This window comes from Massilia eburnea (assembly GCF_050709955.1).
In the GTDB taxonomy this organism is placed as follows: Bacteria; Pseudomonadota; Gammaproteobacteria; order Burkholderiales; family Burkholderiaceae_D; genus Rugamonas; species Rugamonas eburnea_A.
Genome location: NZ_JBNZFX010000032.1, coordinates 278,824 through 334,416 on the forward strand (window position 1 = coordinate 278,824; position 55,593 = coordinate 334,416).

Genomic DNA, 55,593 nt, shown 5'->3' on the forward strand with positions numbered 1-55,593 from the left:
CGGTTGGCGTTGATGGCGACGCTGGCTACCTGCGGTGCGAGCCGCTGCAGTACGTGCGAGGCGAGCGTGCCGCCGCGAAATGGCTGCAGGCCTTTGTCTACCCGGCCCATGCGGGTGCCGCGGCCGCCGGCCAGGATCAATCCACTGATGTTTTGTTCCATCGCCAGTTTAGCCCCCGATATATGACATTTCGACTTTGCGCTCGGCGCCCAGCGCCAGGCCTTCGGTATTGATGGTGCGCAGTTCGGAATAACGGTCGCCGCGCACGCGCCATAGCGCGCCGATAGCGGCTGAAATTTCCTCGTCGCTGCGGCTGTCGCGCAGCAGTGCGCGCAGATCGTGGCCGCGCGAGGCGAACAGGCAGGTATATAGTTTGCCTTCGGTCGACAGGCGGGCGCGCGAGCAATCCTTGCAGAAGGCATGCGTCACGCTGGAGATCACGCCGATTTCGCCGCCGCCATCGACATAGCGCCAGCGCTCGGCCGTTTCGCCAGCGTAGTTCGGGTCGACCGGCACCAGCGGCATTTCAGCGCCGATCATGCGCACCACTTCCGCGGAAGGCAGCACGTCGTGCATGTTCCAGCCGTTGGACGTGCCAACGTCCATGAATTCAATAAAGCGCAAGATGGCTGGCGAACCTTTGAAATGGCGTGCCATCGGCAGGATCTCCTGCTGGTTCATGCCGCGCTTGACCACCATATTGACCTTGACCGGGCCCAGGCCGACGCTGTGGGCGACGTCGATCCCGTGCAGCACATCCTCAACCGCGAAGTCGACGTCGTTCATGCGCTTGAAGGTAGCGTCGTCCAGTGCATCGAGTGAAACGGTGACGCGCTGAAGGCCTGCGTCTTTCAGGGACTGGGCCTTGCGGGCCAACAGGGAGCCGTTGGTGGTCAGTGTCAGGTCGAGCGGCTTGCCGCTCACCGTGCGCAGTTCGGCCAGCATCGCCACCAGCCGCTCAAGATCCTTGCGCAGCAGCGGTTCGCCGCCGGTCAGGCGGATCTTCTCGACGCCGTGTGCGATGAACAGGCGCGCAATGCGCGTGATCTCTTCAAACGTCAGCAGGGCATTGTGCGGCAGGTACTGGTAGTCCTTGTCGAACACTTCCTTCGGCATGCAGTAGACGCAGCGGAAATTGCAGCGGTCGGTGATGGAAATGCGCAGGTCGTGCAGTGGACGGGCGAAGCGGTCCAGCAGGCTGCCAGTTGGCGCCTCTAGTGTTGCGGGGATGGCCGGCGCCTGACTGCGGCCATCGTTCAGGAGGATGATTTTTTCGGTCATGCTGGGTGGTCGGTTACACCCGGTACGATAGCACGATGCCAGCAATTGCACAGGCCAGTAATACGCGCATTGTTCCTTGCTTGTACTGCATTAAGGCGATGGCGGCAGCGGCGGCGATTGCAATGGCCGGCCATTCCCAGCTGCCACCTGGATGGAACACATGGACGCCGAAAAATAGTGCCAGGCTGGCAATGACCCCTACCACGGCGGCGGAAATCGCTGTCAGCGGGGCAGTCATGCGGATATTGCCGCGTGTGGATTCGACCAGCGGGCCGCCGGCCAGGATGAAGATGAAGGAGGGAACGAAGGTAAACCAGGCCGCGACCGCCGCACCGGCAATGCCGGCCAGCGCCGGGTTGCCGGCGATGGCCTGGTGCGTCCAGGCGCCGACAAAGCCGACGAAGGCGACCACCATGATGAGCGGGCCGGGCGTGGTTTCGCCCAGTGCCAGGCCGTCCACCATCTGGGCCGCGGTCAGCCAGTGGAAATGTTCGACGCCACCCTGGTAGACGTAGGGCAGGACGGCGTAAGCGCCGCCAAACGTCATCATGGCGGCTTTGGTAAAGAACCAGCCCATTTGCGCCAATGGTTTGTCGATGCCGAACAGCCAGGCCAGCAGCAGCCAGCCACCTGCCATCAGGAGCAGGCCGGATGCGGCAACGCGTGCCAGCCCGGCCCAACTGAAACGGGCGTGCGGCGGCGTCGGTGTGTCGTCGTCGATCAGGGCTGGGGCGTGCGCGCCTGGCGTCGCTGCCGGGCCATGCGCGGCAGCGCTCAGCGCAAACAGCTGCGGGCGCAAATGGCCGCCGGCCCAGCCCAGCAGGGCAGCAGTGGCGACGATGGCGGGGAAGGGCAGTTTGATAAAGCTGATGGCGATGAAGGCCAGCAGCGCGATCGCCATCAGTGGGCGGTTGCGCAGGGTGCGCTGGCCGATGCGCCAGGCGGCCGCCAGCACGATGGCGACGACCGCAGGCTTCATGCCGTACAGGATGCCGGCAACAGCGGGCAGGCTGCCATAAGCCATATAGGCCCACGCTAGGCCGATCAACAGCAAGAGCGAAGGGAGCACGAATAGCACGCCGGCGATGATGCCGCCCAGGGTGCGGTGCATCAGCCAGCCGATGTAGACGGCCAGCTGCGTGGCCTCGGGGCCCGGTAGCAGCATGCAGTAATTCAGGGCATGCAGGAAGCGCTGTTCGGAGATCCAGCGCCGGCGCTCAACCAGCTCGGCGTGCATCATGGCGATCTGGCCGGCCGGGCCGCCGAAGCTGATGAAGCCCAGCTTGAGCCAGTACAGGAAGGCTTCCCGCAATGGGACGTAAAAAAGGGAAGCACTAGGCTTCCCTTTTTCGTCAGCGACAGGCCGGTTAGCCATTCACCTTGGTTTCAACCTGCACCATCGGCTCGCTGGCGGCGGTTGGCTGCGGCTTGCGCTCGCGCGGCACGCGGATCGGCTGGGCGGTGGCGGCGGCAGCAGCGGCTTCCTGCGCAGCGCGCACCTTGGCCGGGTCGGTCACCGCCATCGACAGGCCGGCGGCAGCCAGCATGGTGTCGACGTCAGCCTTGGCGGCGGCTGGCACAGGTGCCGGGGCAACTGCCGGAGCTGGTGCTGCAACCGGGGCTGGCGCCGGAGCGGCAGCAACTGAAACGGCCGGTGCTGGCGCTGCGACCGGGGCGGCAGCGACTGGCTCGGCTACCTCGGCAGCCACTTCTTCCGCAGTTGCCGGCTCGGCAGCAGCCGGAGCAGCTTCAGAAAACGGCAGCACGCCTTGTGGCGAAGCAGGGGCAGTCGCAACCGGCTCGGCGGCAACTGGCTCGGCAACTGCTGGTGCAGCAACCGGCAGGTCCACAGCGGCTGGCTGCTCTGGAGCAGCAGCAACCGGGGCAGGCTCGATTGGAGCAGGCTCGACTGGCGCAGGGGCGGCCGGCGCTGCCACCGGGGCAGCAGCGACTGGCTCGGCAACCGCAGGCGTCTCGACAGCAGCAGTCGCGACAGCTGGTGCTGCAGTTCCTTCGGCAGCGGTAGTGCTGGCCGCTTCGGCGGATGCCACTTCAACGGAAGCAACATCAGGCGCAGCGCTTACTGCAGGGGCAGCAGGGGCGGCAGGTGCAGCAGCCACGGCGTCGGCCGGGGCGGCCTCGCCTTCAGCTGGGGCAACGGTGAACGTTGCCTCGGTCGCGCCCTCGGCGCCTTCCGCACCTTCCACGCCCTCGGTGCCATCACGCTCACGACGGTTACGGTTACGGCCACCGCGACGGCGGCGGCGGCGTGGCTCATCGCCACCTTCCGCGCCGTCTTGTTCTTCGCCCTCTGGGCCGGCGTTAGCGACAGCATTCACCAGGACTGGAGTTTCAGGTGCACCGGTGCCGCTGCCGACTGGGCCAACGCCCGCTGCCGCCAGTGCCAATTCCTCGGCCTTGGCTTCCGCTGGAACTGGTTTCTCAGCGCGTGGCTCACGCGGCTGGCGTGGCGGACGCGGTTCACGTGGCTCACGCTGCTCGCGCGGTTCACGCTCGGCGCGCTGGCCTTGCGCCTGGGCTGCTTCGGTACCTTCGCGAGGCTCGCGTGATTCACGCGGCTGGCGTGGCTCACGCGGTTCACGTGGCTCGCGCTGTTCGCGTGGCTTGCGGGCCTCGGTGGCCGGCTTGGCTTCTTCGGCGCCTGGACGGGAACCTGGTTCGCGGTCTTCACGCTCGCCACGGCCACCTTTGCCACCACGGTTACGGCCGCGCTGGCCGCGATCCTTGCGGTCGCCGCGCTCAGCGTTGGCAGGCGACTTGGTGACGATGACTGGTGCCTTCGGCTGCACTGGTTCGTCCTTGTCACCGCCGGTGAAGAAGGAGATCAGCTTGGCGAAGAAGCCTTTTTCCGCTGCAGCCGGCGAAGCGGAACGCTGAGCGCTGGCCGCGCGTGGGGCGGCGGCCGCTGGCTTGGCAGCTTCCGGCTTGTGTTCCACCAGCGGTGCTGGTTGCTCTGGAGTAATGGTCTTGACGACAGCTTCCTGGCGCGGTTTGGCTTCTTCCTTATGGCGCTTGGAGAACGACATGTCGGTCTCGGCAGCTTCAGCCATGGTGTAGGAGGCAGCGTGGTCTTCCAGGCGCGGATCGTCGTGCTTGATGCGTTCCAGCTTGTAGTGCGGGGTTTCCAGGTGCTTGTTCGGGATCAGGATCACGGTGATGCGGTGACGGGTCTCGATCTTCAGCACTTCGCCGCGCTTCTCGTTCAGCAGGAAGGCCGCCACGTCGACAGGCACCTGCACGTGGATGGCGGCGGAATTTTCCTTCATCGCCTCTTCCTGGATGATGCGCAGCACCTGCAGGGCGGACGATTCGGTATCGCGGATGTGGCCGGTGCCCGAGCAGCGCGGGCAAGTCACGTGCGAGCCTTCCGACAGGGAAGGGCGCAGGCGCTGGCGCGACAGTTCCATCAGGCCGAAGCGGGAAATCTTGCCCATCTGGACGCGCGCACGGTCGTGGTGCAGGGCGTCTTTCAGGCGCTGTTCGACTTCGCGCTGGTTCTTCGACACTTCCATGTCGATGAAGTCGATGACGATCAGGCCGCCCAGGTCGCGCAGGCGCAGCTGGCGGGCCACTTCGTCGGCGGCTTCGCAGTTGGTGTGGAAGGCGGTGGTTTCGATGTCCGAGCCGCGCGTGGCGCGGGCCGAGTTGACGTCGATGGAGACCAGGGCTTCAGTGTGGTCGATCACGATGGCGCCGCCCGATGGCAGCGGCACGGTGCGGCTGTATGCCGTCTCGATCTGGTGTTCGATCTGGAAGCGGTGAGAACAGCGGCACGTCGTCGCTGTAGCGCTTCACGCGGTGCACCATGTCCGGCATCACGTGCGACATGAACTGGTGCGCCTGTTCGTAGATCTCGTCGGTGTCGATCAGGATCTCGCCGATGTCAGGCTGGAAGTAATCGCGGATGGCGCGGATCACCAGCGACGATTCCTGGTAAATCAGGAAGGCGCCGGTTGCACCTTTGGAGGCACCTTCGATGGCGCGCCACAGTTGCATCAGGTAGTTCAAGGTCCCACTGCAGCTCTTCCACGGTACGGCCGATGCCCTGCAGTACGGGCAATCACCGACATGCCTTGTGGCAGGTCCAGCTTGTCCATGGTTTCGCGCAGTTTCCTGGCGCTCTTCGCCTTCCACCCGGCGCGAAACACCGCCGCCTCGTGGGTTGTTCGGCATCAGCACCAGGTAGCGGCCGGCCAGCGAGATAAAGGAAGTCAGTGCCGCGCCTTTATTGCCGCGCTCTTCCTTCTCCACCTGCACCATGATTTCCTGGCCTTCGCGCAGCGCTTCCTTGACGGATGCATTGCGCACGTCGACGCCTTCGCGGAAATAGGAACGGGCAACTTCTTTAAAGGGGAGGAAGCCGTGGCGGTCTTCGCCGTAGCTGACGAAGCAAGCTTCGAGGGAGGGTTCGATTCGAGGTGATGACGCCTTTGTAGATATTGGACTTGCGCTGCTCACGTCCGGCGGTCTCGATGTCGATGTCGATCAATTTTTGACCGTCGACAATTGCTACGCGCAACTCCTCTTGCTGCGTAGCATTAAACAACATGCGTTTCATTTTTATTAACTCCGCGACCCTTGGGCCATGTCAAAGCCGCCTCCGTGGAGACGGCGAAGTACAAGGATATACGCGTGAATTAAGGAGGCTGTAGGGGGAAATGCCTCGTCATGCGGCTGGCGCAAAGCGCTGCCGCCGCATTGGGCGCATGAAGCCGATCGTCATGCCGAGTTTGCGCACTGCGTGCAACATCATCCAACGGCCCGAACGTTGCCGGGTGGCGGGAGAATGCAGGCGGGCGCACATCGTCGGGCCAGGACATCTTGTATGGTGCCTTGGCGAAACGGCAAGCGTTATCCACTTCATCAACCAGCGAGCAACGACTGTAGTGCTTGCTCACCGGACTTATCCTAACAATCCAGCCAGTCTAATTCAGCACACGAGCGCTCGAGCCGATGGCAACAGTGGTTGCGACCCTGATCGGCGCACGAATGTGCGTATACAATTTTTTCTACCGAATTTGCGTTTGGCGAGGCCAGCAGATACGCCCCTGTGTAAAATGTACGTTTAATTCTTTACACATGCAGCAGATTAAACTGCGGCATAACGATTATATATTCAAAATGAAGGACTTAGAGAGAAATTCTGGGAAGCCGGGCCAAAACAAGTCGCAAAAAGCCGATTCCGCTTCCCCCCAACAGGTCCTGCCGCAAGCACAATTCGTGACAATCACTGAAGAAGAGGCCGGTCAGCGGATCGATAACTACCTGTTGCGTGTTTGCAAAGGTGTGCCGAAGAGCCACGTCTATCGTATCCTGCGTTCCGGTGAAGTGCGGGTCAATAAAGGCCGCATCGACCAGTTGTACCGCCTGAAGTCCGGCGACCTGGTCCGTATTCCTCCGATTCGTATTGCCGAGAAACAAGAGGTGACCGTTCCGGCCGCCGAATTCGAGGTCATTTTCGAGGACGCCAACCTGCTGGTGATCAATAAGCCGTGCGGCGTCGCCGTGCATGGCGGCTCCGGCGTCTCGTTTGGCGTGATCGAGCAGTTGCGCGCCGCCCGCCCCGATGCCAAGTTCCTGGAATTGGTGCATCGCCTGGACCGGGAAACCTCCGGCCTGCTGCTGATCGCCAAGAAGCGCACCGCCCTGACCAACCTGCACGACCAGATGCGCGACGGCCTGACGGACAAGCGCTACCTGGTGCTGGCCGTGGGTGACTGGCAGAACAAGCGTCAGCATGTAAAGTTGGCATTGCATAAATTCACGCTGCCGGATGGCGAACGCCGCGTGCGCGTGCAAGCCGATGGCCAGGCCTCGCATACCGTGTTCAGCCTGCTGCAGAAGTTTGACGGCTTTGCACTGCTGGAAGCCGAGTTGAAGACCGGCCGCACCCACCAGATCCGGGTCCACCTGCAATCATCGGGCTTCCCTATCGCAGGTGACGATAAATACGGCGATTTCGCCTTGAACAAGGCGCTGCAGAAAGCCGCCGAAACGCGCGGCACGCTAAAGCGCATGTTCCTGCACGCCCACCAGATTACGTTTACCCACCCGGAAACGGGCAAGCAAATGACCTTGAACGCGCCTTTGGCCGCCGAATGCCAGCGATTCTTGGTAAGCTTGGGGAAACCATTGAATTGAGAAAAAAATAATGCCGCGCAAGCAATTTGACCTGATCGTCTTCGATTGGGATGGCACGCTCATGGATAGCACCGCCACCATCGTGAAATGCATCCAGGCCGCCGCCAAGGACCTGGCCCTGCCGATCCCGAGCCGGGAACAGGCTGCCCATGTCATCGGCTTGGGCCTGGGCGAGGCCATGCAAGCGGCCATGCCGGGTCTCGACCCCAAGGTTTATCCACGCATGATCGAGCGCTATCGATACCATTACCTGGCGAAAGACCACGAATTGACGCTGTTTGATGGCGTGCCGGAGATGTTGCAAGACCTGTCGCAGCAAGGCTTCTTCCTGGCCGTTGCCACCGGCAAGAGCCGCGTCGGCCTGAACCGGGCGCTGAACGCGGCCGGCCTGCTGTCGACGTTTGACGCCACCCGCTGCGCCGACGAAACCTTTTCCAAGCCGCACCCCGCCATGCTGCAGGAACTGACCCGCGAACTGGGCCAGGACTTGCGCCGCACTGTCATGATCGGCGACACCACGCATGACCTGATGATGGCGCAAAATGCAGGATCATCCGGCATCGCCGTCGAATACGGCGCCCATCCCCTGGATCAACTGGCCGCGTGCAACCCGGTGTTCTCGGCCCGCACGGTCCCGCAGCTGCACCAATGGCTGAATGAGTACGCGTAATGGATGCTGAAATCCTGGTGTGCGCTGCAGAAGCGCTGCTGGAGGGCGGCAAGGGTATCCGTTTCCCGCTGCGCGCGGGTGGCGAAGACACCACCGGCTTTGTCGTGCGCTATGGCGGCAAGGTATATGGCTACCTGAACCGCTGTGCCCATGTGCCGATCGAGCTCGACTGGGCTGAGGGCGAGTTCTTCGAATCCAGCGGCCTGTATATCATGTGTTCCACGCACGGTGCCATTTATATGCCCGAAAATGGCCAATGTGCCGGCGGCCCGTGCCGCGGCGGCCGCCTGCGCCCGATTGCCGTGACTGAACGCGATGAAAACATTTATTGGCTGCCCGACGACTATGTGCGCCCACGACCATGAGTGATAACAACGAAAGCAATAACCCGCAGCCGGCCGCACCGGCCGAAAATCCACCGATCAAGTGGGAACGGGAAGTCCTGGAAAAGCTGGTCTTCGCCACCTTGAAGGAACAGCGCGCCAACCGCCGCTGGAGCATCTTTTTCAAGGTATCGACCCTGGCCATCATTTTCTTCGCCCTGGCCAGCTACTTCGGCGTCAACCTGATGGGCGGCGATGCCGAAGCGCTGGGCCGCCACACGGCCCTGATCGAAATCGAGGGCAGCATCGAATCCGAAGGCAGCGGCGCCGCGGACGTGGTGATTCCTGCACTGAACAAAGCCTTCTCGGACACTGGCTCGGTGGCCATTGTCCTGCACATCAACAGCCCGGGCGGCAGTGCCGTCCAGGCCGGGATGATCGTGGATGAGATCCGCCGCCTGCGCCTCGGCTACCCGCAAAAACCGTTGTATGTGGTGGTGGATGAAATCTGCGCTTCAGGTGGCTATTACATCGCGTCGGCCTCTGACCGCATCTACGTCAACAAGGCCAGCATCATCGGCTCGATCGGCGTGCTGATGGACGGCTTCGGCTTTACCGGCACCATGGAAAAGCTGGGCGTCGAACGTCGCTTGCTGACCGCCGGTGAGAACAAGGGCTTCATGGACCCGTTCAGTCCGCAGTCCGACAAGCAGAAGCAGCATGCCCAGACCATGCTGAAGGAAATCCACGCGCAATTCATCGACGTGGTGCGCACCGGCCGCGGCAAGCGCCTGAAGGAAACACCGGACATGTTCTCAGGCCTTTACTGGACTGGCGCACGCGCGATTGAGATGGGCCTGGCCGACGACCTGGGCAGCGTCGACAGCGTGGCGCGCGACGTGGTGAAAGCCGAAGATATCGTCGACTACACCCAGCATGAAAACTTGCCTGAACGCGTACTGAAGAAGTTTGGCGCGGCAGTTGGTTATGGCGCGATCAAGGCGGCCGCAGATGCGGCCAAGCCAAGCCTGCGCTAGGCCGCGCGCAGGAATGGCTCAGCAGTTAATCTTGGCATTTTTGCCTAGATTTTGCCTTGCCATTTCCCCGACGTGGACTATATTGACGGTGTAGTTCGATTCAAGGGGAGGGCGATCAGCAATCAATACTTGAGGCAGACTACGCAGCCGCATTACGGATGCGGACTTGAGTGAATTCACATTCCTCGTCACTGTCTCTTTGGGAGGCAAGAGAACGGCGGCCCTTGGCCGCTGTTTTCGTTTGCGCATTCTGTTCTTCGGTCGAAAAGCCGCCTTGCACCAGCCATTCTAGCAATGCGGTTCCCTGTTGACGCCGCCACAACGCTTGCGGCATCGCGCCTGCCTGACCACTCCAGCGCGCCACTGCCAGCTTGGTTTCCAGAGAAGCGGCATGGGCCTGTGCCAACGACTTACGGTTGATATAGCGCTTCATTGCTGAGATCTCCCAAAGAAATTCCTATAGCCCAGTCAGCGGATTCCTAATGCTATTTAAGTGTACCAACTCGACTGTCACGCCCTTTGATCTGCATCAATAGGGAAGCTTGCGGTAGCGTAAATCCGGTAAAATCCCGCCCCATGAGTAAATTATCCCTGGATCGAATCCTGCAGTCGCAAGGATTCGGCACCCGTAAATACTGCCGCGCCCTGATCGAAGACGGTGACGTTGCCATCGGCGGCCAAGTGCAGGACAACTATAAAGCGACTATCGAAACCGACGGCCTGGTGCTGGAAGTGTTTGGCGAAGAGTGGGTTTATCGCGCGCACCTCTATATTGCACTGTACAAGCCTTCCGACTACGAATGCTCCCGCAAGCCCAGCCATCACCCTGGCGTGCTGACCTTGCTTCCTGAGCAATTCACCTGGCGCGAAGTCCAGCCGGTTGGCCGTCTCGACCATGACACCACCGGCATGCTGCTGATGTCGGACGATGGACCATTCATCCACGCCCAGTCTTCGCCAAAGCGCCACGTGCCCAAGGTCTACCTGGCCACGACCGCTGAACCGGTGACCGACGAGCTGGTAGCCCAGATGCTGGCAGGCGTCCAATTGCACGATGAGCCGGCTCCGCTGGCCGCTGTTACCTGCATCAAGCGCGCTGAGAACCAGCTCGAGATCGTGCTTGAACAGGGCAAGTACCACCAGGTCAAACGCATGCTGGCGGCCGCCGGTAATCACTGCTCTGCACTGCATCGTTCCGCGATCGGCCAACTGCAGCTCGACTCGCTCGGCCTGCAGGAAGGCGAATGGTGCTACCTCACTGCCGAACAGCTGGCGCTGCTGGCGCCGGCCTGATTACTGCTTCTTCATCATGGCCGCATGCCCTGCGGCCATTTCTTCCTTGCTCAGGAAGCCATCCTTGTTGGTATCCATTTTGGTGAACATGGATGCCGAGGCCTTGGCGTGTTCCTCGACAGTGAGCACAGCGTCGCCGTCGGAATCGACGGTCTTGATTTTGTCGGCTGCCGACATGTCCGTCTTCTTCGCCGCCTGGCCGGTGATGGCCTGCTGAGCCGCCGTCATTTCTGCTGCGCTCACCTTGCCATCCCGATTGGCGTCCATCTTCCCGAACATCAGCTGCGCCCCGGCCGCATGCTCGGCCGCGGATACCTTGGCGTCCCGGTCAGTATCCATTGAAGTGAACTCCTTGTCGATTTCCGGACCGGCGATTGCCTGGGCCGAAAGCAGGGCGCTTGCAATGAAGCTTATTGTGTTCATGTTGACCTCCTAGCCGCTCACGATGCTGAGGATATTGCCGTCGGCATCCTTGAACCACGCTACCTTCATGCGCTCCCCGACGTGGATGTCGCCTTCGAGTGTCAGGCCCGGCATGTTGTAATGCTCGAATTCCACGCCCTTGGCTTTCAGTCTGGCCGCGATGGCTTCGAGTTCGCTGCCGACATTCCACATAATTGTGGTGGCCTTGTTGGTGCCGGCGAATTCGGAACGATAAACGTTGAGCTTGGCGCCGCCACTGCGGAAAAGCAGCACCTGTTCTGCAGGGCTCTCGAGTTTCTCCAGGCCGAGGATGCCTTGGTAAAACTCGGCGGCGGCGCCCAGGTCCCGTACGGCGATCATTGCGATCGCGTCCTTGTCACCAAGCATGGCTCGCCTCCTGATCATTGATTCTCGCAGGCTAAGACTGTTAGCGCCCAACGTCGGTTAAATGTCGCACACCCGCACGGCAGATTTATCACGGAGTTTTGCGGCGCGCCAAATTGCATGTCATTGCGGGCAACTAGACTAGCTGGATGGCTTGTCCCAGCGATACCGGATTCAAACAACTGTTTTCGTTCCCCGAGCTGGCACGCGAGCTGTTGTGCTCGGCGGTGCCCCAGCAATGGACCAGGAGGACCCGTCCCGGCGACTTCGTGCGCATTAATGCCAGCTATGTGTCACCGAACGGTACCCACCGCCATGATGACGTGGTGTGGTGCATCCATCGAGATCGCCATCCCTGCATTTACATGCTTGTTGAGTTTCAATCGGCCCCGGACCGTTGGATGGCAACACGCATGCAAGGTGGACGTGAGGCCTGGCCCGCCAGATCAACTGCTCGACTGGATCCATACCGTGCTTGAGGCGGGGAAGTTGCCGTTACAACTGTCATCGCCTTGAGCCCAGGCGTGCTGCGGATTATCACGCCGCGATTGGCGATGCCCGCAGCACGTGGCGGTCGAACAGGCGGTCGTGGAAGGGCAGGGCGATCACATTGATGATCGGCTCCAATACGGCTGCCAGCCCGCCGAATGCCAGTGAGCCAGTGGCGGCGTACAGCGTGGCGAAAGCAACCAGCGCATGCATCATCGTCTGCGACACCTTCTCTGCCGCGACTAGCGTCAGCCGTCGTGCGCTGAAGCGCGAGCGCAGGACATGCCAGGTCCGCTCATGGAGTGGCAGCAGCACGACATTGATCACCGGCTCGAGCACAGCCGCCAGGCCGCCGAACGCCAACGAGCCGGTGAGTAGGTACATCAAGCCGAAGGCGATACCCATATGGGCGGTGACTTGGCTCATTTTCTTCGCTGCGATTGCCATGGTCGAAATCCTTTCCAGTTGAGCCAAATGGTAACGATTCGCATCTAAGAGGTAAAATTGATTATCTCTACTGAATCGATAGCATTCCTGAAATGAAACTAGCCACCCTCAAAGACGGCACCCGCGACGGGCAGTTGCTCGTCGTGTCCCGCGACCTGAAGACCGCCGTGGTCGCCGATGGCATTGCCCGCAATCTGCAGCGCGCGCTGGATGACTGGACTTTCATCGCGCCCCAGCTCGACGACCTGTACCGTCAGGTCACCGAGGGCAAGGCTCGCCGCAGCTTCGACTTTGAGCCGAAGAATTGCATGGCGCCCCTGCCACGCGCCTACCAATGGGTTGACGGCTCCGCCTACGTCAATCACGTCGAGCTGGTGCGCAAGGCACGCAACGCGGAAATCCCGGCCTCATTCTGGGAAGACCCGTTGATGTACCAGGGCGGCAGCGATGATTTCATCGGTCCTTGCGACGACATCGAGTTGAAGCACGAGGAATGGGGCATCGACTTCGAAGCGGAAATCGCCGTGATTACCGACGACGTGCCAATGGGCGCGACGCCCGACCTGGCGTTCCAGCAGATTCGCCTGCTGATGCTGGCCAACGACGTATCCCTGCGTAACCTGATCCCCGAAGAGCTGGCCAAAGGCTTCGGCTTCTTCCAGTCCAAGCCAGCCACCAGCTTCTCGCCGGTGGCCGTCACGCCGGATGAATTGGGCGAAGCGTGGAAGGATGCCAAGGTGCACCTGCCGCTGCGTTCCAGCTGGAATGGCAAGCTGGTAGGCCAGCCGAATGCCGGCGTCGACATGGTGTTCAACTTCGCCCAATTGATCTCGCACCTGGTCAAAACCCGCAATGCCCGCGCCGGCACCATCGTCGGCTCCGGCACCGTCTCCAATAAGGACGCGAAAAAGGGCTACTCCTGCATCGCCGAAAAGCGTTGCCTGGAGATGATCGCCGATGGTAAGCCGACAACTTCCTTCATGGCCTTCGGCGATACCATCAAGATCGACATGCTGGACGCCGACGGCAAGTCCATTTTCGGCGCCATCGACCAGCAAGTCTGGCAACTGGGTCGTCCCAAGGCGGCCGCGGTGGACGCACCGGAGGCGCCCCCGGCCGAGTAAAGCCGGATTTACCTCCCTTTTCCAGCGATAGCTCTTGCCCGGCCGCTGCGATAATGGCACGGTCGAAAACAGGAGCGGTCAATGGCTGAAGACAGCGAAGCCGAGAAAACAGAACCCGCGTCACAGAGGCGCCTCGAGCAGGCGCGTGAAGAAGGGGACGTACCCAGGTCGCGCGAAGTCGCGACCTTTACCGTTCTCATGGCAGCGGGCGCCGGCCTGTGGATGACCGGTTCCGGCCTGGTGCGCGAATTGAGCCGCAGCCTCACCTCGGGGCTGTCGCTGACGCGCGAGCAAGTCTTCAATCCCGATGTCCTGGCTACCCGCATCCTGACCGACGTGGTGCAGGTGATGGTGGCCTGCCTGCCGGTCGCCATCGCGGTAATGCTGGTGGCACTGGCATCGCCGCTGCTGGTCGGCGGATGGCTGTTTTCGGCCAAGGCATTTACTCCGAATTTCATGAAGCTGAATCCCATCTCGGGCATCAGCAATATGTTCTCCACCAACGCGCTGGTGGAGCTGCTCAAGGCCATCATCAAATCCATCATCGTAGGCGTGGTGGCCTATATGGTCATTTCGCGCCAGCAGCAGGAGGCAATCGGCCTGATGCTCGAACCGCTGCATACCGGCAGCACGCACGTGATGAATATGCTGGGCTTCAGCTTCATCGTGATCGTCGGCGCGCTGGGCTTCATTGCGCTGATCGATGCGCCGTACCAGATGTGGCATTACGCGAACAAGCTGAAGATGACGCGCCAGGAACTGATCCAGGAATCCAAGGAGTCGGACGGCAACCCGCAAATCAAGGGCAAGATCCGCCAGCTGCAGCGCGAAATGGCGAAGAAACGCATGATGCAGGAAGTGCCGACCGCCGACGTGGTGGTGACCAATCCGACCCACTACGCGGTGGCGCTGAAATACGCCGACGGCGGGCAGGGCGCGCCGCGCGTGGTAGCCAAGGGTACCGACGAAGTGGCGGCCAAGATCCGCGAACTGGCGAAAGAGCATCGCGTCGCCATCCTGGAAGCGCCGCCGCTGGCGCGTGCGCTGCACAAGCATACCGAAATCGGCGATGAAATCCCGCCACGCCTGTACGCCGCCGTGGCAGAAGTCTTGGCTTATGTGTACCAGATCAAGGCCTATCGTCCCGGCCTGCATTACCCGGATCGTCCGACCAGGCTGGATGTGCCGGACGATATGGACCCACTGAACAAGAAATAAACGGAGTAACAGAGAATGAACGCCCTGAACATGCCGCCGTGGATGAAAGGCATTGCCGGTAACGGCCAAGCCCTGGCTGCACCAATCCTGATCATCATGCTGCTGGCAATGATGATCCTGCCATTGCCGGCGTTCGTGCTCGACCTGTTCTTCAGCTTCAATATCGCCCTGTCGATCATCGTGCTGCTGACCAGCCTGTACACGGTCAAGCCGCTGGACTTCATGGCATTCCCGACCGTGCTGCTGGTGTCGACCATGCTGCGCCTGTCGTTGAACGTGGCGTCAACCCGGGTCGTGCTGACCGAAGGCCACACCGGCCCGGATGCGGCAGGCAAGGTGATCGAGGCCTTCGGCCACTTCCTGATCGGCGGCAATTACACCGTCGGTATCGTGGTGTTCGTGATCCTGACCATCATCAATTTCGTGGTGGTGACCAAAGGTGCCGGCCGTATCGCTGAAGTGGGCGCGCGATTCGCCCTGGATGCAATGCCTGGCAAGCAGATGGCGATTGACGCTGACCTGAATGCTGGCCTGATCGGCGAGCCTGAAGCCAAGCGTCGCCGCAATGAGGTTTCGCAAGAGGCGGAATTCTACGGCGCCATGGACGGCGCCTCGAAATATGTGCGCGGCGACGCGGTGGCCGGCATCCTGGTTACCGTCATCAACGTAGTGGGCGGCCTGCTGGTCGGTATGATCCAGCATGATATGGGCTTTGCCGATGCGTTGAAAAACTATGTGCTGCTGGCGATTGGTGACGGCCTGGTGGCGCAGATTCCTTCGCTGGTGATTTCGATTGCGGCCGGTATCGTGGTGTCGCGTGTGGCCTCCGAGACCGACATCGGCACCCAGGTGATCAGCCAGTTGTTCTCCAAGCCGCAAGTTTTGTTTGTCACCGGCGGCATCATCGGCGGCCTGGGTCTGATTCCGGGCATGCCGAACCTGGTGTTCATCCTGCTGGCGTCGACCTTGATCGGCTCCGGCTATATGCTGCTGAAGAAAGCCAAGGAAAAGGCGGAAACGGTTGCGGCCCAGGAAGCGGGGGGTCCAGGTGGTGGCGGTGCTGCCGGTGCCGCGGGCGGCGCGCAAGCGGCACCCGAGCAGGAAGAGGCGACCTGGCAGGACGTGCTGGCGGTTGATACCCTCGGCCTGGAAGTAGGCTATCGCCTGATTCCGCTGGTCGACAAGACCCAGGGTGGCGAGCTGTTGAAGCGGATCAAGGGCATCCGCAAGAAGTTTGCGCAGGAAGTGGGCTTCCTGGCGCCGCCGGTGCATATCCGCGACAACCTGGAGCTGAAGCCTTCCGCCTACCGCATCACCTTGAAAGGCGTGGAAGTCGGTACCGGCGAGGCCTTCAACGGCCAGTACCTGGCAATCAATCCGGGCATGGCAAGCGGCACGCTGCCAGGCATGGTGACCACCGATCCGGCCTTTGGCCTGCCCGCCATCTGGATCGACGCTTCGCTGCGCGACCAGGCTACCGGCATGGGTTACACCGTGGTCGATGCCGGCACCGTGGTGGCGACCCACCTGAACCACCTGATTACTTCGCACGCCTCCGAGCTGCTTGGCCGCGCGGAAGTACAGTCGCTGCTGGATCACCTGGGCAAGGATTCACCGAAACTGGTGGAAGACCTGGTGCCGAAGATGCTGTCGCTGTCGACCCTGCAGAAAGTGCTGCAGAACCTGTTGGCAGAGGGCGTGCATATCCGTGATATGCGCACGATTATCGAAACACTGGCCGAGTTCACCCCGCATACCCAGGATCCGAGCGATCTCACCGCGCAGGTGCGTGTGGCGCTGGGCCGGGCGATCGTGCAGCAGTTGTTCCCGGCCGGCGGCGAACTGTCGGTCATGACGCTGGATAACCGCCTGGAGCGCTTGCTGATGCAGGCCATGACCAGCGGCGGCGGCGATGCGGCAGGCATCGAGCCAGGGCTGGCCGATACCATTGCGCAGCAGGCTGCGGCGGCAACGCAGCAGCAGGAGGCACTGGGCGTGACGCCGGTGCTGCTGGTGCCGGGGGTATTGCGTCCGCTGCTGTCCAAATTCCTGCGCCGTGCGCTGCCGCAGCTTAAGGTGCTGTCGCATTCCGAGATTCCGGAGACCAAGACGATCCGGGTTACTTCCTTGGTGGGCGCGCAGTGAAACCGGTAAACCGGTGTCTGACCCAAGGGTCAGACACCGTCTGAAGCGCGGCCAACGGTGTCGGTTGTGCGCAGTTGATCTTCGTCGAGAGTCAAAAACCTCGAACCAACCCCGCGGCAGCGAGATCATTCGGGGTCAGACCCTTGGGTCTGACCCCGGTTTACCGGTTTTGAATTAAGCGGCATTTCCCAAGCTATTCCACCGATTGTTCCCCCTGCGCATCGTCAATAATTTGACCATGTGCGAATCTGTCGGAGCAGCAGGAAATGAACGTTAAAAAATTTACCGCCCCAACATCCCGTGAAGCGCTGCGCAAGGTGCGTGAAGCGCTTGGCCCGGATGCGGTGATCCTCTCCAACCGTGCAGTCGACGGCGCGGTGGAAATCCTGGCCCTGGCCGGCGACGATGCCGCCGCCTTGGCTCCGCACTCCCCGGATTCCCCGATGTCCGCGCCAGCGCCGCAGCTGGACCTGGCACCAGCCGCGCCGGCCGCCGATCACGCGCCGGCACTGGTCTCCCAGCCTGCCGCCCCGGTGGTGCGTGCCAGCGCCCGCCCGGCGCCATCCGCCCCACGCGCAGCGGCCCGCCCGATCGCAGCGGCTGCGGCCGCACCGGCAGTCGATATGGAGCGCATTTCCTCCATGGTTGCGGAAGCCGTCGCCAGCGCCAAAGCCACGGCAGCCGCTGATATGACCAGCATGATGAGCGAGCTGCGCGCCATGCGCGGCATGATGGAAACCCAGCTCAACGAACTGGCCTTTGCCAACATCCAGCAGCGCGAACCGCACAAGACCGTGGTGCTGCGCGAACTGCTGGCCGCCGGCTTTTCCGCCAGCCTGGCGCGCTACCTGACCGACAAGCTGCCCGCCACCCGCGACGGCGCCGAAGCATTGCAATGGATGCGCACCGTCCTGGCCCGCAACATCAACGCCATGAACAATGAAGACGCGCTGCTGGAAAAGGGCGGCGTGTTCGCCCTGGTCGGTCCGACCGGCGTCGGCAAGACCACCACCACCGCCAAGCTGGCGGCGCGCTGCGTGATGCGCCACGGCGCTGAAAAACTGGCCCTGATCACCACCGACGCCTATCGTATCGGCGCCCACGAACAGCTGCGCATCTACGGCAAGATCCTGGGCGTGATGGTGCACTCGGTGAAGGATGAAGCCGACCTGCGCATCGCGCTGAATGAACTGCGCAACAAGCACACCGTGCTGATTGATACCGTCGGTGTCAGCCAGCGCGACCAGATGGTGGCCGAGCAGGTCGCCATGCTGCAGGGCGTGGGCACCGACGTGCAGCGCATCCTGTGCATGAACGCTACTTCGACCCAGGAAACCCTGTCAGAAGTGGTGCGTGCCTACCAGGGCAGCGGCCTGGCCGGCGCCATCATCACCAAGCTGGACGAAGCCGCCTCGATCGGCTCCGCGCTGGACGTGGTGATCCGCCACAAGCTGCGCCTGTTCTACATGTCCAATGGCCAGCGCGTGCCGGAAGACCTGCACCTGGCCGATCCGGTGGCGCTGGTAGGGCGTGCCTTCGGCAGCCAGGCCACCCCGAAATACGGCGATGACGAACTGCCGCTGCTGGTAGCCGGCGCCGCCCATGACCCAATGCTGCGCGAGGTACGCTTTGGCTAATTTCGACTTCGACCAGGCCGAAGGCCTGCGCCGGATGCTGGCCGGCCCCCGGCCGCGCATCATCACCTTCCTGTCGGCCACGCCGCAGGACGACAAAGGCGCCATGCTGGTCAACCTGGGCGCTTCGCTGTCGCAGGCCGGCAATGACGTGCTGCTGGTCGATGCCTGCGCCAGCGCCCACGGCGTGGTGTCCCGCCTTGGCCTCGACCATGGCACCAGCCTGCTCGACGTGGCGCGCCAGCACTGCGGCTTGAACCAGGTGCTGCATGCGGCGCCACAGGGCTTTAACGTGGTGTCGATGACGCGCGGCGAATCGCGCCGCGGCCCGGACGAAGGGCGCCGCCTGGCCAAGGCCTTCGGCGTGCTGGCCAGCCAGAGCGGCATCGTGCTGGTGGACGGGGAATTCGACGGCGCAGCCTTCCCGGTGCCGCTGATGGCCAGTTCCGAGATCGTGGTGCAGGTGTCAAACAGTGCAACTTCGATCAAGAATGCCTATATGATGATCAAGCGGCTCAACCATGAACTGGGGCGCCGGCCGTTCGGCATCCTGGTCACCGGCGCTTCGGAGGCCGAAGCAAGGGTGGTTTACGATAATATGGCACATGCGGCAAGCCGTTACCTGGCAGTCAACCTGGTTTCCATGGGGTCTGTACCGGCTGACGAATACCTGCAGCGTGCAGCCCGCTTGGGTCGTGCGGTGGTGGACGCCTTCCCATTGGCCGGGGCTTCAGTGGCCTTCCGCCAGCTGGCCGGGCGTTTTGCGATGGGGAGCTGCAACCATTTTAGAGCCTGAAAAGAATTAGAACCTTTATGTACACGGTCAAAGGGAAGGTGGACAAGGATTCCTTGCTGACGACGCACATGCCGTTGGTCAAGCGCCTGGCCCACCATATGAAGGCCAAATTGCCGCCCAGTGTGGAAGTGGATGACCTGGTACAGGCCGGGATGATCGGCTTGCTTGACGCAATCAACCGCTACGAAGAGACCCACGGCGCCCAGTTCGAAACGTATGCGGTGATGCGCATCCGCGGCGCCATGCTCGATGAATTGCGCTCCTCCGACTGGATGCCGCGTTCCATGCGGCAGGACATGCGCAAGATCGAAAATGCGATGGCCACGCTGCAGCAGCGCCTGGGACGCCCGCCGAGCGAATCGGAAGTGGCGAAATCGCTCAAGCTGTCGCTGTCCGATTACCAGGAAATGCTGTCCGAGGGCGGCGGCCACCAGCTGGTGTATTACGAAGATTTTCACGACGAGGACGGCAACGACAGCTTCCTCGACCGCTACGCCCATGATGAAGATGCCGATCCGCTGCGCGCGCTGCTCGACACCGACTTCCGCCAGGCTGTGATCGATGCGATTGATACGCTGCCCCCACGTGAGAAAATGCTGATGGGCCTTTACTACGAGGAAGAGCTGAACCTGAAGGAGATCGGCGCCGTGATGGGCGTGTCCGAATCCCGGGTATCGCAATTGCACACACAAGCCGTGGCACGCCTGCGTGCCTCGCTGCGGGAGCAGGCATGGACTGGTCCAGCGTAGCCGGCGTGTTGCTGGCGCTGGCCGGCATCATCGTCGGCCAGGGGCTGGAAGGCGGCAAGATCAGTTCCTTGCTGCAGCCTGCGGCTTTTGCCATCGTGGTGATCGGCACGTTCGGCGCAGTCATGCTGCAAACCAGCTTGCCGACCCTGCGCCGGGGCTTGACCATGCTGCGCTGGGTTTTCAAGCCGCCGCCTGACAACCGCGCCCAGTTGGCGCGCGATATCAATAACTGGAGCATGCTGGCTCGCCGCGACGGGCTGCTGGCGCTGGAACGCCCGATGCTGGGTGCCAAGGATAAGTTCGTAGCCAAAGGCTTGCGCATGATCGTGGACGGCATCAATCCGGACAAGATGCGCCAGATGCTGGATATGGAAATCACTGCTTTCGAAACGGCCGAGCGCCAGGCGGTGAGGATCTGGGAATCGGCGGCCGGCTATTCGCCGACCATCGGCATCCTGGGCGCGGTGCTGGGCCTGATCCATGTGATGGAAAACCTGACCGACCCGAGCCGGCTCGGTTCCGGCATTGCGGTGGCGTTCGTGTCGACCATTTACGGCGTCGGACTGGCCAACCTGTTCTTCTACCCGATCGCCAACAAGCTCAAGACCATCGTCACGCGCCAGGTCTACCTGCAGGAGCTCACCGCCTCGGTGATGTACGACATCGCCACCGGTGATTTCACGCGCGTTATCGATGAACGGATTGCGACCCTGATGCGGGAGCCGTGACATGCAGAACCGCCGCGCGCGCCGCAAGTTCGACGACGATCCCGAGAATCATGAGCGCTGGCTGATTTCCTACGCGGATTTCATTACGCTGCTGTTTGCCTTCTTCGTCGTGATGTATGCGGTGTCCTCGGTCAACGTGGGCAAGTACAAGGTGTTCTCCGATGCCCTGGGCGATGCGTTTGGCGGCGCCGGTGCGGCGCCGCCTACCAATACCGAAGTACAGAGTTTGCCGATTCCGAATCCGGCTTCGCGCAAGCGCAACGAGGCAATCAAGAAGGAGAAGGAGCAGATGACGCGCCTGGCCAAGGATTTGGCCAGTACCCTGGCGCCCCTGGTCAAGGAGGGCAAGGTGCGGGTGACGCAGAACAGCCGCGGGGTCAGTGTGGAGATCAATGCGTCGGTGCTGTTCCGGGCTGGCGATGCAAGCCTGACCGATGAATCGCGCGAGGCGCTGACCGCGGTGGCGACACTGCTGAAGGACGACCCCCACAATGTGCAGGTGGAAGGGCATACCGACAATGTGCCGATCAGGACTGCGGCTTTCCCGTCGAACTGGGAGTTGTCGGCAGTACGGGCGGGGACTGTGGTCAGGCTGTTTATCGAGTCCGGGATTGCCGCTTCGCGCATGACGGCGGTGGGACATGCGGATAACCAGCCGGTGGCTTTGAACAATGACGCGGAGTCGCGGGCGCGGAACCGGCGGGTGGCGGTGACGATTTTGTCCGGCATTCCCGATCCCGCCACCGAACTTCCAAACCAGTAAATCAGGCGCGCAGCCGCTCCCGATGCGGCACCTGCTGCCGCAGCCGCTGCCGGCGCCGCCAGCTCCAGGCCGTCCCGATCGCCGCAACCAGCAGCACCAGTGCCGCCACCGGCCAGGCTGACGCATGCAAATTCTTTTTCGCCTGCTGGTCCATCAACTCCTCGGGGAATGGCCGCGGCTCCGTCGGCACCACTTGCCACTTGCTGCGATCGGCCGGCGCACGCGCCATGAATTCGTCGATCGAATACGCCGGCGCCGAACCGAACGCGCGGCTGGAAGGCACCTGTGGAATCCGCACCAGCATCACCGCTTCCACATCCGACAGCAATTGCTGCTCAAACCCGCTCAACGGGCGCCCGGCCTGGCCGCCCAGCACATTCAGCAAGTCCTTGCCCAGTGCGTCGAACGCCACCGCCGGATGCAAACGCGTCTGTTCCTCGGTGAAATAGCTGAAGGCCTTCTTGCCGCTGGCAATGCTCATGTCTTTCGCTGCCATATAGGCAAAGGCGCCGACCGCCTTCAGGCGGTTGGTCGGCCCCTGTAGCGGCCACTGCCAGCCCAGCTTGCGCAGCACGTCGACATTGATCCCGGTGCAGTTGGCTGCCGCGTGCTGGTAGCTGAAGTGATGGGCGTAGAACTCGCGGAACACCTGGTTTACCCTGGTCTGGTAAGCCTGCGCCGTGCGCGGGTCTTTCAGCACCGCCACCAGCATGTACGAGGGCCGGTAATATTGCTGGCCGCTGTTCAAGTCCATCAGGTAGTTATCCGCCGGCAGCGCCGACGCCACGATGCCTTTCTCGCTGTATGAATCGAGGCCGTAGAAATTATTCACCAGCCAGTCGGACCATTCGCCCTGCGCTCCCAGTCGGCCGGTAGCGATGGCGAAGTGCCCGCCATAAGCTTCGTCGTCGTCGCCCTGGGCGCCGCTCAGCATCATGGCCAGCACTGGCTTGCCGGACAGCTCGGCCGGCGCCGCGCCGGGACGCTGCCACACCTTGCGTACCGCGTACTCGCCGCGCGCGCCGCCCTCGGCATGCCGCACAAAGCCTTGCAGGTCGTCGCCGCCGGACAGCGGTTGCAGCGGCAGCTTGCCGGCATCGATCACATAGTCGCGCGGCCAGATGGTGCGCGCTACAAACTGCTGGCCGGCCTCATCCCAGTGGCCGCGCACACGCACCTCACGCTGGCGGAAGAAGGCTTCGGAGTCGGCGTTGAAGTAGGAGCGGTTGGTCGAGATTTTCGGCGCCAGGCGGAAATTGAGCGTGCCGCCGTCGGCCGTGTACAGGGACTTGCCATCAAAGCGCGCTTGCGGCACCACTTGCGGCGAACCGAGCCAGACCAGTTCCGGCGCGTCCCGGGCACCGGCCGCCGGCAGGGCGATCAGCTCGTCCTGGAAATACCATAAGGCTTGCTTCTGGCCGCAATCGTCGCAGCGGCCGTTGGTCAGGCGGAAGTTGTCGGCGGGCTGCAACCCGAATTGTTCGCCGCCCAGGGCGGAATGAACGGAGGCAGCACCGGCTTGGGCGGTTGTGGCCGCCAGAATAATTCCTGAGAGAAATGTACGCATCCGCCCATTATGCAGAAAGTTGCATAAAAAGTCATTAAGTTGGAAGTTCCGGCGCCGAGCCGGTGATGGCAGCCTTAGCCGGCGATGAAGCCGCGGCGGGTGCCGCCGCCGGTGGTCATGCCGCTCGGGCCGTAGACCGTGGTTTGCTGTGGGCGCAAGGCTTGCAGCGCGCCCTGGGTATGGCCCAGGTGCTTGTTGATCAAGATGCCGTTCAGGCGGTTCAATTCCTTTGCCGCGCGGGTCTGGTCCAGCAACTGCTGCCACAGGAAATTGGCGGCATCGTCATGCTGGGCTTCCAGCCACGACTCCATGCCCAGCTCGAGGGCCGGAAAACCGGCTTCGGCCAGCGCTTGGTGGCGCGCGGTGGCCAGGGTGGCCATTTCATTGACCAGGGCCGACTTGTGCGGGGTCAGCGAGGTCAGGTGGTCGATGTCGGCCGCGACCAGGTCTTGCTGTTCCTGTTTCAGGACTTCCAGCAATTCCGTGATCTTGTTCAACTCAGCCTGCAGGCTGTGTTTAGGGGAGACAGCGGCCATCATGCTTCCTTAGCGTTGCTTGCGAGCGTGCAGCAGGTCGCGGACCGTGTCCAGCAAGCCGTCTGCCACTTTTTCCGAATTGACCTGGAACTGACCGTCAGCAATTGCCATTTTGATGCGTTCGACTTTTTTCGTGTCGAACACGGCATTGCTGGCGGCAGCGCCACTGGCCGCCATTGCCTGGCCTTGCGGCGACAGGCGCACATTGTCGGTACCTGCCTGTGGTGCGGTGGAAGTCGCAGCGGCGGCTTTGTCCGCGCCGCGCGCGTTGCTGCCCGTCGCAGGCGAACTCGGCAAGCCCGGCGTGTTCTTCAATGTATCGTTGATCTTCACAGCTTTATCCTCGTCTGGTTGGAGTACTTTACCCCGGCATACGAGTCTATTACGGCAACCTGCGGCCAAACTTTAGCTGGCATCGTGAAACTTGTTCAAAAAGCTACTTCAACCAGCCCGCCAAGGCGGGCAATCCCGCTGATTTGCTGGCCATTGCCGGTGCGCACCGCCACCACCTGGCCCTCGGCCGCCGATCCGGCAGCCTTGCCCTCGGCCGAGACCGCGAAGCCATTGCCCTTGGTAACCAGCTTGACCAGCTGGCCCTGCAGGATCACTGGCTTGGCCTTCACCATGTCGACCCGCAGCGGGGTGCCGGCCGAAATCGACAGGCTGCTGGACTTGCCGACCAGTTGCGCCTTGTCGGTGGCAATGCCGGGCGGTAGGGCGGTCAGTTCACCTTGCATCATCGCCAACTGTCCATCCTCGATGGCCTGGCCCTGCACCAGCGGCACGGCGGCGGCTACGTAACTGCCCAACACCGATACCTGGGACTGAATATATACCGTCCACGGCGATGGCGCCGCACAGCGTACCCCGACCGTCGTCTTGCCCCAGGCGCGCGCACCGGGCATCATGAACGCTTCCGGCGCCGGGCAGGGCGCCAGGTTCAGGCGCGCATCCACGGCGCCGACGCTGACCGTGACCTTGCCCGGCAGGCCGGCAGTCTGGACTTGCAGGAATTGCTCGGCCACCTGGCGCAGGGCGGCAGGCTCCATGCGGGCTGGGGTGGCGCCGGCCACATTGGCGGCAAGCAGGGACGCAATGACGAGGATGTGTTTCATGCTGCCCATCTTAGCCTTCGCGCGCACGCCGCAAGCGGGGAATAAGGGCAAAAACCCGGCCTTTCTCTTCCGATCAAGTAAGCACATTGCTCCGTATCATCGAATCTGTCATCAAGCGGAGAAGTGCCATGTTAGGCAAACTCGACAACTACCTGCTGTTCAACGAAACCGCCCTCAGCCTGCGCGAAAAGCGCCAGGCCGTGCTGGCGTCGAACATTGCCAATGCCGATACGCCGAATTACAAGGCGCGCGACATCGACTTTTCCGCCAACCTGCAGGCGGCCATGCAGCGCGCGGCCACCCCGCAGCCCCTGAATACCACGGCCAACAAGCATTTCCCGCGGCCGCCGCAGGATGGCAGCACGCTGCCCGACGGCACGCCGCTGCTGTACCGCCACCCGGCACAGGGCGCAGTAGACGGCAACACGGTCGACATGGATGTTGAACGCAATAACTTTGCCGACAATGCGCTGCGCTACGAAGCCGGCGTGACCTTTATTAATTCGCAGATCAAAGGCCTGCTGGCCGCGATCCAGGGAGGCAGCTAATGTCCTTGTTCAGCATTTTCAACGTTTCCGGTTCGGCCATGAGCGCCCAGGCCCAGCGCCTGAACGTCGTCGCCTCCAACCTGGCCAACGCCGACAGCGCCACCTCGGCCAGCGGCGAAGCCTACCGCGCCAAGCAGGTGGTGTTCGAAGCCACCCCGAGCGCCAACGGCGCCGCCACCTCGGTCAAAGTGAGCAAAGTGGTGGAAGACCCGTCGCCGCTCAAGCAGGTCTACGACCCCAAGCATCCGCTGGCGGACGAGAAGGGCTATGTGACGATGCCGAACGTGAACGTGGTCGATGAGATGGTCAATATGCTGTCGGCATCACGCTCCTACCAGACCAATGTCGAAACCATGAATGCAGCCAAGACCATGCTGCTGAAAACCCTGACGATCGGACAGTAACCATGGCCATCACCAACACCCCCGTCACTGGCGGCAGCAGCCCGACGCAAGCCTTGCTCAACGCGGTCAACACGCGCGGCAGCACTGACTCCAGCAAGAGCGTAACGGCCGACCAGGACAAATTCATGACGCTGCTGATCACGCAGCTGAAGAACCAGGACCCGCTGAACCCGCTGGACAACGCGCAAGTCACCAGCCAGCTGGCGCAATTGCAGACCGTCACCGGCATCAACAAGCTGAACGAGACGATCGAATCGCTGAAAAAGGATTACGCCAACTCGGCCTCGCTGCAGGCGACCAACCTGATCAACCACGGCGTGCTGGCCGCCGGCAAGAACTTGCAGGTGGCATCGGGCAAAGGGCTGTTCGGTGTCGAATTGAAAAATGCAGTCGACACGCTGCAGATCGACATCAAGAACGCCGCCGGCAAAGTGGTGCACACGCAAACGCTGCAGGCAGTCGATGCCGGCGTCCTGCCACTGGGCTGGGACGGCAAGATGGACGACGGCACCACGGCGCCGGACGGCATGTATACCGTGGCGGTCAGCGGCATGCTGGGCGGCAAGACGGCCGAAGGCGTGCAACCGCTGACCTTCGGCACCGTGGCCAGCGTGTCCACCGGCGCCGGCGGCACCAAGCTCAACGTTCCAGCCATCGGTCAACTGACCATGGACGATATCAAACAAGTTTTGTAAGCCCAACCTGATAGGGGAAATAGCATGTTTCAACAAGGTCTCAGCGGTCTGAACGCCGCAGGCAAGTCGCTCGACGTTATCGGCAATAACATCGCCAACGCGAGCACGGTGGGCTTCAAAGGTTCGCAGGCGCAGTTCGCCGACTTGTACGCCAACTCGCTGAACGGCGTGGCTGGTAACAACCCGGGTATCGGCGTGAGTATTTCGCGCATCGCGCAGCAATTCACGCAGGGCAATATCGAAACCACCAACAATCCGCTGGACATCTCGATCAATGGCGGCGGCTTCTTCCGCACAGTGGCGCCCAGCGGTGAAGTGCAGTACTCGCGCAACGGCCAGTTCCTGCTCGACAAAAACGGCATCATCACCAATGCCCAGGGCAATGCCATCACCGGCTACCTGGCCACCAAGGACGGCGTGATCCTGGCCGGCGCACCAGTGCCGATCAAGATCGACACCGCCGACCTGACCCCGGTCGAAACCACCGAAGCGAACTTCAAGATCAACCTGTCGTCCACCTCGGCGATCCCGAGCAAGGTGCCGTTCGATGCGGGCGATCCGCTGACCTACAACAAGCAGACCGTAGTGGACGTGTTCGACAGCCTGGGCAATGCCCACACCATGTCGATGTTCTACGTGAACAAGGGTAGCGGCGTGTGGGATGTGTATGCCGGCAGCGATGGCGTGCAGGTCAGTGCCAAGGCCGTGGCGCAGGCGGTACTGGCCGACCCGGCTGCCAAGGCAGCGCGCGTGGCCTATGACGCCGCCGCCGCCGCCAACAATCCGGCCGGCATGCTGGCAGCCCAGCAAGCCTACTCCGCGGCCGCCGGCGCAGCCATGACCGCCGCCGCTACCGCCGCTGGCGCCACTGCCGCCCAACTGGCGAAACTGGCCGCCGTGTACACGCCGCCGACCGACGTTGGCGCGATTCCCGGCAACAGCCCGGACATCATCGACCAGAAGCTGGCAGCGGCAATTACAGTGCCGGCCGTGAAAGTGGGCACGCTGGGCTTCGATACCAACGGCCAGTTGAGCGCAGCGAAAATGGCGCTGATGGTGCCGCCGCAGACCCTGCCATTCTCGATCAACCTGCCGATCTTCCCGGACAACGGCGCCGACCTGGTCATGACGATCTCCACCAACTTCGTCGGCACCACCCAGTACGGCTCGCCGACCAGCGAAAAGGAATCGACCCAGAACGGCTACTCCTCGGGCAGCCTGCAGCGTTTCTCGGCTGACGCCAGCGGCACCATTATCGGCCAGTACAGCAACGGCAAGTCGCGTCCCCTGGCGCAATTCGTGCTGGCCAATTTCGCCAGCCCGGACGGCTTGATCCCACTCGGTAACAACGTCTGGGCCGAAAGTTCGGCATCAGGTGCGCCGCAGGTCGGTGCGCCGGGGCAGGGCGGCCTTGGCAATTTGCGTTCCTCGTCGGTCGAATCGTCCAACGTGGACCTGACCAAGGAGCTGGTCGACATGATCACCGCGCAGCGCGTCTACCAGGCCAATGCGCAGACCATCAAGACCCAGGACTCGGTGCTGCAAACCCTGGTCAACCTGCGTTAATCGGATAAAGCGAGCAAGCGATGGACCGCCTTGTCTACACCGCCGCCACCGGCGCGCGCCACATCCTGGAGCAGCAGGCCACCACGTCGAACAACCTGGCCAATGCCACCACGACCGGCTTCCGCGCCCAGCTTGACTCTTTCCGCGCCGTGCCGGTGGTGGCGGAAGGTTTGCCGACCCGCACCTTCGTGGTCGACAACACCGTCGGCTCGGATTTCCGCGCCGGCGCGATGCAGACCACGGGGCGGCCACTGGACGTGGCCTTGCGCGGCGACGGCTTCATTGCCGTGCAGTCCAGCGACGGCTCCGAAGCCTATACCCGCAACGGCAGTTTGAAGGTCAGCGAAAACGGCATGCTGCAAACGGCGGCCGGGTTGACCCTGGTGGGGGAGAACGGTCCCATCGCGATTCCGCCCGACGCCCAGGTGGCGATTGCCGCCGACGGCACCGTATCGGCCATTGACACTACCCAGACCCAACCCGGCCCGTCGAATGTTCTGGGCCGCATCAAGCTGGTGAATCCGGACGTCAAAGGCCTGGTGCGCGGCGACGATGGCCTGTTCCGCCAGCAAAGCGGTTTGCCGGCCGATCCCGACCAGGGCGTGCGGCTGGCCGACGGCACGCTGGAAGGCAGCAACGTCAACCCGATCGACGCCATGGTCAATATGATCGCTTTGGCACGTTCTTTCGAAACGCAAATGAGCCTGCTGAAAAACGCGGAAAACAATGCTGCGAAGGCCACGCAGATCTTAGCGTTGAATTAATATTGCATTAATCTTGTTGCCTTAAAGCAACGCGCAACGGTGCCGCCATTGCGTGCCGCGCCGGGTTTCCCCCATCATGGGATTTTTCATCCCAGCAGTGCAAGGTTATGGCTCGTCCCGAGGAACGCTACGCCACCGTGGTCCTGCCGTTTGTGCTGGCCGTGGCGGCGCTCACCCTGGTGGCAGTGTTCAGCCTGTCGATAGCGGCTACCCTGCGCGCCTATGTCGGCGGCGAAAGCTATTGGTCCAAAGGCCAGAAGGCCGCCATCGCTTCCCTGCAACGCTACCTCGTCACCTCCGACGAACAGGACTACGCCCAATTCCAATCCGAACTGGCGGTGCCGCTGTCGGACATGCGCGCGCGGCGCGAAATGGACAAGGAACAGATGGATTGGGACGTGGTGCGCGAGGGCTTCCTGGGCGGCCGCAATGCCGACGAAGATATACGCGGCATGGTTTGGCTGTACCGCAATTTCAAAGACCTGTACCTGATGGCGCGCGCCATCACCTACTGGGAACACAGCGACCAGCACCTGCTGCGCTTGCGGGAGTTAGGCGAGCGCGTGCATGAGATGCCGCCCGCCGCCCGACCCGCCCCTGTAGTGCTGCTTGAAATCCAGGAAATCGACCGCCGCCTGACCCCGCTCGCCATCGGCTTTGCCGCCGCCATCAACGATGCCGCGCGCCAGGTGTCGAATGCCTTGCTGGCCGTGCTTCTGCTGGCTGCTGCCGTGCTGGCCTGGAGCGGCAATGGCTACCTGCGCCGCTCCTTTGCACGGCGCGAACGCCTGCTGCAGCAACTGCTTCAAAGCCAGGCGGAAGCGTTCGCAGAAAAAGAACTGGTGCAGGTGACTCTCGGTTCGATTGCCGACGCCGTCATCACCACCGACCGCGAGCAGCGCGTCAGCTATAGCAACCGCAATGCCGAACAGATGCTGGGCATGTCCGGGACCGAGATGCTGGGACGCCCGCTGGATGAAGTGTGCCGGCTGGAAGGCGAGGGCGGCGCCTTACACGTTTTGGCGGGCGATGGCACGCCGCTGCCGGTCGACCGCTCGGAAGCGCCGATCCACGCGCCCGACGGCACCGCCATCGGCCAGGTGATCGTGCTGCACGACGCCAGCGAAGCACGGCGCCACGCCGCGCAACTGAGTTACCAGGCCACGCACGACGAGCTGACCGACATCATGAACCGGCGCGAATTCGAGCGCCGCCTGCGCGAATTGCTGGCTGCCCTGCGCCAGGGCAGCGGCGGTGAACATGCCGTGCTATATCTCGACTTGGACCGTTTTAAGATCATTAACGACACCAGCGGCCACGCGGCCGGCGACGAGTTGATCAAGCAAGTCAGTCAACTGCTGCAAGCCACGCTGCGCGAACGCGACATCGTCGGCCGTTTGGGCGGCGACGAATTCGGCATCATGCTGACGCAGTGCAGCCACGAAGATGCCCTGCGCGTCGCGGAGAAAGTACGCAAGGCCGTGGTGGACCTGCATTTCGCCTGGGGCGTGCGCAGCTACCGCATCGGCGTCAGCATCGGTGTGGTGCTGCTCGATGGCCGCAGCAGCAGCCTGAAAGAGGTAATGAAAGCGGCCGATGCGGCCTGCTATATGGCAAAAGAAAAGGGCCGCAACCGCATCCACCTGTACAGCGACGACGATGCTGAACTGTCCGTGCGGCAGACTGAAATGGAAGCCGTGTCACGCATCCGCGCCGCACTGGAAAACGACCGCTTCTGCCTGCACCTGCAAACTATCGTCCCGCTGCGCGGCGGCCGTTCCCATGCCGAGGTGTTGGTGCGCATGCTGGACGAAGAAGGAGGCCTGGTCCCGCCGATGGCCTTCATCCCCGCCGCCGAACGCTATGACCTGATGCCGATGCTCGACCGCTGGGTGATCCGCCACGCCTTCGAAGCGTTGGCGCAGCAACCGCCAGGCACGAGCTGGGCCATCAACCTGTCCGGCGCCTCGGTGTGCGATGAAGGCTTGCTCGAATTCGTACTGGAACAGCAGCGCATCACCGGTGTGGCGCTGGAAGACGTATGCTTTGAAATCACGGAAACGGTGGCGGTGGCCAACTTGGCCCAGGCCGCAACGTTGATCCAGGACCTGCAGGCGCAGGGCGCCCGCTTCGCGCTCGACGACTTCGGCGCGGGCATGTCCTCCTTCGCCTATCTGAAACATTTACCGGTCGACTACGTGAAGATCGATGGCAGCTTCATTCGCGGCATCCTGCACAGCCCGACCGAACGCGCCATGGTCGAATCGATCAACCAGATCGCGCATGTGATGGGCAAACAGACCATCGCCGAGTTTGTCGAGGACGATGAGATCCTCGCTTGCCTGCGTGCCATGGGCGTGGATTTCGCCCAGGGCTACGGGGTGGGGCGCCCGCAGCCGCTGTTGGCGGCGCAGTCGGCAGATGTGGTTTAACTGCGGTGGCCGAGGCGGGCGCGCAGGCCGATGGCGGCCATGGTTGAAAGCGCGATTACTTCTCGCGTGGCCAGCTCCTTCAGGCCTGCGGCCGCATGTTCCTCCGATTTCCGCCGCGGCAGTTCGTAGCGTTGGCTGATGCTCGTGGCATAAGCTGGCGTATAAAACGCCTCCTTAAGGGACGCACTATGATCTGGTCCGCGCGAATTCCGCAGCTTCCAACATGTCCTGCTTATGGCGGCGGCGACGTTCCTTTTCAAAACTTAATTTGGATTCATTTTCAGAGGCCGCCACTTGTCTAATCATAGCGTCTGCCGAATTACCAAAATAGACACGGCGGAATTTTGCGAGTCCAATGCCGTTGAGTAAGAACTCATCTGCGCCGTCTTGATGTAGACCAGCCATTGAGTCATGAACCCAGTTATCAAAGAACTCAACCATTTCCATCGACTGTGGCTTATCACTCAGCGACTGTATGACGCTCAAAACGTCGCGCTCTGGTGCTCCAGCGTCGACCAACAACGGGGAAAGGTGGTGATCAAGCCACTTGCACCATTGTTCGATTTTTTCGCGAATCTTGTCAGCCGCAGCGTCCGCCTGACCCGTATCTCGTTCTTCAACTGCCGCTATGCGCTTGCGGAGAATATACTTATATTTCTCCGCAATAATTGGCGGCGGAGATAACGATACAGCCTTCTCCAACAAGATCGGGATTCTTTGCGACATCTACATTAGCAGGCATGGCCAGGACCTCGCGGGTTCTCAAATTTCAAGTATTCGTCTTTTGTTCGATTTGCCTTCCATGGCAGCAGTAACTGTGGATCCATTGGGTAAAAAGGATGCTCGGCGCCGCAATTAGAAATAACAATTCGAACTATATCTTTATCATAAAAATGCACATGTATATTTCCAGCGTGGTCGTACATCGGAATTTCGACATCGGCCGATTGAGGAGGCAGTTGGGGGCTGTCATCTGTTAGTCTGTCATAGACCCAGACAACTTTAACATGCAAGCCAGGATGCCATTTTTTTGGCAAAGAAACACAGCAACTACGCTTTCCCCCACCTGATTCTGGGTCAACGTTCGGCCCCATGGCACCATTTACTGTAAACTTATAGACCGGCTTATCAATCGTATGATTGTACGCAACAAGTGCGCCAGAGAAATTTTGTTCTTCGCATGCACTCATTAACGGCACAAATAGAAGAAGCAATGCAATTTTTTTAAAAATACTCATCTTATCCACTCTCAAAATATAAATCGCTTGAAAACCAGACTAGCCCCAAGTTCTCTTGGCTTCTATGGTCAGGCAATTGGTTTAAGCGATTTCATTCCTAGTCTTATTTACTATACAAAACCTTCGGAAACCAATCCGGCTCCGAGATCTCCGACGCTCCATCGCTTAGCGGCGAGATAAGCTGCCAACGATTCTTCTTGATTGGTTTGCCCGTGCGATAAAAAGGCTGCCACCGCCAGCGAAACGATATCTGACCAATTACTTACATCGTATTTGCGCGCCAGTTCACAACTGTCCGCAACCGTTTCGTAGCGCATGGAGCCACTCATATCCTTGGGAAGAATGTCCGACATTGAATCCGATAGCAGCGACAGCACGTTATCTGGCTCGGCCGAGGAAAGGAGGGCCGCGAGTTGATCATGCTCTAGGTGGATGGTCGGCACTCTGGCAGCTTCTGTTTGTGGAACAGAGAGAGGCGCGAGGTTACCGAGTCGATCGATTATCGCCCATTGAGCCACAGAACCGGAAATCGCTGCCCACTGTGCTGGTTTAAGTACTTGCGGGAGGACGGCGAGTGTTCTTGTATCTGCCAACCGCAATAGCATTCGCTGATGATCAACTGCCGTGATCCAATGTAACGGTTCCCACGATTCGCTCAGTTCCTTGAGTTCGATTCGGCTCCCAAGAAAGCTGTCGCGGTACAAGTTATTGTTGGTTCCATCGAAAAATAAGGCAACATAAACAGGAACGGAACATGGCTTTTCATCTGACGCATCACACCGCTGAGCAATCTTAGATTGCTCTTGCGCAGTGGGGGGCAGTAGTTTGCGACAGGAAAGGGCGCGTTAGCAGGTGTAGCGTTAATCATGTTCGCTGTTATTCGGCCTGTTGCAAAGCTGGTTTTCGGGGACGGGGAATTGGGTGCAAAGGACTTGCGCCATCATATGGCGAAACGATTACACGAACCTTGTCTTTCGGGTAGAAGTGCAAGTAGTTGCTTCCTGGCTCTGCATACTGCTCAACCTCTACTTTCTGTTGTTTATAAATGTGTTTGCTCCCTTCGGGCATATCCCATTCAATCAAGACAACCATGCCTGGGTACCATCTATTCGGAACCATTGCGCAGCATATGTTGGCCATTCCCGCCCCCCAAGCTGGCATATTGGCCCCACCTGCACCATTGACTGCAGCAGAGTAGATGAATTTATCGGTGTGATTAACTATTCCGACACTTGCTCCGTAATTCGAAGCAGCCTGCTTCGGTTGCGTTGCACAGGAAGCCAGCAGCATTGTGCATAACACCACAATTGTTTTCACTAAGGATCCTTTGTTCAGCTAGGTAAGATTCCAAAAGCTCGTTGGTAGTTTCGCAATCTCCGCAAAATACTCATTCCCGACAGGTCTGTATTGACGAACTAATTCGCCAGCGTCCTAATCCTTGAAGAGTAAGCGGCCACCGTCGACGACCCGGGAAACAGCGTTTAACGTTTGCAGCAATCCCCAAAGAATTCGCGGCTGACCACCTTTCGCGAAAGCCTTTCCCTCCTGCGTTTCAGTTTGCTCACCGATTTGAGGAAACGGTGTGCCTGGTCCGGGAATATAGTAGGCAATCTTACCTTCTGGTACTTTGTTGCCCGGAAAAGCAAGGAACAGGCGAGCGATATTACTGTGATCTGCGGATTCCTGCGTCACTGGTTTGTTACTGATTGCTGTCGGTCTTCCTTTGGTATCTGGAACGCCCTCTCGTACGCCATCTTTATCTCGGTAAAGATTGTTATTAGTTCCGTCAAAAAAACGCAACATGCACTGGAATGGAGCAAGGCCGGCTCTCATCATGAGCAGTTTTTTCAGAAATTTTAGACTGATCCAATGCGTTAGGGGCAAGAAACTCGGCCACTGGAAACGGAGCAGAACTAGGAGAAGCGTTGATCATGTTTTACTGTGCTTGAGGGCGTTGATCGGCTGGTTGTTTAGGCGCTGGAATGGGGTGCTTAGAACTCCAGCCGTCATAGTTTGAAACTACAACTCTGATTTCGTCGTTTTGAAAGACGTGAATATATACGCTGCCAGACTCGTCGTATTTCTCTACATCGACGACCTTCTCCTTGTATATGTGCTTGCTTCCCTGAGGCATATCCCAGCGTATTAGTACTTGCATGCCCGGGTACCACTTCTTCGGAACCATAACGCAACATATGTTCGCCGCACCGGCACCCCAAGCTTCCATATGACCGCCACCGCCGCTATTTGCAGATGCTGAATATATGAAATTCCCAGTGTGGTTTACGATCCCTACGCTCGCGCCGTAGGTGGATTCATCTGCTTTTGGCTGCGTAGAGCACGCAGTTAGAAGTAGCGCGCCAAATGCTAAGAGCAATTTCATTCTTTGACCTCTAATTGGTTGTCGTAAGCAGATAATTTGCCTGCATGGAGCGATTTTCCTCTGCAACGATCCAGAAGCTCGCTGGCAGCTTGGAAATCTCCTCAAAATACTCGCCTCCATTCAGCACGCGACTTATGATCTTGCCCCGCCACCTCCGGACACAACCTATCGCTTGTGTAAATTTTTAGGCTGCACTAGCAGCTCGTAAGTGAATAAATTCAGTTTTGGTTTTGCTACTCAAGGCATCCGCGATTGCCTCCATCCCCATCCCTTCCAGGCGAAGACCCGCGCTCCAGCCGCGAGGTGCCGTCTCAACTGATTTCCGAAAGATGACAAGGCAATCCCCCCATTTTTGATGCGCGCCAGAAGTAGGGGGTAAGCGGCGAGAGCGAGCTTCTGTTTTGGTGTGATTCCGCCCAAGCCCATGTTGGGTCGCTCGTGATTGTAAGTCCAGAGCCAGCCGGTGGCAAAGTGCTGGATTTCGTCCAGCGATTCAAACAGGTGCTGCGCAAGCCAGTCGTAGCGCACCGTGCGGTTATAGCGCTCGATTTAGGCGTTCTGCTGCGGCTGTCCAGGCTGGATAAATGCAATCTCGATGCCGTGCTTGTTCGCCCATTGCGCTGTGACGCCGCTTATGTATTCCGGGCCGTTATCACAGCGTATCGTTCGAGGCTTACCACGCCACTCAAAGACTTGGTCCAGCGTTCGCACAACGCGCTCCGATGGTAGTGAGATGTCCACGTCGATGGCCAGTCCTTCTCGGTTGAAGTCATCGATCACGTTGAATAATCTGATACTGCGACCATCGGCAAGCTGGTCGTGCATGAAATCCATCGACCAGGTCTGGTTGATGGCGGTCGGCACGGCCAAAGGCACGGGCTTGTCTCTCACGATGCGCTGTCGCGGCTTGATGCGCAGATTCAGCTCCAGCTCGCGATAGATTCGACACACCCGCTTGTGGTTCCAGCCGAAGCCTTTCACGTTCCGAAGGAACAGGAAGCACAAACCGAAGCCTCAGTTGCGCTGATTGTTCGTCAGGCGAACCAGCCAGTCGGTTATCACCTCATTCTCGGCATTGAGCTTGGCTTGATAACGGTAGCAAGTCTGGCTGATGCAGAAGGCCGCACAGGCGCTCTTGACGGTCATGCGGCCAGCTTCGACGTAGTGTCGCGCCATCTTACGTCGGCGAGATGGCTTCACCACTTTTTTGCCAGAGCCTCCGCAACGACCTCTGCCTTCAGGCGCTCCTCCGCGTACATCTTCTTCAGCCGGCGATTTTCCTCCTCCAGCTCCTTCATGCGCGCCATCAGCGAGGCATCCATGCCGCCGAACTTGGAACGCCATTTGTAGAACGTGGCACGACTCATGCCATGCTCGCGGCACAGTTCGGGGACAGGGGCGCCGGCCTCAGCCTGCTTCAGGATGGCGATGATCTGGCTTTCGGTAAAACGGGACGTCTTCATGCAGTAGAACCTTCAATTTCAAAGTTAGAAAATTCTACTTCCTGCGGCGATCATTTGGTGGGGGGATTACCGAGTAGCTGAGATTGTAGTAATCATATTTAACGTGGTTCGCCGGACTGAGTGATTGGTTTTACAGGTGCTTTAATGGGATGATTTGCACTTGTGCTCCAATATCGCGAAACGACGACTCGAACTCGATCATCCGGGAAAAAATGAATGTAGATGCTACCCGGCTCCTCATACTTTTCAACCTCGACGATCTTTTCCTTAAATATGTGCTTGCTTCCTTCTGGCACGTCCCAGCGAACAAGCGCCTGCATGCCGGGGTACCATTTAGTCGGGACCGAAGCGCAACAAACATTACCGATGCCAGCGCCCCATGCGTTCATATTTGCGCCACCTGCACCATTCACCGTGGCGGAGTCAATGTATTTAGAAGTGTGATTAACGATCCCAACATTGGCTCCATAATTGGAGCCGTCTTGTTTGGACTGAGTCGAGCAAGCAGCCAGTAAGACTGCCCCAAAGACAAGTTGCAATTTCATGAATTGTCCTATCGTAGTGGAGGCTATTTTGTTCGGCTATTCTCTGCCGTGTCCCAGAATGCCGTCGGTAGCCTATCAATTTCGGAAAAATAGTCGTGCCCATCACGTATTCGATTCAATGCCTCTGCCATCGCAGGATGCCTTGTAAAATCGTGCGGAAACATCAAGGCTAAAATGCCGACGGGCGCGCGCTGCTTCGATATGATATGCAGCCCCAATTCTCAAGTGACGAGATACGGATTCATGAGCACGAACGGGAGATTGATCGCGCAGGAGGTCTGCCTGGCTGAGGTGGATGCTGTTCAAAATTGCATCGGGCTCGGATAGGTCAACCAATGCCGCGAAAGTGGATTCATTCATCGGCCACTTCTCGAAATCCGCTGCGATAGGGCATGAGATACTGCCACCAATCCATTTCAATTCATCACCACTGCGACTTGCAGTCCACCAACAATGAACTGGGCTAAGCAGATGGTTTCGCTGGACGCCAGCCAAAGAATTCATCAAGCCTGGCACGATGCGCGTATCCCCCCAGCGCACCGGCCATTCAACAGTGTCTTCCGTTCGACAAACGAGGTATGGACGAAGATGTTGTCGCAGTGACTCGGCATCGATTGCGCTTGCGATGATGCTGAGCATTGGCTTGCCACTGCATTCAGAGAACAGATTCACCAGCCACTTCGTGAGACCGCCAGGCTGGCCAATGAATGTGGTTAGCTGCGGCGCTGCGGTCCCGAGGGATTGCAGTGACGTGTTTGCGTAAAGGGAATGGCGTGGCCAGCGGCTTCGCGGATACGATTTGGAGAACTGTTCATCGAAAGCTCCATCCACGAGTGCCATGAGGTGAAACGGCGCATCCTTATGCTGTGCTTGCAACGATTCGATCTCCTGCGCGATCTTCGCAGGCAAAGTCGGTGACGTTGGATTTACTGCGAAATACATGGTCTACCTCATGCCGCTGCTGGTGCGATGAATGGGCTACCGCTGCGGAGTGCAGCCAACAAGCACGGTTTGCAAATGCTGGTGGGCAGTGCAGGCATTGTGTAGTCAGTCTTGGTTGGGCCGATGAAGGACTTCTTACCTGCCTTGATCTCAATCTTGCCAGGGCACTGCACCGTAATGTTGCCACCATCAATTGTGATGTTTGCGCCGCCAACGGTGGACAGGCTGATCTTCTTCGCCGAAGCCCAATCGATATGTGCGTTGGAGCTCTTCACGTTGATCACGTCGCGTGCCTGCACCATCATTGCGCCAGCCTGTGCCTGCACGTCGATCGGATCGCGCGCGGCGATGACCTGCACGCCGATGTCCTGCTCGCCCGCCTTGACTGCGCCGCCCAGCATGCCGATCGCTTGCTGCGTGTGGATACGCAACTGGCCACCGGCGGTGACTTGCGTGTCGGCGCCGCTCATGACGGTTGTTGTCTTGCCTGCGGCCATTTGCAGGTCGCGTGCAGCGCTCATTGACAGGCCGTCCTTGGCGGAGAAAGCGATGACCGGATCGGCGCTGTGCGGCAATTTTCCGGCATCAGTACCGGTCTTGCGTTCGCCACCTTCAGTAACAAAAGAAACATAGCGACACGCATCAGATTGCCAACGCACTTTGTACTTTAAGTTAGGCACATCGGGAAAGTAGATCGCGCAGCAAACTCCACCGCCACCACCGCTTGTAGGACTGCTCAATTGAATGTTGCCGCCGCCTGCTCCATTCACAGAAAACTGATCAATGTAGCGAGATGTGTATCCGGTCAGGGAAAAATCATACGCGTCTTTTTCAAGCGCTTGCTTGATGCAGCTGAAAAACTTGGGTTGCAGGCGGAAAGAATCTGAAACAGAAGCAATCCCAACGCCAACCGAATAATCTTCAAAAACTGTCCTCTTCGTCGCTCGGTCGATCAGGGAAGACTTGGCGGGCATCCTCACTGGTATCAAAGGCTTTGTCGAACTCATCGCGTGTCTTCCATTGTTCCTTACCGTCTGGCGTTCCAAAAACCAAGTCAGCCATCGACAACGGAGTGCTCTTTAGAGGATTCCGTAAAGATCGATTCCAGCTCAACGCAACCAAAGTTGGCCGACCATTCGCATCTACATCGTAGACACGGTGGTACACCTGGTGGGCAATAAGTCGCGGAGCGGTTGTCTTCAAAAGTCTGTCGTCAAAGCCCGGATTGGGACCAGGACGAGGTTGTCGCCAGTCGTCGATCGTAATGATACGTTTGATCTTGCCTTTTTCATCGAGCTGTTCATGGCGCAAAACATATCCCGCGAGCATGTAGAAGCGGTGCCGGGCAATGTGTTCGTTTGGCCTGAACAGTTCATACAAGCGCGTTTGCCCGTCTAAGCGCGTCATTCGACGTCGTTCGTATTTGTAAAGCTCGTCGGGATTCTCGAGGAGCGATATGGCAATCGGGGGCTTCGAGAAAGCATAATTTGACCCATTCCATCTTCCGAATACATCAACAACCATGTTGGCAGCATTGTTGTCCAGCTTCCCGTTGAGGTGTACTGTCAATGGTGGACACTTCCGTTTCAAGCAGCCAGCACCTGTTTGCCGAAGTTCTCAGCGAACCTCGCTGGCGACTCGTAACCAAGGCGCGAATGGCGCCGCTGGCGGTTATAAAAAATCTCGATGTACTCCTTGATGGCTGCCTCCGCGTTGGCCCGTGTAGCGTACCTCTGATGATGAATCATTTCGTTCTTCAAGCTGCCCCAAAAGCTCTCCATAGGCGCGTTATCGAAGCAGTTCCCCTTGCGCGACATAGAGGCCCGCATTCCGAACTGCGAGACCAGCTTGCGGTAGTCGTCAGCGCAGTATTGGCTCCCCCGGTCAGAGTGCAGGATCAGCCCTGGCGCCGGCCGCTTACTCCGCACCGCCCGCCACAGCGCTTTCGCCGTCAGATCCTGCGTCATTCGCGCGCCCATGGCATAACCGACCATCTCGCATGTGAAGACGTCTTTGATGCCCGCCAGGTAGAGCCATCCTTCCTCGGTGGCGACATAGGTGATGTCGCTAACCCAGGCCTCATTCGGCCGTGTCGGCGCGAAGGTCTGCTCCAACAAGTTCGGCGCCACCGGGAAGGCGTGCTTCGAATTGGTCGTCGCTTTGAACTTCCGCTTTTGCTTGCAGCGCAGACCCAGTTCCCGCCGCAGCCTTACGATGCGATCACGCCCTGCGTCAAAACCTTGTGCGGCCAGCTCTGGCTGCAAACGCAACGGCCCGTAGGTCTCGCGCGTCTGCGCATGCGCGGCCTTGATGGCGACCTTCAATCGCTCGTCATCTTGCCGTCGTTGAGATGGCGGGCGACCCACCGCTGCATAGAAGCCGCTGCGCGACACCGAAAGGACCCGACACAACAAGCCAAGCGGGTATTCAAGTCGCACCGATTTCATGAACGCGTACCGGGCAGCGACTCCCTCGCAAAGTACGCGGTGGCCTTTTTTAATACTTCCTTTTCCATCCGTTCGACAGCCAGTTCTTTGCGCAACTTGGCGACTTCCGCTTCCAGTTCGGCGACGCTACGGCTGCCTGGAGGCGCAGCAGCATCGGCACTACGTTTGGCGGCGCTTACCCAGTTGGCCAACGTCCCTTTGGGTATCGCAATCCGCTTGGCTGCTTCCTCAAGCGTCAAGCCTTGCGCCAGTACCAGCTTCACCGCCTCGGCCCGAAACTCTGGCGTGTATGTTGTTGATTTCATGATTTCATTCCCTTTGACAAGTTTATCAAATGGAAGTGTCCGAAAAACTCAGGTTACCTCACGTAGGTGGATCCATATATTTCGGTTACGCCCTGTCGCGAATTGACTTTGGCGTTGCCCTCAACCGAGTTTGGCGTTGAATCGATTTGGAATGGCGACCATTCCTCTCGCCATCGACTGATCCCTTTAGGGATGTGCCAACGCGAACGTAATTCAACTTCTTTCCCTTCAATGCTTGCGAACCTAAACTCTCGCCACTCGTCTCTGGGTGAAGGTTCGCCTTTCGGGCACTTTTTCGAATATTCAGGATTCACCCACAGGATCACCCTATCGCGGTCATCGTAGCGGTTGCAATGCCGTGCAGTCGAGTTCACGGGAAGTTCTTTTGATAAATCAGCTTCGACAATTTGTTCGATCCGTCCTTTGCTGTCATAGGAATAGGTCGTACTATAAGCAAGCGTCAGGTTTCGCTTCAATAAGCTGTTAGATAAAGTATTTCCTTTGGCATGTTGTTCGATCTGCTCAAACATGCGTTGTGCTTGGCCCAGATTCTGGCGCGGCACCCATGAGTCAACCCTGCAAACACGTGCGGAGGTGCCGTTATTCGCGGACTCGAAATACCAGAGCATGACTGGGCCGGCGTCATGGACTAGAGTTTTTTTCTCCTGGCTTGTTATGCCTGGCGGCGGTGGTGGGGGATAGGGTTTGCGAGTCCGACCGTAAGGAGATTCGCCAAACGATCTAAGTCCATCAGGTGTCTCACCTGTGTATACGCTGATATCACTTGATGGCGGAATCATAGGATTCGCTTGAAAGCACCCGGCGGTGCTATACCCACAGGCAAGTGTTAGTAAAGAAAACGCGAAGTGGCTTTTTTTCATACTTTAACCGTAGGTCCTCGTTGCCTGAGGTTTGGATTCATTCATCGATAGATCGACAGTGCCATGCTTTGTCGGATTTTCCTTTACTTTGACTTTCGCTGCCCAATCGAGCGGAGCTTCCACGAAGAATCCAACTAGTTCACTGCTCAAATAGTTCATAGCTTTTTCTACATTGTGAACAGTCTCACCGGCATACAACTGTAGGCGGCGGCCGAACTCAATATTTTTCATCGCAGTGATTTGATGTGGGCCACGAAGTCGATTTCGCGATTGTTTCCCGTGCCGTCAAAAAACATGCCGATAAATACTTGCCCGGAGCACCGCTTCACTTCTTCTTTGGACTTAACGGCGGTCAGCGCTTTCACACGCTGCATGGTCTCCATGGCGCTCAGTGGGCGAAACCTGGACCTGGTACTAAACAGTTCCGGATTTTTTGCGGGCTGGATGTTAACAGTCATGACTTTCCCTTGCTCTTTTTTCCCACTCCAAATACTCCTCTTTCGTTCCTTTGGTCTTCCATGGCAGAAGAGAATTTTCGTCCATTGGGTAAAATGGGTGGCCTGGCTGGCAATTGGAAACAACAACCTTCACCTGGTCCTGGTCATAAAAATGCACATGGATATCGCCCACTCTTCGTCCGTATTGAGGGACGTCGAGTTCAACCTGCTTTGACGGCGGTTGCGGATCTCCCTGGTTCTTGCGGCTGTACTGCCACCAGATCTTGACCCGCATGCCAGGACGCCATTCAGCAGGCAGGCTGATGCAACACATGGACTTGCCTCCTCCACTTTCCGGATCGACGTTGGGCCCCGGTGCTCCATTTACAGCGAACATGTAGATGGACTTGTCTTTCGTATGATTAAACCCCACCACGGCTGCGCCAACTGTTCGCTCCTCGCAGGAGGCCAGCAAAAATAAGAATGCAACGCTCAGGATTGCAAAAAATGTTCTTTTCATCTTGGACCTTCAATCAATTTCAATCGCACATCGATCCGGCGCCAAGCATCGGATCACAGAAAGCTCTCGCTTACCAGACTTGTCCCGAGATCGCCGGGTGGGACTGTTTCCTGGTGAGGTATGCGGTCAAGCTTTCATTCTGGTTTGTCTTACCCTCTGTCAGGAAAGCTGCAACCGACAGCGAAACCACATCCGCCCAGTTAGTCACTTCGTGCTTGCGCGCCAATGCGCAACTATCCGAAACCATCGCATAGGCTCGCGAGCCCGTCAAATCTTGCGGAAGTATGTCCGACATCGAGTCAACGATCAGTGCCAGGATGTTGTCCGGCTCGGCTGCCGACAGCAAAGCGGCCAATTGCTCGTGCAGGAGATGAATGCTCGACGCTTTAGCTGCGTCAGGGGCTGGCAACGGAAGGGGAGTCAGCCTGCCGGAACGATTGACGACAGCCCATTGCGTCACTGGTGCGGCGAAAGCAGCCCACTGGCTTGGCTCCAATATCCTCGGTAGTTCCGCAAGGATTCTGGTGTCTGCCAATCGCAACAGCATCTTCTGATGATCGATTGCAGTGATCCAATGTAATGGCTCCCACGATTGGCACAAGGTGTTCAAATCAAAGCGGCTCGCGAGAAAGCTGACCATCGGGCGGTCGTGGCAGTGGCGCAAGAGTCGAGTCAGGAAAGCTTGGTCGTAGACCGGATCGAGTGGCACTAGTATTGGCGCGGCCTTGCGCAGGCCTTCGTACGCCGGGCCGCCATAGCAATTGATCCCTCGGCTCCAATACGGCGAAGCGTCGGGAGCGGGATAGTCAAATGCGGCATCAATCAATGCAGCCCAATGGTCGTCGGGCTGGGCTTCAGCCAGCGCGAGCAAGTCCGTCCGCACTGCAGGAATGTTCGTCCGATCTTGGCCGAAAAATTCTGGCATTGTTTTCATTTACACCACCGCAACTGGCGCGCCAGATTTCAGAGCTTTGATCAGGCAGTCGATACAAACAGGCTCGCTCGAAGGGAACTTGGGAAGCGCGTAGTCCGTGCGCTCCGGGCCGATGAACGACTTCTTACCTGCCTTGATGTCGATCTTGCCAGGGCACTGCACCGTGATGTTGCCACCATCAATTGTGATATTTGCGCCGCCAACGGTGGACAGGCTGATCTTCTTCGCCGAAGCCCAATCGATATGTGCGTTGGAGCTCTTCACGTTGATCACGTCGCGCGCTTGCACAAGCATCGCGCCGGCCTGTGCCTGCACGTCGATCGGATCGCGCGCGGCGATGACCTGAACGCCGATGTCCTGCTCGCCCGCCTTGACTGCGCCGCCCAGCATGCCAATCGCTTGCTGCGTGTGGATGCGCATCTGGCCACCGGTGGTGACTTGCGTGTCGGCGCCGCTCATGACGGTTGTTGTCTCGCCTGCGGCCATTTGCAGGTCGCGTGCGGCGCTCATTGACAGGCCGTCCTTGGCGGCGAAGGCGATGACCGGATCGGCGCTGTGCGGCAATTTTCCGGCATCAGTACCGGTCTTGCGTTCGCCGGCATCGGCTTGGGCGGCGTCGAGGCCAGCGTCACCCACCATGCCGGAGACGGCAGTGAGCAGCGATTTCAGCGGCGCTTCTTTTTCATCGAGCGCGTTGGCTTTGGCCTTGTGTGCGCCTATGTGGGAGGCCAGGCCCACGGTGCCATTCTTCACTGCGACATCGCTGAAGGATTCGCTAAGCTTGACGGCTTGCTTCAGCATCGCGATGCCTGCAGTGTTGTCGCCAGCCGGTTCGCGCTGCGAGGCACCGTGTGTGATCTTGTAGCTGGTGACCAGCAGGCCGGCGCCGGCGCGTACGGCGCCGTAAGCATCGGTGCGCAGTTCTGCGCCCTGGCCGCGCAGGCTACCGCGATAGTTGTCGGTGTTGTGGACCAGGTGGCCCAGGTTCAGTTCCGTGGCGGCTTGGGTGGTGCGCAGTTGCACGCGGCCCTGGCTGTCGGTGTCGTCGAACACAAGCTGGTTGTAGCCGCTGCCGCCGAATTCCTTGCTGCGCACGCCCCACTGAGCGGAGGCATTGCGGTGGGCGCCGCTGCCGCTGCCGGAGCCGTGCCATACAGGGCCATGGCCGCCGACCAGGTTGCCCTGCGCCGAAGTGGCGTGGTCGTGCGCCTGGCCAAAGTGATCGGACGCTTGCTGCGCCCGCCCCTGTAGTGCTGCTTGAAATCCAGGAAATCGACCGCCGCCTGACCCCGCTCGCCATCGGCTTTGCCGCCGCCATCAACGATGCCGCGCGCCAGGTGTCGAATGCCTTGCTGGCAGTGCTGCTGCTGGCTGCTGCCGTGCTGGCCTGGAGCGGCAATGGCTACCTGCGCCGCTCCTTTGCACGGCGCGAACGCCTGCTGCAGCAACTGCTTCAAAGCCAGGCGGAAGCGTTCGCAGAAAAAGAACTGGTGCAGGTGACTCTCGGTTCGATTGCCGACGCCGTCATCACCACCGACCGCGAGCAGCGCGTCAGCTACAGCAACCGCAATGCCGAACAGATGCTGGGCATGTCCGGGAGCGAGATGCTGGGACGCCCGCTGGATGAAGTGTGCAGGCTGGAAGGCGAGGGCGGCGCCTTACACGTTTTGGCGGGCGATGGCACGCCGCTGCCGGTCGACCGCTCGGAAGCGCCGATCCACGCGCCCGACGGCACCGCCATCGGCCAGGTGATCGTGCTGCACGACGCCAGCGAAGCACGGCGCCACGCCGCGCAACTGAGTTACCAGGCCACGCACGACGAGCTGACCGACATCATGAACCGGCGCGAATTCGAGCGCCGCCTGCGCGAATTGCTGGCTGCCCTGCGCCAGGGCAGCGGCGGCGAACATGCCGTGCTGTACCTCGACCTGGACCGCTTCAAGATCATCAACGACACCAGCGGCCACGCGGCTGGCGATGAATTGATCAAGCAAGTCAGCCAACTTCTGCAAGCCACGCTGCGCGAACGCGATATCGTCGGCCGTTTGGGTGGCGACGAATTCGGCATCATGCTGACGCAGTGCAGCCACGAAGATGCCCTGCGCGTTGCGGAGAAAGTACGCAAGGCCGTGGTTGACCTGCATTTCGCCTGGGGCGTGCGCAGCTACCGCATCGGCGTCAGCATCGGTGTGGTGCTGCTCGATGGCCGCAGCAGCAGCCTGAAAGAAGTAATGAAAGCGGCCGATGCGGCCTGCTACATGGCAAAAGAAAAGGGCCGTAACCGCATCCACCTGTACAGCGACGACGATGCCGAACTGTCCGTGCGGCAGACTGAAATGGAAGCCGTGTCACGCATCCGCGCTGCGCTGGAAAACGACCGCTTCTGCCTGCACCTGCAAACCATCGTCCCGCTGCGCGGCGGCCGTTCCCATGCCGAGGTGTTGGTGCGCATGCTGGACGAAGAAGGAGGCCTGGTCCCGCCGATGGCCATCATCCCCGCCGCCGAACGCTACGACCTGATGCCGATGCTCGACCGCTGGGTGATCCGCCACGCCTTCGAAGCGTTGGCGCAGCAACCACCCGGCACGAGCTGGGCCATCAATCTGTCCGGCGCTTCGGTGTGCGATGAAGGCTTGCTCGAATTCGTACTGGAACAGCAGCGCATCACCGGTGTGGCGCTGGAAGACGTATGCTTTGAAATCACGGAAACGGTGGCGGTGGCCAACCTGGCCCAAGCCGCGACCCTGATCCAGGACCTGCAAGCACAGGGCGCCCGCTTCGCGCTGGACGACTTCGGCGCCGGCATGTCGTCCTTCGCCTACCTGAAGCACCTCCCGGTCGATTATGTGAAGATTGACGGGAGTTTCATCAAAGGCATCCTGCACAGCCCGACCGAACGCGCCATGGTCGAATCGATCAACCAGATCGCCCACGTGATGGGCAAGCAGACCATCGCCGAATTCGTTGAAGACGATGCGGTGCTGGCCTGCCTACGTGCGATGGGCGTAGATTTCGCCCAGGGTTATGGGGTCGGGCGGCCGCAGCCATTGCTGGCCGCACAGCCAGCCGTCATAGTGTGACCGCTTGCCGCGGCAAGGCCAAGAAAAACTATCTTGACAATTCTATCGCCCAGAGCAGGAATGGGCTTGTGGCGATTGGCACTATCCAGAATGCTTCTACTGCTGGCCTGCTTCGCATAAACAATGCACCGGCGACGAGGCCCACCAGCGCAGCAACTGGTGCTGCAAGCAGGAGGAATAGCTCCACCGTCCAACCCTTCTGATTGCTCTTCAGGATGAGTGCGAACAGCACGAACTCAATTGCGGTGACAATTAGTCCAATGAGAGCCGCTTGCCAAAGCGCGCGCCTGAAGTCGTCTTCAGTTTTCGAATCTTCTTTCATCGTCATTAGCGCTTATTCGTCCTCGTCCAGCGATCGATCAGGGAAGACTTGGCTGGCGTACTCACTGGTATCGAAAGCCTTGTCGAACTCATCTCGACTTTTCCATTTTTCCTTGCCATCTGGAGTGCCAAATACCAGGTCAGCCATCGACAGCGGGGTGTTCTTCAATATCTTGCGCAAGGATCGATTCCAGCTCAATGCAACCAAAGTTGGCCGGCCGTTTGGAGCTACTTCGTAGACACGGTGGTACACCTGATGTGCAATAAGTCGGGGCGCGCTCGTATTCAATAGCTTGTCGTCGAAGTCAGGGTTAGAGCCGGGACGAGGTTGTCTCCAGTCGTTGACGGTGATGATCCGTTTAATCTTGCCCTTTTCATCGAGCTGCTCATGTCGTAAGACGAACCCTGCCAGCATATAGAAACGATGCCGGGAAATGTGCTCGTTCGGCTTGAAAAGCTCGTACATACGCGTGTCATTGTCGAGGCGTGTCATGCGGCGCCGTTCGTATTTGTAAATTTCATCCGGCGCTGCCATTACTGATATCGGAACTGGCGGTTTGGTGAAGTAATACGTAGAGCCATTCCAGTGCCCGAATACGTCCACGACCATATTGGCTGAGTTTTTGTCACGTTCACCGAACGTGGAACCAAAGATTTCCTTGACACCGCGCTTCGAATCTACGTTTGCGTGTCCACGAATGGAAGACGTTGATCCATCGAGCTGGAATGGGGCCCATTCTTCGACCCATTTTCCATTCTTCTTTGCGACATGCCACCGCTGGAGGAGCTGCACCTCTTCACCTTTGACGTCCGCATACTTGAATTGCCGCCAAGTGTCAGCAGGTGCTGGCTCAGCGTCTGGGCACCTATTAGTTTCGTGCGGTTCAACCCAAAGAATGACTCGGTTCTTTTCATCATAGCGGCGGCAATCGGTGACCCGAAGAATTTTTTTGTCAGGATCCGAGAACATAGCTTCCTCAACGCGAATAATTCGGTTCCTGTTGTCGTACGCTTATCTGGTGCTTGACAATAGCACTCGTTGATCCTGAACCAGGCTCTCCAGTAGCTTGTAGCCCGATGCAAAGCGCTGGCTTTGATCAAGCATTTTCTTTCGCTTTTCATCCGGATCGTCATTTTTCGGCCACCAGTAATCAACGCGGCAGATCCTCCAATTATTGTCCGGGCCTCTTTCATAGTAGGTGATGTGACCAGTAGCCTCGGCAGGCATTTTTCCTTTATTCGCCAGCCCCAGCATTTCTGACGGTAAAGCGGCAGGAAAAGCCTGCCGATCCCGCGGATATGGATCGCGGCCAAAACGAGAAAGCCATTCCGGCTTGTAGCCAACAAATGCTTTCGTATCAGGGGATGGAGGCACGATGGGATCTGCCTGAAAGCAAGCTGCAAATGCAGGTGGCAGACGTACTAAGAGAAAAATAAGAGTGAGGACTTGTTTGATCATGCGGCTGAAGTCGTTTCGAACGCTGCCATCCGGGCCTGCACTTTGTTCGCAGGATGCGTCTTGGAGTTGCAGCAGGTGATGACGGAAGTAATTGTGCTGCTTTCCCTTGGCATCGCAGTCATCGATGGATAGTCAGTCGACCTGCGACGCTTAAAGCGTTTGCCATTCACTGCGTTGAACTCGAACGGATTGGCGCAAAACTCCTGGTCTGAATCGTTGACGCGACGCGCTGTGCCAGTTCAAGCAGCGTCTTTTCATCTACGGGTTGCAGGCCACGAGCTCGAGCAACACTTCCTTCTCGAATTACGTGAAGAACCAGGTTAGGTGCGTCCGTGCGTGCGGTGTGGTCGCCCGCTACATAAGCTGAATAGGCAAAGTCGGTGCTGCCATCGATGCGAGTGATCTTTACAAGCGTGGACAGGCCTCGGCGTCCATCGATCTCCACATCTTGTGTCTTGCGCGGCCCCCAGCCGGCCGTTACTTTTCGTCCGGTCCGGCTGTGTTGATATTGCGACCAAAATTCGTTCAACGCGGATTCAGCTTCTGTCGTTCCTGGCAATTTCGGGGCGTCTAACTCTGGAGCGCTGGCGTCCTGGACAATGATTGATACGTCGGGGTAGGACTTGCTGCGATAAGTGGCAGTGATACTTCGAAAATGTTGACCGTTATCTCGTATGAAACTAAATGGTAAGCATACGCCACTATCCTTAGGGATCGAGAAAACGGGCCTTGCGACAACTTGTTCTGCGAACGACTTGAAAAGCGCAATGTTTTCCCGCCTTGATTTGTCAACATACCCGTATCGCCCGGCCAGAAGGTGGCCATCCAACTGAATCAGGAACCTGACGTTCTGCTGCGTGCTCCACGCCAGGACACCATTGGAGCCGGTCTGGACGTCGGAAACTTTTGCGCCTTGGCCGTTTGCTCCTTGAGAAAGGCGGGCTTGCAGTGAGTCTTTAGCTTTCAGGAACTTGGCGCGAGCATCTTTGATTTCGCTGGGAGTTAACGAATTGGAGGCCAAATAGTAGCCCGTGTACGCAAACCTGCTCCAGCCTGCTTTCTGGCCATCTGGAAACTGTGGTTCAGAGAGGCCATTGCCTCCCTCCAATTCATCCACGAGCTCACCAAACGCGTGGCCAGCAATTTCCACGTCCGAAGGAAGCTGAAGCTTGGACCGCCCAACACATTCCTCCTTCCATTCCAATGGCGCTGCAATACTGCTTACCGACGTAAGAGATACAAACAAGACGGTCCCAAGCGAGCGCATGCCTGACTTTTCAATCTGCCTCATGAATTTAGCCTTGTCTTTGATCAGAATTAGCAGGTGTGTTTGTGGCTGCCACTGCGATGGCTGCTCGATTTTTTTGCTCGTCTGTTTCATGCTGGTTCTCGACAATCAATGCGGTAGGGTATCGAATCCAAATGTTTTCCCCTCTCGTCCAATGCACAGGTAGGGCGCTGACAAATCCTTTGATTGATTTCAAAGACGATGGGTCCTTCGGTTGAGGTACATTCTTCCAAAAGTTTTCGTGAAACGGAATCGGGCTATTGAGGTCGCCAACCAATTTCGTCTTTGCTCGCCGGCGCATTTGGCTGTTCCAGGTTGCTAGAACGGACGCAAATGCTTCCTGATCATGTGCCGCGAAATTCCGGGGGATGTATGCAAAGGCCTGCTCAAAGGCCGCAGCATTTGAAGCAGCAAGCTTTGCGATTGCGCGCCAGCTCGCGGGCGATCCTGGTTCGTCAATTGCCTTTTCAATTCGTGGCGCTTCGCGGCCGGGCAGGCCTACTCCAAACAGCTTCTTCCAGATCTTTTTGCGAAGCTCATGGGCGAAGACCCGGACTGGTTGGTTGCTGCCGACGCCATTGATATCCGCACGTTTCGTGTCTTCATCGGATACAAGTATGGCCAGTTCCGAGTCGCGATCTCCCAATAAGCTTCGATCATTAATATTCGCACTGCCGAACAAGGCGAAACGATCATCGACAATCATCAACTTGCTATGAACATATATTTGTTCAGTGACGTACTTGTCCCCAACTTTTCCCCAATTTCTCAAATTGAGCAAGGTGACGTATTCGTTACACTGTTCGATCTCAACGCTACGGTACTCGGTATTGGCAGGGTCGTCGATCACCCTGCGGTAACTTGGGTCTTTTTTATCTTTTAGTTCACGCGCCTTGATCAGCCTGCGGATGCCGTTGATCAGGCTATGACTGCCGAAAACCAAGGTCTGCATTGTGAAGTACACCTGGACGGCAATCGACGGGCTGTAAAGCGAACCTTCCGGATGTACTGGAACGGTGATGTAAACATGGAATTTTGGCTTCTTCACATCGTCCACGATCGCTTCGCGCAATCGCTGCAATAGCGATTTCAATATGCCGTTTTGGGGAAGTCGATCAAGATCCTCCCCTTCGCTGTCGGAAAGGCCGCGAACTATGCGTAACGAGGTGTTGCTGATTCCGCTGTCACCGTCCTTGATGTATTGAGCCGCAGGTGACAGGGCATCCGCAGGACCCCCAATTTCGCCAAAGTCGGATACAAAGAACTGATTTTCAATGTAGATAAAGCGACGTGACTTGGCAATAAGCCCTTTCATCGCCTCGTAGATATCGGTCTGGATTCCTCGTGCATTCTTGCTGCCGTTCTCTTTAATGCAGTGTTCCCTCGATGCGCTGCGCAAGACTTGAACTAGCGCCTTGCCCGTTTTCGGATAAGACTCTGGTTTTGGCGCCGCTGCCAGTTTGACTTTCGAGACGCAGTTCCAGCGGCCAACGAAGTTTCGAAGCAGGTGCGAAACGGCTGGTCCCTCGACTCTGCTGTGAATGTCCTGCCATGGCATCCGGGGCTGACGTGACGGGTCCAGCGTAGCTGGTGCGGTTGAGTTGGACGAAAAACTCGCCGAGTTGGCTGCGATGTCCATGCCTCCGGCTTCAGCATAGGGAATCTGCCAACCTCCCTTTGCGATTTTCTCGATTTCTTCGTTAGCCTTACTCGGCAAAATCAGATTTCCCATGTCATCATAGGTATTCGATTTATCCAACACCCCTGACATCAAGTCTGGATCCACGTTTTGGGTCGACTTGATATCCAAGAGGCGCGGAATTCCAGGGTTGTACCTGTTCAAGCCTTGTCGCCCTTTCGCGTCGGGCCTGAGGTCGTAGGTGTTGTCGTCAAATCTGCCGTAGGCGAGATCGATTCCTCCGACATAGGCGATCTTTCGGTCGACGACGACTTGCTTCTGATGATGGCTGTAATAGCCTCCATTGAATTCTACGAATGCAGGACAGAGGGCGACGTGGACCTTGGCTGGCTTTCCCTTTGCATTGGGGAGGAGAGCATTGATCGATTCGAGGACAATCCTGGTCTGGTCATCATAAGTCTGGACCGGCTCCGTATCATTCCACGGCATTACGTAGATGTTGACGCCTCGCTTGGCTGCACGTAGCAATACGTCATACAGGCGCACTCCTGGCGCCAGCAATGCATCCCAATTCACCTGCCATCCTGCTATGCATATTTCGCTCGCCGCCGCATCGAACTCTTTAATCAGGTCTGCGAAATAGGCCTCGCCAGTAGTAAAGGCGACCACCTTGTTCCCGGCAGTAGGTGCTGAGAACACGGCGCTTTGGGCGTTGCTCACCCACAATTGTTCAGTATGTGCGGCATGATGTGCAGCCCCCGATTTGTCCACGATCTGATATAGCGTAGGAGGGACTTTAGGTGTTTGATTCGAACTCATATGGCTCAGCTTTTAATCTTCTTAATAAGGGTCGAGCCGCTTGACGTATTGAGTTCGGCGCGAGCGATCGGTGCATGGAACTGCTCTATATCGACGCCATTGACATTCAAGTGGCTGTCGGCGTAACCAAGTGCGTTGAGGCCGTGATAGAACCTGTCGCTTTCGCTCCAGCTTTCCTTCTCAACGGCGATCTCCAGTTCGCGGGCATGACTGTTTGCCACGAGCCAGATCTTGTTCGGTGTCTGGTTGTAGGCTTCATGGAGGGTCTTTTCGTCTGCCGGCGTGAGAACGATCTTCCCTTCGTCATCAGAAATGCCGGAAAGTAGGAACTGTTCTTCTCCCAAGGCATCAACATGGCTGCTCGCACGAACAATTCGCCAATCAGTATTGGGGTACGGTTCAGCATTCAATCCAGGCACATCCTGTAAGCGCATGTCGAACTTCACGGGAATATTTTCGACCGCCGAACGCGGTAGCGGTGGCATTGGATAGTTTGAGCGGGATGGGCCCACGAAACTCTTCTTGCCTGCGTTGATCTCGATCTTTCCGGGGCACTGCACCGTGATGTTGCCTCCATCGATAGTGATGTTTGCTCCGCCAGCGGTGGAAAGGCTGATCTTCTTCGCCGCAGCCCAATCGATATGCGCGTTGGAGCTCTTCACGTTGATCACGTCACGTGCCTGCACCAGCATCGCACCTGCCTGCGCCTGCACGTCGATCGGATCGCGCGCGGCGATAACCTGCACACCGATGTCTTGCTCGCCCGCCTTGACTGCGCCCCCCAGCATGCCGATCGTTTGCTGCGTGTGGATGCGCATCTGGCCGCCGGTGGCGACTTGCGTATCAGCGCCGCTCATGACGCTTGCGGTCTCGCCTGCGGCAATTTGCAGGTCGCGTGCGGCGCTCATTGACAGGCCATCCTTGGCGGAGATTGCAATGATCGGATCGGCGCTGTGCGGCAATTTGCCTGCGCCGGGGCCCGTCTTGCGCTCGCCGGCATCGGCTTGCGCGGCATCGACACCTGAGTCGCCGACCATGCCGGAGACAGCGGTCAGCAGCGATTTCAGCGGCGCTTCTTTGTCATCAAGCGCGCTTGCATTGGCCTTGTGCGACCCCACGTGGGAAGCCAGTCCGACCGTGCGGTGCTTTACGGCGATTTCGCTGAAGGTCTCGCCCAGCTTGACCGCTTGCTTCAGCATGGCGATGCCGGCGGTGTTGTCGCCGGCTGGTTCGCGCTGCGAGGCGCCGTGTGTGATCTTGTAGCTTGTGACCAGCAGGCCGGAGCCCGCGCGAACTGCGCCATAAGCATCGGTGCGCAGATCGGCGCCCTGGCCGCGCAGGCTGCCGCGGTAGTTGTCGGTGTTGTGGACCAGGTGGCCCAGGTTCAGTTCCGTCGCGGCCTGGGTGGTGCGCAGTTGCACGCGGCCCTGGCTGTCGGTGTCGTCGAACACAAGCTGGTTGTAGCCGCTGCCGCCGAATTCCTTGCTGCGCACGCCCCACTGCGCGGAGGCATTGCGGTGGGCGCCGCTGCCGCTGCCGGAGCCGTGCCATACGGGGGCATGGCCGCCGACCAGGTTACCCTGCGCCGAAGTGGCGTGGTCGTGCGCCTGGCCGAAGTGATCGGACGCTTGCTGCGCGTTGGCGCCGCCTGGCGTTGGTGCGATGCCGCTTTCGCCCTGGCCGTTGTACAGGGCGCCGACGATGATCGGGCGGTCGATGTCGTTTTCGATGAACTGCACCAGCACTTCCTGGCCGATGCGTGGCAGGAACTGGCTACCCATGCCGCCGCCGGCTGAGCGTTGTGCGACGCGCACCCAGCACGTGGCGTCGGCGGAGTCCTGCCAGTGGAAGCGGATCCGCACGCGGCCAAGCCGGTCGCAATAAATCTCGTTGCCACCCTGCGGCAGGTCCTGGCCGTTTTCGCCGACCACAATCGCGCTCTGCGAGCCCAGGGCGGTCGGCTTGGCGTGTTGGCGGCCTTCACCGCCAAGGTGGGCAGGGCGCCATGGCACATCCGCCGCCAACGCTGCGAAGCTGTTGGCATAGCCGCTGGCGGAGGCTTTTTCTACCGTAGTGGGGAAGTCTTCCGGCAGGTCGCGCGTTTGCGCGGCCATTGCTTCGAGCAGCTCCGGAATGGGGCCGAACAGCTCGGCCAGGCCGCGCTTGGCGGCTATCGGCAGATTGTTGACGCCCACGCCAAGCACACGCAATGCGACGTAGTTTGCGTCTTTGTCGTCGGAGAAGAGGGCGCCTTGCGTCATCGTGAAGCGGGTGCCGGCGCGCAGCGTGCGCACGGTGGAGCGGCCGTGGCATTGCTGGCTGCGCGCTTCGTGCAGTTGCATGTGCAGCGTGGCGTAGCGTTCGGCCTCGGAGCTGTCGCCGTAGAAGTACTGGCCGGGGTAGTCGTAGCTCTCCGGCTGGTAGGCGTTCTTGCCAAGATCATTCACGCGCGTTGGCACAGTGGTGCTGACGGCTGCTTTGGCCTCGTAGTCATAGCTGAGGACCGCCACCGCGCCGCTGACCAGCTGGCGCATGGATTGCATGGACTGGATGGTGTCGAACTGTTCGCCGGCGCGCGCGGCGTGGTAGCGCAGGCCCTGGCCGGCAGCACTGCTGGCGTCTTCCGGCGTGGCGGATTGTTGGCTGCTGTCGGCGAACAGCACCAGGGTTTGCTCTTCCTCGCCATCTTCGAAGCGCCAGGCGACGCCTTCTTCGGTCAGCAGGCGGCGCACGAAATCGTAGTCGGATTCGCGATACTGGCAGCAGTAACTGCGCACCGGGATCGTGTCGAGCAGGGTGCGTGCGTCGTCGCTCCACTGCCATTTGGCGTAGGGGGCGAAGCCGGAGAACACTTCGTCCACGATGTCGGCTACGCCCTGGTCCTGCCATACCCGGCTGTTTCGGGACTGGGTGGCAAGCCACAGCCAGGACGACATGCGCAAGCGATAGCGTGCAAAACCTCCCTCGCTGCCCAGCATGGCGGCGTGGCTGATATAGCCGTGGAAGATGGTGCGGCTGCCGTCGGCCAGGCTGGCCTGCAAGCTGGCGCGCTGGCCTAACAAGCTGGATGGGTCGATGGTGGCGCTGGTCGACAGGGCAATGACGTCGCGGGCTGCAATCTCCTGCAGGCAGTCGTCCGACAGGAAAGCTTCGACCAGCAGCCCGCCCGAACCGTATTCGCCGTCTTTTTCCAGTGTCAGTTCGTAAAGACGGCTTTCACTAGCGAACTGGGCGAGGGCGGCGTACGCCTGGGACAGGAGTTCAGTCCTCATATTCTATCTTTGCGGCAACAATTAGCAAATCGCAAACAATAGCAGAGCTGAACAATTCACGCCACACACTTGAATAGACGGAGGAAAACCGGCCAGATCGACGCTTTGAGTTGACCTTTGCGACGGGATAATGCGTGCATAGGAAAACCGTTTTTGGAGCAGGCAAATGATTCGATCACTGTGGATTGCCAAGACTGGCATGGAAGCGCAGCAGACCCAGATGGACGTGGTGTCCAATAACCTGGCGAATGTGAGCACCAACGGCTTCAAGAAGTCGCGCGCCGTTTTCGAGGACTTGCTGTACCAGAACATCCGCCAGCCGGGCGC

59 protein-coding genes and 1 pseudogene (2 of these 60 cut by a window edge) are annotated in these 55,593 nt (G+C 59.3%); 22 read left to right on the plus strand and 38 right to left on the minus strand.

The window, feature by feature from the left end; translation table 11 throughout:
* The 6 genes in view from moeA to ACQ4MM_RS19785 are tightly spaced (at most 13 nt apart) and all read right to left on the minus strand, a layout consistent with a single transcriptional unit that may run on beyond the window.
* Positions 1–161: the 5' portion of a molybdopterin molybdotransferase MoeA gene (gene moeA, locus ACQ4MM_RS19760; RefSeq protein ID WP_431478942.1), read on the minus strand. It extends 1,729 nt beyond the left edge of the window; only the first 161 of its 1,890 coding nucleotides appear in the window; the start codon lies at positions 159–161; the stop codon falls past the left edge of the window.
* Between the two features lie 7 nt (positions 162–168).
* Complete coding sequence (gene moaA, locus ACQ4MM_RS19765) at positions 169–1,281, minus strand: GTP 3',8-cyclase MoaA (protein WP_431478943.1); 1,113 nt, start codon at positions 1,279–1,281, stop codon at positions 169–171.
* 13 nt (positions 1,282–1,294) lie between these two features.
* On the minus strand, positions 1,295–2,656 hold the full coding sequence (chrA, locus tag ACQ4MM_RS19770; RefSeq protein ID WP_431478944.1) for a chromate efflux transporter: 1,362 nt from the start codon (positions 2,654–2,656) through the stop codon (positions 1,295–1,297).
* Positions 2,649–5,015, minus strand: coding sequence for a ribonuclease E/G (locus tag ACQ4MM_RS19775; protein ID WP_431478945.1), 2,367 nt, complete (start codon positions 5,013–5,015; stop codon positions 2,649–2,651). Before ACQ4MM_RS19775 ends, chrA begins: the two co-directional genes overlap by 8 nt.
* On the minus strand, positions 4,972–5,742 hold the full coding sequence (locus ACQ4MM_RS19780; protein WP_431479059.1) for a ribonuclease E/G: 771 nt from the start codon (positions 5,740–5,742) through the stop codon (positions 4,972–4,974). Before ACQ4MM_RS19780 ends, ACQ4MM_RS19775 begins: the two co-directional genes overlap by 44 nt.
* The gene (locus ACQ4MM_RS19785; protein WP_431479063.1) at positions 5,648–5,860 is read right to left on the minus strand and encodes a hypothetical protein; all 213 of its coding nucleotides are present in this window, start codon (positions 5,858–5,860) and stop codon (positions 5,648–5,650) included. Before ACQ4MM_RS19785 ends, ACQ4MM_RS19780 begins: the two co-directional genes overlap by 95 nt.
* Before the next feature lie 563 nt (positions 5,861–6,423).
* Between ACQ4MM_RS19785 and ACQ4MM_RS19790 the strand changes: the two genes are divergently transcribed.
* From ACQ4MM_RS19790 to ACQ4MM_RS19805, 4 genes are read left to right on the plus strand one after another with little or no spacing between them, the layout of a single operon-like run.
* Complete coding sequence (locus tag ACQ4MM_RS19790; RefSeq protein WP_431479060.1) at positions 6,424–7,443, plus strand: RluA family pseudouridine synthase; 1,020 nt, start codon at positions 6,424–6,426, stop codon at positions 7,441–7,443.
* A 10-nt stretch (positions 7,444–7,453) separates the two neighbouring features.
* Positions 7,454–8,113, plus strand: coding sequence for an HAD-IA family hydrolase (locus tag ACQ4MM_RS19795; RefSeq protein WP_431478946.1), 660 nt, complete (start codon positions 7,454–7,456; stop codon positions 8,111–8,113).
* Positions 8,113–8,478 carry a Rieske (2Fe-2S) protein gene (locus ACQ4MM_RS19800; RefSeq protein ID WP_431478947.1) on the plus strand — a complete coding sequence of 122 codons (366 nt, stop codon included), beginning with the start codon at positions 8,113–8,115 and terminating at the stop codon, positions 8,476–8,478. The genes ACQ4MM_RS19795 and ACQ4MM_RS19800 overlap by 1 nt, the downstream gene beginning before the upstream one ends.
* Complete coding sequence (locus tag ACQ4MM_RS19805; RefSeq protein ID WP_431478948.1) at positions 8,475–9,473, plus strand: S49 family peptidase; 999 nt, start codon at positions 8,475–8,477, stop codon at positions 9,471–9,473. Before ACQ4MM_RS19800 ends, ACQ4MM_RS19805 begins: the two co-directional genes overlap by 4 nt.
* A 139-nt stretch (positions 9,474–9,612) precedes the next feature.
* Here ACQ4MM_RS19805 and ACQ4MM_RS19810 read toward each other — a convergent pair whose 3' ends face one another.
* Complete coding sequence (locus ACQ4MM_RS19810) at positions 9,613–9,906, minus strand: hypothetical protein (RefSeq protein ID WP_431478949.1); 294 nt, start codon at positions 9,904–9,906, stop codon at positions 9,613–9,615.
* 143 nt (positions 9,907–10,049) lie between these two features.
* Between ACQ4MM_RS19810 and ACQ4MM_RS19815 the strand changes: the two genes are divergently transcribed.
* Positions 10,050–10,766, plus strand: coding sequence for a pseudouridine synthase (locus ACQ4MM_RS19815; protein WP_431478950.1), 717 nt, complete (start codon positions 10,050–10,052; stop codon positions 10,764–10,766).
* Here ACQ4MM_RS19815 and ACQ4MM_RS19820 read toward each other — a convergent pair whose 3' ends face one another.
* Both ACQ4MM_RS19820 and ACQ4MM_RS19825 read right to left on the minus strand, forming a co-directional pair.
* Positions 10,767–11,189, minus strand: a complete 423-nt coding sequence (locus tag ACQ4MM_RS19820; protein ID WP_431478951.1) for an EF-hand domain-containing protein — start codon at positions 11,187–11,189, stop codon at positions 10,767–10,769.
* A 9-nt stretch (positions 11,190–11,198) separates the two neighbouring features.
* Positions 11,199–11,576, minus strand: coding sequence for a VOC family protein (locus ACQ4MM_RS19825; protein ID WP_431478952.1), 378 nt, complete (start codon positions 11,574–11,576; stop codon positions 11,199–11,201).
* A 146-nt stretch (positions 11,577–11,722) separates the two neighbouring features.
* On the opposite strand from ACQ4MM_RS19825, the gene ACQ4MM_RS19830 reads away from it, so the two are divergent.
* Positions 11,723–12,052: an Rpn family recombination-promoting nuclease/putative transposase gene (locus ACQ4MM_RS19830; RefSeq protein WP_431478953.1), complete on the plus strand. Its 330-nt coding sequence runs from the start codon at positions 11,723–11,725 to the stop codon at positions 12,050–12,052.
* Positions 12,053–12,110: 58 nt separating this feature from the next.
* Here ACQ4MM_RS19830 and ACQ4MM_RS19835 read toward each other — a convergent pair whose 3' ends face one another.
* The gene (locus ACQ4MM_RS19835) at positions 12,111–12,509 is read right to left on the minus strand and encodes a DUF2061 domain-containing protein (RefSeq protein WP_431478954.1); all 399 of its coding nucleotides are present in this window, start codon (positions 12,507–12,509) and stop codon (positions 12,111–12,113) included.
* 92 nt (positions 12,510–12,601) lie between these two features.
* Between ACQ4MM_RS19835 and ACQ4MM_RS19840 the strand changes: the two genes are divergently transcribed.
* From ACQ4MM_RS19840 to motD, 8 genes are all read left to right on the plus strand, one after another.
* Positions 12,602–13,633, plus strand: coding sequence for a fumarylacetoacetate hydrolase family protein (locus tag ACQ4MM_RS19840; RefSeq protein ID WP_431478955.1), 1,032 nt, complete (start codon positions 12,602–12,604; stop codon positions 13,631–13,633).
* A gap of 81 nt (positions 13,634–13,714) precedes the next feature.
* Complete coding sequence (flhB, locus tag ACQ4MM_RS19845) at positions 13,715–14,851, plus strand: flagellar biosynthesis protein FlhB (protein WP_431478956.1); 1,137 nt, start codon at positions 13,715–13,717, stop codon at positions 14,849–14,851.
* A gap of 15 nt (positions 14,852–14,866) precedes the next feature.
* Positions 14,867–16,996 carry a flagellar biosynthesis protein FlhA gene (gene flhA / locus ACQ4MM_RS19850; RefSeq protein WP_431478957.1) on the plus strand — a complete coding sequence of 710 codons (2,130 nt, stop codon included), beginning with the start codon at positions 14,867–14,869 and terminating at the stop codon, positions 16,994–16,996.
* A gap of 266 nt (positions 16,997–17,262) precedes the next feature.
* Positions 17,263–18,633, plus strand: coding sequence for a flagellar biosynthesis protein FlhF (gene flhF / locus ACQ4MM_RS19855; RefSeq protein WP_431478958.1), 1,371 nt, complete (start codon positions 17,263–17,265; stop codon positions 18,631–18,633).
* Positions 18,626–19,426 carry a MinD/ParA family ATP-binding protein gene (locus tag ACQ4MM_RS19860; protein WP_431478959.1) on the plus strand — a complete coding sequence of 267 codons (801 nt, stop codon included), beginning with the start codon at positions 18,626–18,628 and terminating at the stop codon, positions 19,424–19,426. The genes flhF and ACQ4MM_RS19860 overlap by 8 nt, the downstream gene beginning before the upstream one ends.
* 17 nt (positions 19,427–19,443) lie before the next feature.
* Positions 19,444–20,175: an RNA polymerase sigma factor FliA gene (locus tag ACQ4MM_RS19865; RefSeq protein WP_431478960.1), complete on the plus strand. Its 732-nt coding sequence runs from the start codon at positions 19,444–19,446 to the stop codon at positions 20,173–20,175.
* A complete protein-coding gene (locus ACQ4MM_RS19870; RefSeq protein WP_431478961.1) occupies positions 20,157–20,903 on the plus strand; it encodes a flagellar motor protein in 747 nt (248 codons plus the stop codon). Before ACQ4MM_RS19865 ends, ACQ4MM_RS19870 begins: the two co-directional genes overlap by 19 nt.
* 1 nt (position 20,904) lies before the next feature.
* Positions 20,905–21,666, plus strand: a complete 762-nt coding sequence (gene motD, locus ACQ4MM_RS19875) for a flagellar motor protein MotD (protein WP_431478962.1) — start codon at positions 20,905–20,907, stop codon at positions 21,664–21,666.
* Between the two features lies 1 nt (position 21,667).
* Here motD and ACQ4MM_RS19880 read toward each other — a convergent pair whose 3' ends face one another.
* From ACQ4MM_RS19880 to flgA, 4 genes are all read right to left on the minus strand, one after another.
* Positions 21,668–23,233 carry a hypothetical protein gene (locus ACQ4MM_RS19880; RefSeq protein ID WP_431478963.1) on the minus strand — a complete coding sequence of 522 codons (1,566 nt, stop codon included), beginning with the start codon at positions 23,231–23,233 and terminating at the stop codon, positions 21,668–21,670.
* Between the two features lie 74 nt (positions 23,234–23,307).
* Positions 23,308–23,772 (minus strand): flagella synthesis protein FlgN, encoded by a 465-nt coding sequence (locus ACQ4MM_RS19885; RefSeq protein WP_431478964.1) that lies wholly within the window; start codon positions 23,770–23,772, stop codon positions 23,308–23,310.
* 6 nt (positions 23,773–23,778) lie between these two features.
* Positions 23,779–24,102, minus strand: a complete 324-nt coding sequence (gene flgM / locus ACQ4MM_RS19890) for a flagellar biosynthesis anti-sigma factor FlgM (protein ID WP_431478965.1) — start codon at positions 24,100–24,102, stop codon at positions 23,779–23,781.
* A 95-nt stretch (positions 24,103–24,197) separates the two neighbouring features.
* Positions 24,198–24,884 (minus strand): flagellar basal body P-ring formation chaperone FlgA, encoded by a 687-nt coding sequence (gene flgA / locus ACQ4MM_RS19895; RefSeq protein ID WP_431478966.1) that lies wholly within the window; start codon positions 24,882–24,884, stop codon positions 24,198–24,200.
* A gap of 128 nt (positions 24,885–25,012) precedes the next feature.
* Between flgA and flgB the strand changes: the two genes are divergently transcribed.
* The 6 genes from flgB to ACQ4MM_RS19925 all read left to right on the plus strand — a co-directional run bounded on the left by flgB (position 25,013) and on the right by ACQ4MM_RS19925 (position 31,293).
* Positions 25,013–25,432, plus strand: coding sequence for a flagellar basal body rod protein FlgB (flgB, locus tag ACQ4MM_RS19900; RefSeq protein WP_431478967.1), 420 nt, complete (start codon positions 25,013–25,015; stop codon positions 25,430–25,432).
* Positions 25,432–25,836: a flagellar basal body rod protein FlgC gene (gene flgC, locus ACQ4MM_RS19905; RefSeq protein WP_055930683.1), complete on the plus strand. Its 405-nt coding sequence runs from the start codon at positions 25,432–25,434 to the stop codon at positions 25,834–25,836. Before flgB ends, flgC begins: the two co-directional genes overlap by 1 nt.
* A 2-nt stretch (positions 25,837–25,838) precedes the next feature.
* On the plus strand, positions 25,839–26,531 hold the full coding sequence (locus tag ACQ4MM_RS19910; protein WP_431478968.1) for a flagellar hook assembly protein FlgD: 693 nt from the start codon (positions 25,839–25,841) through the stop codon (positions 26,529–26,531).
* A gap of 24 nt (positions 26,532–26,555) precedes the next feature.
* Positions 26,556–28,097 (plus strand): flagellar hook protein FlgE, encoded by a 1,542-nt coding sequence (locus ACQ4MM_RS19915; protein WP_431478969.1) that lies wholly within the window; start codon positions 26,556–26,558, stop codon positions 28,095–28,097.
* A 20-nt stretch (positions 28,098–28,117) separates the two neighbouring features.
* The gene (gene flgF, locus ACQ4MM_RS19920; RefSeq protein ID WP_431478970.1) at positions 28,118–28,861 is read left to right on the plus strand and encodes a flagellar basal-body rod protein FlgF; all 744 of its coding nucleotides are present in this window, start codon (positions 28,118–28,120) and stop codon (positions 28,859–28,861) included.
* Between the two features lie 107 nt (positions 28,862–28,968).
* The gene (locus ACQ4MM_RS19925) at positions 28,969–31,293 is read left to right on the plus strand and encodes an EAL domain-containing protein (RefSeq protein ID WP_431478971.1); all 2,325 of its coding nucleotides are present in this window, start codon (positions 28,969–28,971) and stop codon (positions 31,291–31,293) included.
* Positions 31,294–31,479: 186 nt separating this feature from the next.
* Here ACQ4MM_RS19925 and ACQ4MM_RS19930 read toward each other — a convergent pair whose 3' ends face one another.
* The 18 genes and pseudogenes from ACQ4MM_RS19930 to ACQ4MM_RS20015 form a co-directional block, all read right to left on the minus strand.
* The gene (locus tag ACQ4MM_RS19930; RefSeq protein WP_431478972.1) at positions 31,480–32,019 is read right to left on the minus strand and encodes a hypothetical protein; all 540 of its coding nucleotides are present in this window, start codon (positions 32,017–32,019) and stop codon (positions 31,480–31,482) included.
* 5 nt (positions 32,020–32,024) lie between these two features.
* Positions 32,025–32,531, minus strand: coding sequence for a DUF3304 domain-containing protein (locus ACQ4MM_RS19935; RefSeq protein ID WP_431478973.1), 507 nt, complete (start codon positions 32,529–32,531; stop codon positions 32,025–32,027).
* A 110-nt stretch (positions 32,532–32,641) separates the two neighbouring features.
* Positions 32,642–33,235: a hypothetical protein gene (locus tag ACQ4MM_RS19940; RefSeq protein WP_431478974.1), complete on the minus strand. Its 594-nt coding sequence runs from the start codon at positions 33,233–33,235 to the stop codon at positions 32,642–32,644.
* A 172-nt stretch (positions 33,236–33,407) separates the two neighbouring features.
* The gene (locus ACQ4MM_RS19945; protein WP_431478975.1) at positions 33,408–33,848 is read right to left on the minus strand and encodes a DUF3304 domain-containing protein; all 441 of its coding nucleotides are present in this window, start codon (positions 33,846–33,848) and stop codon (positions 33,408–33,410) included.
* A gap of 114 nt (positions 33,849–33,962) precedes the next feature.
* Positions 33,963–34,367 carry a hypothetical protein gene (locus ACQ4MM_RS19950; protein ID WP_431478976.1) on the minus strand — a complete coding sequence of 135 codons (405 nt, stop codon included), beginning with the start codon at positions 34,365–34,367 and terminating at the stop codon, positions 33,963–33,965.
* 100 nt (positions 34,368–34,467) lie between these two features.
* The gene (locus ACQ4MM_RS19955) at positions 34,468–34,914 is read right to left on the minus strand and encodes a DUF3304 domain-containing protein (RefSeq protein WP_431478977.1); all 447 of its coding nucleotides are present in this window, start codon (positions 34,912–34,914) and stop codon (positions 34,468–34,470) included.
* A gap of 378 nt (positions 34,915–35,292) precedes the next feature.
* Positions 35,293–36,377 (minus strand): annotated as a pseudogene (locus ACQ4MM_RS19960) (IS3 family transposase); the annotation flags it as partial.
* A 98-nt stretch (positions 36,378–36,475) separates the two neighbouring features.
* The gene (locus ACQ4MM_RS19965) at positions 36,476–36,922 is read right to left on the minus strand and encodes a DUF3304 domain-containing protein (protein WP_431478978.1); all 447 of its coding nucleotides are present in this window, start codon (positions 36,920–36,922) and stop codon (positions 36,476–36,478) included.
* 102 nt (positions 36,923–37,024) lie between these two features.
* The gene (locus tag ACQ4MM_RS19970) at positions 37,025–37,864 is read right to left on the minus strand and encodes a DUF4123 domain-containing protein (protein ID WP_431478979.1); all 840 of its coding nucleotides are present in this window, start codon (positions 37,862–37,864) and stop codon (positions 37,025–37,027) included.
* A gap of 8 nt (positions 37,865–37,872) precedes the next feature.
* Positions 37,873–38,838, minus strand: a complete 966-nt coding sequence (locus ACQ4MM_RS19975; protein WP_431478980.1) for a DUF2345 domain-containing protein — start codon at positions 38,836–38,838, stop codon at positions 37,873–37,875.
* Positions 38,786–39,433 carry a hypothetical protein gene (locus ACQ4MM_RS19980; protein ID WP_431478981.1) on the minus strand — a complete coding sequence of 216 codons (648 nt, stop codon included), beginning with the start codon at positions 39,431–39,433 and terminating at the stop codon, positions 38,786–38,788. The genes ACQ4MM_RS19975 and ACQ4MM_RS19980 overlap by 53 nt, the downstream gene beginning before the upstream one ends.
* Before the next feature lie 17 nt (positions 39,434–39,450).
* A protein-coding gene (locus ACQ4MM_RS19985) for an IS3 family transposase (protein ID WP_431478982.1) occupies positions 39,451–40,616 on the minus strand; the annotation gives its coding sequence in 2 pieces (ribosomal slippage) (positions 39,451–40,364 and positions 40,364–40,616; 1,167 coding nt in all).
* Positions 40,617–40,669: 53 nt separating this feature from the next.
* Positions 40,670–41,146 (minus strand): hypothetical protein, encoded by a 477-nt coding sequence (locus tag ACQ4MM_RS19990; protein ID WP_431478983.1) that lies wholly within the window; start codon positions 41,144–41,146, stop codon positions 40,670–40,672.
* 354 nt (positions 41,147–41,500) lie between these two features.
* Positions 41,501–41,728: a hypothetical protein gene (locus tag ACQ4MM_RS19995; protein WP_431478984.1), complete on the minus strand. Its 228-nt coding sequence runs from the start codon at positions 41,726–41,728 to the stop codon at positions 41,501–41,503.
* Positions 41,725–41,955, minus strand: coding sequence for a hypothetical protein (locus ACQ4MM_RS20000; RefSeq protein WP_431478985.1), 231 nt, complete (start codon positions 41,953–41,955; stop codon positions 41,725–41,727). The genes ACQ4MM_RS19995 and ACQ4MM_RS20000 overlap by 4 nt, the downstream gene beginning before the upstream one ends.
* Entirely contained in the window at positions 41,945–42,454 is a 510-nt protein-coding gene (locus ACQ4MM_RS20005; RefSeq protein WP_431478986.1) for a DUF3304 domain-containing protein, read from the minus strand. The genes ACQ4MM_RS20000 and ACQ4MM_RS20005 overlap by 11 nt, the downstream gene beginning before the upstream one ends.
* Positions 42,455–42,524: 70 nt before the next feature.
* On the minus strand, positions 42,525–43,388 hold the full coding sequence (locus ACQ4MM_RS20010; protein WP_431478987.1) for a DUF4123 domain-containing protein: 864 nt from the start codon (positions 43,386–43,388) through the stop codon (positions 42,525–42,527).
* Positions 43,389–44,483, minus strand: coding sequence for a DUF2345 domain-containing protein (locus ACQ4MM_RS20015; RefSeq protein WP_431478988.1), 1,095 nt, complete (start codon positions 44,481–44,483; stop codon positions 43,389–43,391).
* 155 nt (positions 44,484–44,638) lie between these two features.
* Here ACQ4MM_RS20015 and ACQ4MM_RS20020 point away from each other — a divergent pair, with 155 nt between their 5' ends.
* Positions 44,639–46,468: an EAL domain-containing protein gene (locus ACQ4MM_RS20020; RefSeq protein WP_431478989.1), complete on the plus strand. Its 1,830-nt coding sequence runs from the start codon at positions 44,639–44,641 to the stop codon at positions 46,466–46,468.
* A gap of 28 nt (positions 46,469–46,496) precedes the next feature.
* Here the strand turns inward: ACQ4MM_RS20020 and ACQ4MM_RS20025 are convergent, their stop codons facing one another.
* The 6 genes from ACQ4MM_RS20025 to ACQ4MM_RS20050 form a co-directional block, all read right to left on the minus strand.
* The gene (locus ACQ4MM_RS20025; protein WP_431478990.1) at positions 46,497–46,796 is read right to left on the minus strand and encodes a hypothetical protein; all 300 of its coding nucleotides are present in this window, start codon (positions 46,794–46,796) and stop codon (positions 46,497–46,499) included.
* 6 nt (positions 46,797–46,802) lie between these two features.
* Entirely contained in the window at positions 46,803–47,759 is a 957-nt protein-coding gene (locus tag ACQ4MM_RS20030; RefSeq protein WP_431478991.1) for a hypothetical protein, read from the minus strand.
* A gap of 42 nt (positions 47,760–47,801) precedes the next feature.
* Positions 47,802–48,248 (minus strand): hypothetical protein, encoded by a 447-nt coding sequence (locus ACQ4MM_RS20035; protein WP_431478992.1) that lies wholly within the window; start codon positions 48,246–48,248, stop codon positions 47,802–47,804.
* Between the two features lie 166 nt (positions 48,249–48,414).
* Complete coding sequence (locus ACQ4MM_RS20040; RefSeq protein WP_431478993.1) at positions 48,415–49,629, minus strand: T6SS immunity protein Tli4 family protein; 1,215 nt, start codon at positions 49,627–49,629, stop codon at positions 48,415–48,417.
* Positions 49,544–51,994, minus strand: coding sequence for a phospholipase D-like domain-containing protein (locus tag ACQ4MM_RS20045; RefSeq protein ID WP_431478994.1), 2,451 nt, complete (start codon positions 51,992–51,994; stop codon positions 49,544–49,546). Before ACQ4MM_RS20045 ends, ACQ4MM_RS20040 begins: the two co-directional genes overlap by 86 nt.
* A gap of 5 nt (positions 51,995–51,999) precedes the next feature.
* A complete protein-coding gene (locus ACQ4MM_RS20050; RefSeq protein WP_431478995.1) occupies positions 52,000–55,266 on the minus strand; it encodes a type VI secretion system Vgr family protein in 3,267 nt (1,088 codons plus the stop codon).
* Positions 55,267–55,432: 166 nt separating this feature from the next.
* On the opposite strand from ACQ4MM_RS20050, the gene flgG reads away from it, so the two are divergent.
* Positions 55,433–55,593 carry the beginning of a flagellar basal-body rod protein FlgG gene (flgG, locus tag ACQ4MM_RS20055; RefSeq protein ID WP_090441524.1) on the plus strand. It continues 622 nt past the right edge of the window, so 161 of the gene's 783 nt are visible here — the first part of the coding sequence; the start codon lies at positions 55,433–55,435; the stop codon falls past the right edge of the window.

Excerpts from the sequence above, each read along its gene's own strand:
- ACQ4MM_RS19935 (WP_431478973.1), bottom strand. The coding sequence starts at position 32,531 with ATGAGTATTTTTAAAAAAATTGCATTGCTTCTTCTATTTGTGCCGTTA.
- ACQ4MM_RS19950 (WP_431478976.1), bottom strand. The coding sequence starts at position 34,367 with ATGATGAGAGCCGGCCTTGCTCCATTCCAGTGCATGTTGCGTTTTTTT.
- ACQ4MM_RS19970 (WP_431478979.1), bottom strand. The coding sequence starts at position 37,864 with ATGTATTTCGCAGTAAATCCAACGTCACCGACTTTGCCTGCGAAGATC.
- ACQ4MM_RS19990 (WP_431478983.1), bottom strand. The coding sequence starts at position 41,146 with ATGTTTGAGCAGATCGAACAACATGCCAAAGGAAATACTTTATCTAAC.
- motD (WP_431478962.1), top strand. The coding sequence starts at position 20,905 with ATGCAGAACCGCCGCGCGCGCCGCAAGTTCGACGACGATCCCGAGAAT.
- flgB (WP_431478967.1), top strand. The coding sequence starts at position 25,013 with ATGTTAGGCAAACTCGACAACTACCTGCTGTTCAACGAAACCGCCCTC.
- ACQ4MM_RS20040 (WP_431478993.1), bottom strand. The coding sequence starts at position 49,629 with ATGAAACAGACGAGCAAAAAAATCGAGCAGCCATCGCAGTGGCAGCCA.
- ACQ4MM_RS19865 (WP_431478960.1), top strand. The coding sequence starts at position 19,444 with ATGTACACGGTCAAAGGGAAGGTGGACAAGGATTCCTTGCTGACGACG.
- ACQ4MM_RS20010 (WP_431478987.1), bottom strand. The coding sequence starts at position 43,388 with ATGAAAACAATGCCAGAATTTTTCGGCCAAGATCGGACGAACATTCCT.
- flgC (WP_055930683.1), top strand. The coding sequence starts at position 25,432 with ATGTCCTTGTTCAGCATTTTCAACGTTTCCGGTTCGGCCATGAGCGCC.
- flgA (WP_431478966.1), bottom strand. The coding sequence starts at position 24,884 with ATGAAACACATCCTCGTCATTGCGTCCCTGCTTGCCGCCAATGTGGCC.
- ACQ4MM_RS20050 (WP_431478995.1), bottom strand. The coding sequence starts at position 55,266 with ATGAGGACTGAACTCCTGTCCCAGGCGTACGCCGCCCTCGCCCAGTTC.
- ACQ4MM_RS19965 (WP_431478978.1), bottom strand. The coding sequence starts at position 36,922 with ATGAAATTGCAACTTGTCTTTGGGGCAGTCTTACTGGCTGCTTGCTCG.
- ACQ4MM_RS19910 (WP_431478968.1), top strand. The coding sequence starts at position 25,839 with ATGGCCATCACCAACACCCCCGTCACTGGCGGCAGCAGCCCGACGCAA.
- ACQ4MM_RS19805 (WP_431478948.1), top strand. The coding sequence starts at position 8,475 with ATGAGTGATAACAACGAAAGCAATAACCCGCAGCCGGCCGCACCGGCC.
- flhF (WP_431478958.1), top strand. The coding sequence starts at position 17,263 with ATGAACGTTAAAAAATTTACCGCCCCAACATCCCGTGAAGCGCTGCGC.
- ACQ4MM_RS19925 (WP_431478971.1), top strand. The coding sequence starts at position 28,969 with ATGGCTCGTCCCGAGGAACGCTACGCCACCGTGGTCCTGCCGTTTGTG.
- ACQ4MM_RS19955 (WP_431478977.1), bottom strand. The coding sequence starts at position 34,914 with ATGAAATTGCTCTTAGCATTTGGCGCGCTACTTCTAACTGCGTGCTCT.
- ACQ4MM_RS19790 (WP_431479060.1), top strand. The coding sequence starts at position 6,424 with ATGAAGGACTTAGAGAGAAATTCTGGGAAGCCGGGCCAAAACAAGTCG.
- ACQ4MM_RS19995 (WP_431478984.1), bottom strand. The coding sequence starts at position 41,728 with ATGAAAAATATTGAGTTCGGCCGCCGCCTACAGTTGTATGCCGGTGAG.
- ACQ4MM_RS19870 (WP_431478961.1), top strand. The coding sequence starts at position 20,157 with ATGGACTGGTCCAGCGTAGCCGGCGTGTTGCTGGCGCTGGCCGGCATC.
- ACQ4MM_RS19830 (WP_431478953.1), top strand. The coding sequence starts at position 11,723 with ATGGCTTGTCCCAGCGATACCGGATTCAAACAACTGTTTTCGTTCCCC.
- ACQ4MM_RS19840 (WP_431478955.1), top strand. The coding sequence starts at position 12,602 with ATGAAACTAGCCACCCTCAAAGACGGCACCCGCGACGGGCAGTTGCTC.
- ACQ4MM_RS20025 (WP_431478990.1), bottom strand. The coding sequence starts at position 46,796 with ATGACGATGAAAGAAGATTCGAAAACTGAAGACGACTTCAGGCGCGCG.
- ACQ4MM_RS19880 (WP_431478963.1), bottom strand. The coding sequence starts at position 23,233 with ATGCGTACATTTCTCTCAGGAATTATTCTGGCGGCCACAACCGCCCAA.
- chrA (WP_431478944.1), bottom strand. The coding sequence starts at position 2,656 with ATGGCTAACCGGCCTGTCGCTGACGAAAAAGGGAAGCCTAGTGCTTCC.
- ACQ4MM_RS19820 (WP_431478951.1), bottom strand. The coding sequence starts at position 11,189 with ATGAACACAATAAGCTTCATTGCAAGCGCCCTGCTTTCGGCCCAGGCA.
- ACQ4MM_RS19915 (WP_431478969.1), top strand. The coding sequence starts at position 26,556 with ATGTTTCAACAAGGTCTCAGCGGTCTGAACGCCGCAGGCAAGTCGCTC.
- ACQ4MM_RS19810 (WP_431478949.1), bottom strand. The coding sequence starts at position 9,906 with ATGAAGCGCTATATCAACCGTAAGTCGTTGGCACAGGCCCATGCCGCT.
- ACQ4MM_RS20035 (WP_431478992.1), bottom strand. The coding sequence starts at position 48,248 with ATGATCAAACAAGTCCTCACTCTTATTTTTCTCTTAGTACGTCTGCCA.
- ACQ4MM_RS19885 (WP_431478964.1), bottom strand. The coding sequence starts at position 23,772 with ATGATGGCCGCTGTCTCCCCTAAACACAGCCTGCAGGCTGAGTTGAAC.
- ACQ4MM_RS19795 (WP_431478946.1), top strand. The coding sequence starts at position 7,454 with ATGCCGCGCAAGCAATTTGACCTGATCGTCTTCGATTGGGATGGCACG.
- ACQ4MM_RS20045 (WP_431478994.1), bottom strand. The coding sequence starts at position 51,994 with ATGAGTTCGAATCAAACACCTAAAGTCCCTCCTACGCTATATCAGATC.
- ACQ4MM_RS19835 (WP_431478954.1), bottom strand. The coding sequence starts at position 12,509 with ATGGCAATCGCAGCGAAGAAAATGAGCCAAGTCACCGCCCATATGGGT.
- ACQ4MM_RS19800 (WP_431478947.1), top strand. The coding sequence starts at position 8,113 with ATGGATGCTGAAATCCTGGTGTGCGCTGCAGAAGCGCTGCTGGAGGGC.
- ACQ4MM_RS19785 (WP_431479063.1), bottom strand. The coding sequence starts at position 5,860 with ATGAAACGCATGTTGTTTAATGCTACGCAGCAAGAGGAGTTGCGCGTA.
- flhB (WP_431478956.1), top strand. The coding sequence starts at position 13,715 with ATGGCTGAAGACAGCGAAGCCGAGAAAACAGAACCCGCGTCACAGAGG.
- flgF (WP_431478970.1), top strand. The coding sequence starts at position 28,118 with ATGGACCGCCTTGTCTACACCGCCGCCACCGGCGCGCGCCACATCCTG.
- ACQ4MM_RS19930 (WP_431478972.1), bottom strand. The coding sequence starts at position 32,019 with ATGTCGCAAAGAATCCCGATCTTGTTGGAGAAGGCTGTATCGTTATCT.
- flhA (WP_431478957.1), top strand. The coding sequence starts at position 14,867 with ATGAACGCCCTGAACATGCCGCCGTGGATGAAAGGCATTGCCGGTAAC.
- ACQ4MM_RS19825 (WP_431478952.1), bottom strand. The coding sequence starts at position 11,576 with ATGCTTGGTGACAAGGACGCGATCGCAATGATCGCCGTACGGGACCTG.
- ACQ4MM_RS20005 (WP_431478986.1), bottom strand. The coding sequence starts at position 42,454 with ATGAAAAGAACATTTTTTGCAATCCTGAGCGTTGCATTCTTATTTTTG.
- ACQ4MM_RS20000 (WP_431478985.1), bottom strand. The coding sequence starts at position 41,955 with ATGACTGTTAACATCCAGCCCGCAAAAAATCCGGAACTGTTTAGTACC.
- ACQ4MM_RS19815 (WP_431478950.1), top strand. The coding sequence starts at position 10,050 with ATGAGTAAATTATCCCTGGATCGAATCCTGCAGTCGCAAGGATTCGGC.
- moaA (WP_431478943.1), bottom strand. The coding sequence starts at position 1,281 with ATGACCGAAAAAATCATCCTCCTGAACGATGGCCGCAGTCAGGCGCCG.
- ACQ4MM_RS20030 (WP_431478991.1), bottom strand. The coding sequence starts at position 47,759 with ATGTTCTCGGATCCTGACAAAAAAATTCTTCGGGTCACCGATTGCCGC.
- ACQ4MM_RS19975 (WP_431478980.1), bottom strand. The coding sequence starts at position 38,838 with ATGCCCGCCAAGTCTTCCCTGATCGACCGAGCGACGAAGAGGACAGTT.